This window comes from Bifidobacterium apousia, from assembly GCF_007559275.1.
GTDB lineage: Bacteria > Actinomycetota > Actinomycetes > Actinomycetales > Bifidobacteriaceae > Bombiscardovia > Bombiscardovia apousia.
In genome coordinates this window covers 57672-112674 of the sequence record NZ_VMHK01000007.1, presented here as the reverse complement: position 1 = coordinate 112674, position 55003 = coordinate 57672, and the positions used below count along the sequence as shown (strand labels likewise).

At 61.2% G+C, this 55003-nt stretch carries 49 protein-coding genes and 1 tRNA gene (1 of these 50 running past the window's edge); 10 read left to right on the top strand and 40 right to left on the bottom strand.

From position 1 onward, the window contains the following. Nucleotides 1-497: 497 nt before the first annotated feature. From FPK30_RS08075 to FPK30_RS08065, 3 genes are read right to left on the bottom strand one after another with little or no spacing between them, the layout of a single operon-like run. A complete protein-coding gene (locus FPK30_RS08075; protein ID WP_144086047.1) occupies nt 498-1520 on the bottom strand; it encodes a nucleoside hydrolase in 1023 nt (340 codons plus the stop codon). Continuing rightward, entirely contained in the window at nt 1517-2626 is a 1110-nt protein-coding gene (locus FPK30_RS08070; RefSeq protein WP_144086046.1) for a LacI family DNA-binding transcriptional regulator, read from the bottom strand. The genes FPK30_RS08075 and FPK30_RS08070 overlap by 4 nt, the downstream gene beginning before the upstream one ends. Nucleotides 2627-2678: 52 nt before the next feature. Beyond that, nucleotides 2679-4031 (bottom strand): MFS transporter, encoded by a 1353-nt coding sequence (locus FPK30_RS08065; RefSeq protein WP_222102872.1) that lies wholly within the window; start codon nt 4029-4031, stop codon nt 2679-2681. A gap of 605 nt (nt 4032-4636) precedes the next feature. On the opposite strand from FPK30_RS08065, the gene FPK30_RS08060 reads away from it, so the two are divergent. The 3 genes from FPK30_RS08060 (at nt 4637) to FPK30_RS08050 (ending at nt 8210) form a co-directional block, all read left to right on the top strand. Continuing rightward, nucleotides 4637-5632 (top strand): ADP-ribosylglycohydrolase family protein, encoded by a 996-nt coding sequence (locus FPK30_RS08060; protein WP_144086044.1) that lies wholly within the window; start codon nt 4637-4639, stop codon nt 5630-5632. Between the two features lie 153 nt (nt 5633-5785). Further along, the gene (locus FPK30_RS08055; protein WP_144086043.1) at nt 5786-7252 is read left to right on the top strand and encodes a purine-cytosine permease family protein; all 1467 of its coding nucleotides are present in this window, start codon (nt 5786-5788) and stop codon (nt 7250-7252) included. Next, entirely contained in the window at nt 7245-8210 is a 966-nt protein-coding gene (locus FPK30_RS08050) for a PfkB family carbohydrate kinase (protein ID WP_144086042.1), read from the top strand. The genes FPK30_RS08055 and FPK30_RS08050 overlap by 8 nt, the downstream gene beginning before the upstream one ends. A 92-nt stretch (nt 8211-8302) precedes the next feature. On the opposite strand, the gene FPK30_RS08045 is transcribed toward FPK30_RS08050, so the two are convergent. From FPK30_RS08045 to glyA, 12 genes are all read right to left on the bottom strand, one after another. Further along, nucleotides 8303-9388, bottom strand: coding sequence for a glycerol dehydrogenase (locus FPK30_RS08045; RefSeq protein ID WP_144086041.1), 1086 nt, complete (start codon nt 9386-9388; stop codon nt 8303-8305). Nucleotides 9389-9516: 128 nt separating this feature from the next. Then, complete coding sequence (locus FPK30_RS08040; RefSeq protein WP_144086040.1) at nt 9517-10443, bottom strand: hypothetical protein; 927 nt, start codon at nt 10441-10443, stop codon at nt 9517-9519. Between the two features lie 74 nt (nt 10444-10517). Further along, nucleotides 10518-11258, bottom strand: coding sequence for a histidine phosphatase family protein (locus tag FPK30_RS08035; RefSeq protein ID WP_186279457.1), 741 nt, complete (start codon nt 11256-11258; stop codon nt 10518-10520). Further along, nucleotides 11251-11727, bottom strand: coding sequence for a ribosome silencing factor (gene rsfS, locus FPK30_RS08030; protein WP_144086039.1), 477 nt, complete (start codon nt 11725-11727; stop codon nt 11251-11253). The genes FPK30_RS08035 and rsfS overlap by 8 nt, the downstream gene beginning before the upstream one ends. A 41-nt stretch (nt 11728-11768) precedes the next feature. After that, nucleotides 11769-13145 carry a bifunctional UDP-N-acetylglucosamine diphosphorylase/glucosamine-1-phosphate N-acetyltransferase GlmU gene (gene glmU / locus FPK30_RS08025; protein WP_260804506.1) on the bottom strand — a complete coding sequence of 459 codons (1377 nt, stop codon included), beginning with the start codon at nt 13143-13145 and terminating at the stop codon, nt 11769-11771. A gap of 14 nt (nt 13146-13159) precedes the next feature. Further along, entirely contained in the window at nt 13160-13957 is a 798-nt protein-coding gene (locus tag FPK30_RS08020; protein WP_024627950.1) for an HAD-IIA family hydrolase, read from the bottom strand. A 67-nt stretch (nt 13958-14024) separates the two neighbouring features. Beyond that, nucleotides 14025-14095 (bottom strand) — tRNA-Gln (locus FPK30_RS08015). A gap of 82 nt (nt 14096-14177) precedes the next feature. Further along, on the bottom strand, nt 14178-15194 hold the full coding sequence (locus FPK30_RS08010; protein ID WP_045924211.1) for a ribose-phosphate diphosphokinase: 1017 nt from the start codon (nt 15192-15194) through the stop codon (nt 14178-14180). Nucleotides 15195-15297: 103 nt separating this feature from the next. Beyond that, nucleotides 15298-15978, bottom strand: a complete 681-nt coding sequence (nadD, locus tag FPK30_RS08005) for a nicotinate-nucleotide adenylyltransferase (RefSeq protein ID WP_144086037.1) — start codon at nt 15976-15978, stop codon at nt 15298-15300. A 5-nt stretch (nt 15979-15983) separates the two neighbouring features. Further along, entirely contained in the window at nt 15984-16541 is a 558-nt protein-coding gene (locus tag FPK30_RS08000) for a phosphoribosylglycinamide synthetase (protein WP_144086036.1), read from the bottom strand. Continuing rightward, on the bottom strand, nt 16538-17842 hold the full coding sequence (locus FPK30_RS07995) for a glutamate-5-semialdehyde dehydrogenase (protein WP_144086035.1): 1305 nt from the start codon (nt 17840-17842) through the stop codon (nt 16538-16540). Before FPK30_RS07995 ends, FPK30_RS08000 begins: the two co-directional genes overlap by 4 nt. 128 nt (nt 17843-17970) lie before the next feature. After that, the gene (gene glyA, locus FPK30_RS07990) at nt 17971-19278 is read right to left on the bottom strand and encodes a serine hydroxymethyltransferase (protein ID WP_144086034.1); all 1308 of its coding nucleotides are present in this window, start codon (nt 19276-19278) and stop codon (nt 17971-17973) included. 203 nt (nt 19279-19481) lie between these two features. Here glyA and thrC point away from each other — a divergent pair, with 203 nt between their 5' ends. Further along, nucleotides 19482-20963, top strand: coding sequence for a threonine synthase (gene thrC / locus FPK30_RS07985; protein ID WP_144086055.1), 1482 nt, complete (start codon nt 19482-19484; stop codon nt 20961-20963). A gap of 17 nt (nt 20964-20980) precedes the next feature. Here thrC and FPK30_RS07980 read toward each other — a convergent pair whose 3' ends face one another. The 15 genes from FPK30_RS07980 to FPK30_RS07910 form a co-directional block, all read right to left on the bottom strand. Next, nucleotides 20981-21697, bottom strand: a complete 717-nt coding sequence (locus FPK30_RS07980; RefSeq protein ID WP_144086033.1) for an ABC-2 transporter permease — start codon at nt 21695-21697, stop codon at nt 20981-20983. Next, the gene (locus FPK30_RS07975; protein WP_415873707.1) at nt 21694-22650 is read right to left on the bottom strand and encodes an ABC transporter ATP-binding protein; all 957 of its coding nucleotides are present in this window, start codon (nt 22648-22650) and stop codon (nt 21694-21696) included. The genes FPK30_RS07980 and FPK30_RS07975 overlap by 4 nt, the downstream gene beginning before the upstream one ends. A gap of 22 nt (nt 22651-22672) precedes the next feature. Then, the gene (locus FPK30_RS07970) at nt 22673-23080 is read right to left on the bottom strand and encodes a GntR family transcriptional regulator (protein ID WP_144086031.1); all 408 of its coding nucleotides are present in this window, start codon (nt 23078-23080) and stop codon (nt 22673-22675) included. Between the two features lie 456 nt (nt 23081-23536). Continuing rightward, nucleotides 23537-25309 (bottom strand): DNA repair protein RecN, encoded by a 1773-nt coding sequence (locus FPK30_RS07965; RefSeq protein WP_144086030.1) that lies wholly within the window; start codon nt 25307-25309, stop codon nt 23537-23539. Continuing rightward, nucleotides 25309-26247, bottom strand: a complete 939-nt coding sequence (locus FPK30_RS07960) for an NAD kinase (protein ID WP_144086029.1) — start codon at nt 26245-26247, stop codon at nt 25309-25311. The genes FPK30_RS07965 and FPK30_RS07960 overlap by 1 nt, the downstream gene beginning before the upstream one ends. Before the next feature lie 70 nt (nt 26248-26317). Next, the gene (gene clpX, locus FPK30_RS07955) at nt 26318-27631 is read right to left on the bottom strand and encodes an ATP-dependent Clp protease ATP-binding subunit ClpX (RefSeq protein ID WP_101432235.1); all 1314 of its coding nucleotides are present in this window, start codon (nt 27629-27631) and stop codon (nt 26318-26320) included. Nucleotides 27632-27775: 144 nt separating this feature from the next. After that, complete coding sequence (locus tag FPK30_RS07950) at nt 27776-28444, bottom strand: ATP-dependent Clp protease proteolytic subunit (protein ID WP_144086028.1); 669 nt, start codon at nt 28442-28444, stop codon at nt 27776-27778. A gap of 9 nt (nt 28445-28453) precedes the next feature. Next, a complete protein-coding gene (locus FPK30_RS07945; protein WP_029678947.1) occupies nt 28454-29041 on the bottom strand; it encodes an ATP-dependent Clp protease proteolytic subunit in 588 nt (195 codons plus the stop codon). Nucleotides 29042-29220: 179 nt separating this feature from the next. Then, complete coding sequence (gene tig, locus FPK30_RS07940; RefSeq protein WP_144086027.1) at nt 29221-30597, bottom strand: trigger factor; 1377 nt, start codon at nt 30595-30597, stop codon at nt 29221-29223. A gap of 49 nt (nt 30598-30646) precedes the next feature. Beyond that, nucleotides 30647-31933, bottom strand: coding sequence for an HRDC domain-containing protein (locus tag FPK30_RS07935; protein ID WP_144086026.1), 1287 nt, complete (start codon nt 31931-31933; stop codon nt 30647-30649). A 368-nt stretch (nt 31934-32301) separates the two neighbouring features. Then, nucleotides 32302-33183 (bottom strand): pyruvate formate-lyase-activating protein, encoded by an 882-nt coding sequence (pflA, locus tag FPK30_RS07930; protein WP_015021700.1) that lies wholly within the window; start codon nt 33181-33183, stop codon nt 32302-32304. 98 nt (nt 33184-33281) lie between these two features. After that, nucleotides 33282-35657: a formate C-acetyltransferase gene (pflB, locus tag FPK30_RS07925; protein WP_045924199.1), complete on the bottom strand. Its 2376-nt coding sequence runs from the start codon at nt 35655-35657 to the stop codon at nt 33282-33284. Nucleotides 35658-35899: 242 nt separating this feature from the next. Beyond that, nucleotides 35900-36136, bottom strand: a complete 237-nt coding sequence (locus tag FPK30_RS07920) for a hypothetical protein (RefSeq protein WP_101432280.1) — start codon at nt 36134-36136, stop codon at nt 35900-35902. Nucleotides 36137-36141: 5 nt separating this feature from the next. Then, nucleotides 36142-37821, bottom strand: a complete 1680-nt coding sequence (locus FPK30_RS07915) for an NAD+ synthase (RefSeq protein WP_415873704.1) — start codon at nt 37819-37821, stop codon at nt 36142-36144. Nucleotides 37822-37903: 82 nt separating this feature from the next. Beyond that, nucleotides 37904-39598, bottom strand: coding sequence for an MFS transporter (locus FPK30_RS07910; RefSeq protein ID WP_144086024.1), 1695 nt, complete (start codon nt 39596-39598; stop codon nt 37904-37906). 188 nt (nt 39599-39786) lie between these two features. Between FPK30_RS07910 and FPK30_RS07905 the strand changes: the two genes are divergently transcribed. Genes FPK30_RS07905 through FPK30_RS07885 form a run of 5 tightly spaced genes read left to right on the top strand, consistent with a single transcriptional unit; the run spans nt 39787 to nt 42925 of the window. Next, complete coding sequence (locus FPK30_RS07905; protein ID WP_144086023.1) at nt 39787-40494, top strand: TetR/AcrR family transcriptional regulator; 708 nt, start codon at nt 39787-39789, stop codon at nt 40492-40494. Beyond that, complete coding sequence (locus tag FPK30_RS07900; protein WP_144086022.1) at nt 40485-40841, top strand: YccF domain-containing protein; 357 nt, start codon at nt 40485-40487, stop codon at nt 40839-40841. The genes FPK30_RS07905 and FPK30_RS07900 overlap by 10 nt, the downstream gene beginning before the upstream one ends. A gap of 28 nt (nt 40842-40869) precedes the next feature. Beyond that, entirely contained in the window at nt 40870-41409 is a 540-nt protein-coding gene (locus FPK30_RS07895) for a peptidylprolyl isomerase (RefSeq protein WP_144086021.1), read from the top strand. Nucleotides 41410-41421: 12 nt separating this feature from the next. Next, nucleotides 41422-41886 (top strand): very short patch repair endonuclease, encoded by a 465-nt coding sequence (locus FPK30_RS07890; RefSeq protein ID WP_101432227.1) that lies wholly within the window; start codon nt 41422-41424, stop codon nt 41884-41886. Beyond that, nucleotides 41879-42925, top strand: coding sequence for a Gfo/Idh/MocA family protein (locus FPK30_RS07885; RefSeq protein WP_144086020.1), 1047 nt, complete (start codon nt 41879-41881; stop codon nt 42923-42925). Before FPK30_RS07890 ends, FPK30_RS07885 begins: the two co-directional genes overlap by 8 nt. Nucleotides 42926-43004: 79 nt before the next feature. Here the strand turns inward: FPK30_RS07885 and FPK30_RS07880 are convergent, their stop codons facing one another. From FPK30_RS07880 to FPK30_RS07845, 9 genes are all read right to left on the bottom strand, one after another. Beyond that, the gene (locus FPK30_RS07880; protein ID WP_144086019.1) at nt 43005-44012 is read right to left on the bottom strand and encodes an ABC transporter permease; all 1008 of its coding nucleotides are present in this window, start codon (nt 44010-44012) and stop codon (nt 43005-43007) included. After that, the gene (gene fruF / locus FPK30_RS07875) at nt 44009-45088 is read right to left on the bottom strand and encodes a fructose ABC transporter permease FruF (RefSeq protein WP_045924192.1); all 1080 of its coding nucleotides are present in this window, start codon (nt 45086-45088) and stop codon (nt 44009-44011) included. The genes FPK30_RS07880 and fruF overlap by 4 nt, the downstream gene beginning before the upstream one ends. Continuing rightward, a complete protein-coding gene (gene fruK / locus FPK30_RS07870) occupies nt 45085-46641 on the bottom strand; it encodes a fructose ABC transporter ATP-binding protein FruK (RefSeq protein ID WP_144086018.1) in 1557 nt (518 codons plus the stop codon). The genes fruF and fruK overlap by 4 nt, the downstream gene beginning before the upstream one ends. Nucleotides 46642-46776: 135 nt before the next feature. After that, nucleotides 46777-47751, bottom strand: coding sequence for a fructose ABC transporter ATP-binding protein FruE (gene fruE / locus FPK30_RS07865; RefSeq protein ID WP_045924190.1), 975 nt, complete (start codon nt 47749-47751; stop codon nt 46777-46779). Then, nucleotides 47748-47936: a hypothetical protein gene (locus FPK30_RS08235; protein ID WP_222102871.1), complete on the bottom strand. Its 189-nt coding sequence runs from the start codon at nt 47934-47936 to the stop codon at nt 47748-47750. The genes fruE and FPK30_RS08235 overlap by 4 nt, the downstream gene beginning before the upstream one ends. Beyond that, the gene (locus FPK30_RS07860; RefSeq protein ID WP_144086017.1) at nt 47933-49681 is read right to left on the bottom strand and encodes an LpqB family beta-propeller domain-containing protein; all 1749 of its coding nucleotides are present in this window, start codon (nt 49679-49681) and stop codon (nt 47933-47935) included. Before FPK30_RS07860 ends, FPK30_RS08235 begins: the two co-directional genes overlap by 4 nt. After that, nucleotides 49678-51315 (bottom strand): MtrAB system histidine kinase MtrB, encoded by a 1638-nt coding sequence (gene mtrB / locus FPK30_RS07855; RefSeq protein WP_144086016.1) that lies wholly within the window; start codon nt 51313-51315, stop codon nt 49678-49680. The genes FPK30_RS07860 and mtrB overlap by 4 nt, the downstream gene beginning before the upstream one ends. After that, the gene (mtrA, locus tag FPK30_RS07850; RefSeq protein WP_260804502.1) at nt 51312-52025 is read right to left on the bottom strand and encodes an MtrAB system response regulator MtrA; all 714 of its coding nucleotides are present in this window, start codon (nt 52023-52025) and stop codon (nt 51312-51314) included. Before mtrA ends, mtrB begins: the two co-directional genes overlap by 4 nt. A 120-nt stretch (nt 52026-52145) precedes the next feature. Next, nucleotides 52146-52724 (bottom strand): haloacid dehalogenase-like hydrolase, encoded by a 579-nt coding sequence (locus tag FPK30_RS07845; protein WP_144086015.1) that lies wholly within the window; start codon nt 52722-52724, stop codon nt 52146-52148. 432 nt (nt 52725-53156) lie between these two features. Here FPK30_RS07845 and FPK30_RS07840 point away from each other — a divergent pair, with 432 nt between their 5' ends. Beyond that, complete coding sequence (locus FPK30_RS07840) at nt 53157-53597, top strand: MarR family winged helix-turn-helix transcriptional regulator (protein WP_144086014.1); 441 nt, start codon at nt 53157-53159, stop codon at nt 53595-53597. Nucleotides 53598-53613: 16 nt separating this feature from the next. On the opposite strand, the gene FPK30_RS07835 is transcribed toward FPK30_RS07840, so the two are convergent. Further along, on the bottom strand, nt 53614-55003 hold the 3' portion of the coding sequence (locus FPK30_RS07835; protein WP_144086054.1) for an MFS transporter. Its footprint extends 8 nt past the window's final position; only the last 1390 of its 1398 coding nucleotides appear in the window; its start codon lies off the right edge, out of view; the stop codon is at nt 53614-53616.

Here is a 55003-nt window from a genome sequence, read left to right as displayed (position 1 = left end):
CCCGACCTATTAACAACCACCCAACACGCTTACAGCCACAAGGCCAAACCCCCAACATAAACAACGCGTTTAGTTCCTATAGCCCCCAGATCGCTCTCTTCTTTCCTTATGCTCAGCAACAGCCGATACATGTCTGAATCATTGCCAATGACTGTGTTGGCACAGTCAAACTGCCATCATTGACTGTGGGCGATCTGTGAAAAAGCCATGGTTTTTCGACTCTTGCAATTGTGTTTTGGCAAAGCTACCCCCTAAGCAAGGCAGAGTCGTCACCACGGGCAATCGGGCATCATGACCGGCGATAGTCATGCACACAGCGTTTTGGGTCGTTGCTATATGCAGGTTGACAATATTCCTGGGATTTCGAAGGTCCAGGAGGCTGCCAAACAGCACATGACCGCCACCGCAGAGTCCAACCACTTGCGGAATAACTGGACGCGTACATGTGCTGCAGCCCCCATGACTAACTCATGAGATAGTGAAAAGGGCTCGGCACTTCAGCGAGGCAGAACAGCCTGCTGCCAGACCTGAATCATGCGCGAATTATCCACGCCAGTGCAAAGTTCCACCTCATACGATCTGACACCACTAACAGGCTGGTCACCATTTCTGTCAGCCAATAACAGCTTGCCGCTGTCGGCAAGATTCACCCGTGCAGGACGAAGAGCAACCAGGTCCCTTTCAGCCAGAGCCAAGACGGATACCAGGTCATGAAGCCACATGCCATCGACTGGTCGAGTTCGTCTGCTGTATGTCAGCCACGGTCTCAACCAACGGTTCATCGAGTCCTTCCACGGCGCCTTGCTTGCATCGGCCTCGGCGATCATACGATCCCAGCATCGCTGGCTCAGATGCGTGGTCCTGGTCACATCAAGCGGAACCAAGGTGATGGGAATACCAGATTCCAACACCCGCCGGGCTGCCACCGGATCGACGGCGAAGTTGGTGTCCACCTCATCACCGAATCCAATGGCACCGCCCATGATGCTGATCCTCTCAATATGCCCAACGACCTGCGGCTCATCACTGATCAGCCCGGCTAGGTTGGTGAGAGGTCCTATGGCGGCAATGGACACCGAACCGCTGCAAGCAAGCACATCCTGCGCAAGCTGATCAGGCCCGGAAACCTCTGGTATGGCTGATACCTTATCGGCGCTTGATGCATGGAACCCTGCCTGCGATCCCACGGCATTTCTCCATACTTCTGGCGCCTCGGGGCTGCTGGCCGCATTCAGCCTCTTGGTCAGCCAAGGCTGGCGTGATCCCTGCAGCGGGCCATCCGCCCCTCGACGGACAGGAACATCCATGCGTCCCATGGATCTCAGCAAGGCCTCTGCACTGGAATAACCGAGATCAGAGGTAGTGTTGCCGAACACGGTCCATATTGCTCTGGTCTTGAGCTTTTCGGAACGCAAGGCATAGGCAATGGCCAGGGCATCATCGACGTTGGCTCCGGGTACACCGTTGCCCGGGTCACAGTCGACGATAATGTTGACTGCATCTTTCATTTCTGTTTTCATACCTCATTTTGGCTGCATCCACAGCTACGGCCAATGACCAGCTGTGGAGCTGCCGGAATTGTGCCTAAACCAGTACGGACAGGAGCATCCGAACGATTTGTTGGAGCGACGGAAGTCTCGTAACCCCCTGGTTTGTCGTCTCCATCATCGCCAGTGTCCTGATAGGCGCCGTCCGGTTTCAGCAACACCTTGGCAATCTTGTCCGCTATCTCATCCTCGGACAGCTGGACGGCTGTCAGTGACGGAATCAAATATGCGGATTGGTCAGTCCCATTCATCGCCGCCAAAGCAACATCATCAGGCACTTTTTTGTCGCGCTGGGCCATGCCTGCCAGGAAACCCATGGCCTGAAGTTCATTCGAAGCAAAGACAGCCTCAACCTGATCGTCGACCAGCTCCGCCGCCTCGTATCCCCCCTGGCAGGTGTAGGGAACGAAGATCTCCTGCCCTGGCTCAAGGCCGGATTCACGTATGGCCCTCTTCCACCCACGGATTCTTTCCCGCGAATTGAGACGCTCCCGAGGGCCGGCAATGATGGCCAGCTTTTGATAGCCATGCCCTATCAGATGGGCTGTAGCCATCCTGGCCTCTTCGCTTTCGTCAAGACCCAATCGAACTCGGCGCCCTGCAGAGGGACTCAATTCCTGTCCTTCCGGTTGGTTGAGCATAACCACGGTTCCCGGGTAGGTTTCAAGGGCATCCATGGGAAGAGGCTGGTCCACGCCATACCAAACCAGACCAGAGACTTGCTGACGCTGGAAGGATTCCAACAGCTCCATCTGGCGACTGGGGTCATCGCTGGAATCGCCGACCAGGAGGGTCTTGCCCAAGGAGAAAAGCTTGTGCTCCAAAGCCTTGGTCATCTGTGCCAGGAAGGGATTGGCCAGGTCTGTCACCAGCAAGGCGTAGGTATCGCTGGTCCCGTTGGCCAGCGACTTGGCGATATTGTTAGGCACATAGCCGGTTCGCCTAATGGCATCTAAGACCTTGCGCCTGGTCTGCTCGGAGACTGGACGTGGACCATGATTGATCACATAGCTCACCACGGCAGATGAAGTACCCGCCTCCCTGGCCACGTCATCCCTTGTCGGACGCCTCGTCACCATTCCCCTCCTTGCAACTGGTCTCCTTACAGATTACCGATTCAATGGAGATTCATCAGATCGCATCGTCAACCAGGGTCAGGTCCCGGCCACGGGTCTCAGGGGCGAAGAATGTCGTGACCAGACCGATCGCTGCCATCAAGCAGTAATAGGCAGCCAAAGGCACCCAGGAGCTGAAGGCTGCCAGCAGTGCCGAAGCGACCATCGGAGCCGTGCCGCCGGAGAGGATGGAGCCAAGCTCCTTGGCGACTGCCATCCGGGAATACCTGTGCTGAATGCCGAAGAGCTCAACACCGTAGGCCGCTTGGACTCCGAAGATGCCCAGCGAAGCCACACCCATACCCACGATTATCACCAGGCTGACAACAATGGTGTTCTTCGACTGCAACAGGGCAAAGGCCGGGAAGGCGTACAGGACCAGAAGCAGGCAAAAGACGCGGTAGACAATCCTGCGGCCGAACCGGTCGGAAAGCCATCCGGAGAAGGGGATGATCAGGAAGCCCAACAAAGAGGCAATCAGCACTGCTGTAGTTGGCACAGATTTGCTCACGCCCAGTGTGACCACGTATCCGATAAGGAAGCTCTGCGAAAGATACGAGGGACCATTCTCTCCTATACGCAGACCAAGCATGATGAAGAAGGCCTTCCAGCCACCCTCGGACTTCTTCTCCTGCTTGCCTGCGGCAGCCAGAATAGCCTCTTCCTTCTTCCTATTGGCCTGGTAGGAACGAAATGCGGGCGTCTCCTGCATGGAGCGACGCAGATAGACAGCGAAAAGCGCAATCAGGATTGAGACCAGGAAGGGAATCCTCCATCCCCAGGCAATCAGGCTGTCGTGGGGCAAAAGCAGAACCAGAAGCCAGACAGCAGAAGCCAGCAAAGTGCCCGAATTAGACCCGATGCCAATCAATGAGGAAACCAGGCCACGGTGGTTGACAGGGGAATACTCGGCGAGCATCACTGCTCCCCCCGACAGCTCGGCTCCAGCGCCGAATCCCTGGCATACGCGGCAAAGTATCAAGAGAATGGGAGAAAGAATGCCCACCATTTGGTACGTCGGCAAAAGCCCCAGGGCTGTAGTCGACAGACCCATCAGCATGACCGTGAAGACCATGATGAACTTACGTCCGCGCTTATCACCTATCTTGCCCAGAACAAAGGCTCCGACAGGCCTGGCCAGGAAGCCGACCGCATATGTTGCGAATGAAGAGAGCAGAGCGATTACCGGCGTTTGCCCGGGAAAGAAGATGTCGCCAAAGACAAGCCCTGAAGCCAGACCATACAAGGCAAAGTCCACATATTCCATGGTTGTGCCCAACCATACGGCCACGATATTGGTCCAGAAGCTCTTCCTGCCCTCCTTGGTGCGGAAGTTGACATCAGCTGCCTGTTCCTGTTGATCAGACAATTCGGAATTCGACCTGGATCGCTGATTCACAGTTTCAGGTTTTCCTCTCTTGGCCCGGTTCACTCCCATTTATGCCTCCTTGCAGGGGATCATTGCGATTCGATGCTGAATAGCGTTGTTCTACCCGCGTAGATTGGAAAGCGACTTTTTGCGCGTTTCCATTTGCCAACAATGCAAAATTCTACGCGCGTAGTTTTCCTTGTCAATTTGAGAGTTTACCGTTTTGCTGATTGGCAAGCACACAGGATGGAGTTCATGGTCACATAAGATGGGCTCCCATTCATTGCGAAGCTCAAACCTTGCCTGATTGCAACAAGAAATCAGCAATCAAAGCGATCAATGGATTCCAACGATTGCGACTCATAGTATTCGAGCGCGAAGCATATCCTTGCAACTGTCTTGGTTCGTTCGACCTTTAAAGATGCTTGCTCAACGATTAAGCGATCACTACAACTGTACTACCCTACCAAGGGCTGATATAAGGTTCAATCATCATGACGAATCATGCTTATCGGGCTGATCAGATCAATTGTATTGATATTATTCACTCAGGCTAAGAAGATCCTGGTCCGAAACAACGAATAATTCGGGAGGGGTGCGCGGCAATGAGCACGATTGAGGAAGGCGCACTCGGCGCGCTTACTGGGCTGTCCTTGGGAGATGCACTGGGCATGCCCACGCAGAGCATGAGTCCAGCAGCCATCCATGAGGCCTACGGCAGGGTTGACACCCTTCGTGATGCTATTGCGGATCAGCCGATCGCTCCAGGTATGCCTGCGGGATCTGTGACCGATGACACCGAGCAGGCACTGATTGTCGCAGAGCTGATCATCGAGGGCAGAGGACACATCGATCCCAAAGAGTTCGCTAAGCGCCTTCTGACCTGGGAGGACGGCATGAAGTCACGCGGATCACTCGACCTGCTCGGGCCATCCACCAAGCTGGCTCTGGAACAGGTTCGCCATGGCGCGGACATCATGACCACAGGAAGGACCGGCACCACCAATGGGGCGGCCATGCGAGTCGCCCCGGTAGGGATAGCCAACAGGCCCGAAGACACTAGACGGCTGGCCAATCGCATCTACGAGTCCTGCCAGGTCACCCACGACACGGTCACAGGCTTTCAAAGCGCAGCGCTGATCGCTACGACAGTCAGTCTGGGACTTGAAGGAATGACCGTTCGCCAGGCACTGAATGAGTCCTTGCGCCTGGTACCCGCCATGGAAACCGCCGGAGCCTGGACACCCAAGGCATCGGTTCCCGCTCGGGCCCGCCAGGCAATACAAGTGTCCGAAGAATTCAGCGATGAGGACGACTTCGAACGCCACCTCATCGAAGACTGCGGCACTTCGGTGGAGGCCAATGAGTCTGTGGCAGCCGCTTTTGCCCTGGCCTGGAGATTCGCCGACGATCCCCAATCGGCTCTATTCGTCGCAGTCAACTTGGGCGGCGATACGGACACCATCGCTGCCATGACCGGCGCAATGACCGGCGCATGCACCGGCCCCGAGGTCTTCGACCCTGCACTCTGCTCCCAGGTGGCTTCGGTATCTCACCTTGACCTGCAGAAAACTGCCCGTGGCCTGATTACCCTAAGGTAAAGCGCAAAACGGATACGACAGAATCCTTCAGGAATACAAGAATGTAAAATCCAGTCAACCCCGAGATCATGGGGTCCACCCAGACCACACCACAGGTCTGACCAGACAATCCATCGCTGCATCCAGTACATCGTGAGTCAAAGGAGACAATCCATGTCAACTGCACCAAAAGAGGGCACCATCCTCTCCAGAGTTGAGCAAAGGGGCATCGAACCCGTGCCCGAGGATCAGAGGAACGGGTCGCCCGGCCAGCTCTTCTGGGTCTGGTTCGCCGCCAACATCTCGATCCTGGGAATCCCTCTGGGAGCTACCCTGATTGCCCAGGGCCTCAACCTCTGGCAGGCCGTGCTCGCCACGACCATCGGAGCCTTCGGATCCTTCGCACTGGTCGGCATCATTTCCATAGCCGGCAAAAGAGGCGGCGCCCCCACGCTGACCCTGTCCCGAGCTATTTTCGGCGTCAGAGGCAATGCGGGCCCCACACTGGTGGCTCTGCTATCCAGGCTGGGCTGGGAGACGGTGAACACGATGACTGGCGCTTTTGCCCTGCTCTCCCTGATCGCCATCATCTACGGCACCTCAGCTGATGCCAAGCGCTCCCCCTTCCTGACCTTCGTCTGTATTGCCGTCTTCGTAGCCTTGACCGTGGTGGTCTCGGCCGCAGGCCACGCCTTCATCCTCACTGTGCAGAAGTGGGCCACCTGGATATTCGGAGCCCTTACCCTCTTGGTAGCCATCTATCTGGCCACGACCGTCGACTGGTCCTCCTTCATCGGCAATGCCCCCGGGTCAGCCAGCGCCTTCCTTATCGGAGTCGGCACCATAGCCGCAGGGACGGGCATCGGCTGGGTCAATTCCGGCGCAGACATGGCCCGCTACCAAAAGACCTCGGTAAAATCCGGCTCTCTGATCCTGACTGCAGCAGCCGGCGCCGGCATCCCCCTGGTCGTGGTTATCGGCCTGGGATCGGTCCTGACAGCAGGCAACTCCACCATTGCCTCCGCCGCTGATCCGGTCGCCGCGGTTCGAAGCGCCCTGCCCGCCTGGGTTTCGATCCCCTATCTGATTGCCGCCTTCGCTGGGTTGCTCATGTCAAACAACCTGTCCGTATATTCGGCCGGCCTGACCACCATCACCCTGGGCATCAGAATTCCCCGCGTCTATGCGGTCGTCGTCGATGTGGTGGTGACCACCTGCGGAGCCCTGTACTTCACGCTGGGCTCCGACGGATTCTACGGCCCCTTCGTCACCTTCATCTCCCTCTTGGCAGTGCCGCTGAGCACCTGGGCAGGCATCTTCCTGTCAGATATGATCTTCCGCAAGCGCTACGATTCGGACGGCCTGCTGAATCTTCAAGCCGATTCCCCATACTGGTACTGGCACGGCATCAACCTCCCGGCCATCGTCAGCTGGCTGGTGGGGATAGTCGTCGGCTTCCTGTTCGTGACGGCCCAGGTCTCCAAGAACGAGGTCTGGTTCTCAGGACCGCTGGCCGGCAGCTTCCTGGGCAGGAACGGCCTGGCATGGCTGGTATCCCTCCTGCTGGGAGGAATCCTCTATGCCATTTTGCACCTCCTCTCCAAGGACTCCGTGGCGGTGAGGAGCAGCAGTAATGACTGAACCCAGCATCCTTCATCTCGGTCAGGTGGTGATTGACCTGAGCATGAACATCGACCACCTCCCGGAACGCGGCGGGGACATTTTCGCCAGGCGAACCGCCATAAAGGTCGGCGGCGGATACAACGTGATCCAGGCAGCCAGGCGGATGGGGGCACCCATAGCCTACATGGGGGCGATCGGCACAGGTCCGATGGCGGACATGGCCCGTGGAGCCCTTGCTGCCCTGCAGGTTCCCGCACAAGGGCCTGTGCTGGATAACTGTGACACCGGATACTCGGTAGCCATGATCGAACCCTCGGGTGAACGCACCTTTGTGTCGGCGAGGGGCGCAGAGACCCGGGTACCGGAGGGCACCTACGAAAGCATGAATCTGGTTCCCGGTGATGTCATCTACCTGAGTGGGTATTCCTTCTGCCACAAGGACAATACCCGAAGCCTGCTCGGTTTTGCTGAGAAACACCAGGGCGAAGGATTTCCGGTGCTCTTCGACCTGGGACCCATGGTGGCAGATATTGCACCGGATGTTCTTGATGCGGTCAACGGTCTGCATCCTATCTGGTCCCTCAACGAACGCGAGGGACCAATCCTGGCGAAACGTCTAGGGTGCCAACCCGAAACTGGCGACGTTACTGAGTTGGAATCCCTCTGCCGCTCGCTTTCGTTGAGACTGGACAGTCCGGTGGTTCTCAGAGCCGGCGCCCGCGGTGCCTGGTACTGCCAGCCCAAGGATGCAAAGCAGAGCCAGTACATTCCCACCCCGCAGGTCCATGCCATAGACACCAACGGTGCAGGCGATGCACACTCGGGTGTCCTCTGCGCGGGCATCTTCCAAGGTCTGCCCATTGAGGAGGCCCTGGTGCTGGCCAACTGTGCAGGAGCACTTTCCACTACCCAGCGGGGTCCAGCCACATGCCCAAGTGAAGAAGCCATACGAAAGGCCGCCAGCTCCCTGCAATGATGACCGGAGCAAAACCGGAGGGAACAAAGGCGGCCGCCGACTTCATGCCGACGGCCGCTTGGCCTCTCAACGAGGGACCAGAGAATGACGTATCAGAGCTGCTTGCCCAGCTGATCGGCTGCGCGCAGGGCGTGAGCCACATCGGTAGGGGTCACTTCGAATGGCATGTTGCCCATGGTTTCGTCAGGGCCGCAGGCATGCTCACCGACCTTGAGCAGATCCTCCTCGCTGGCCTGGCCGATGCCGATCTGCTCCAGGGAGGTGGGCAGACCCACGCTGCGGAAGAAGTCATAGACCCCGCGGGTCTCCTCCAGGGGCCGATCCTCAAGGACCAGCTGGGCCAAGGTGCCGAAGGCCACCTTTTCGCCGTGCAGCATGGAGTGGGTGCCCTCCAGGGCGGTCATCCCGTCATGAATGGCGTGGGCTGCAGCCAGGCCGGAGCTCTCGAAGCCCAGACCGCTCAGCAGCGTATTGGCCTCGATGATCTTCTCCAAGGCGGCTGTGCGGACACCGGCCTTGGCAGCGGCCACGGCCTTGACCCCATCCTCAAGCAGGGTGTCGCGGCAGAGACGAGCCAGGGCGAAGGCGGCCATGGTGGCATGTCCCCCGGTCATGGTCACGGCATTCGACTGCACACAGGCGGCTGCCTCGTAATAGGTGGCGAAGGCATCGCCCAGTCCTGATACCAGGAAGCGCACCGGAGCCTTGGCGATCACGTCGGTATCCATCAGGACCACATTGGGGTTGGCAGGCAGGGGCAGGTAACGGTCAAAGACCCCCTCGGGCGTGTAGAGCACGGACAGCCTTGAGCAGGGCGCATCCGAGGAGGCCGCCGTGGGCACAATCATGACCGGCAGATGGGCGAAGTGGGCCACAGCCTTGGCGGTATCCAAGGTCTTGCCGCCGCCGATGCCGATCACCGCGTCGCTGTCGCCCAAATGGGCACGATGACGGTCGATCTCCTCCATGGAGCACTCGCCGCCGAATTTCATCAGTTCGTAGGGGATCCCATCGTGCTCAAAGGAGGCGACAATGTCGTCGTGGTAGAGCCCGTCGATGACCGGATCGACGATCAGATGGGCGCCCTTGGTGCCCAGAGCCGCGTATTCTCCAGCCAGCTTTCCCATGGCGCCCTCCTGCTGAACATAGGAGCCGGGAGAGCACAGAACCTTGCGCATACATACACCTTTCTCATCGCTGATCCCGCCTTCGGGACCAGGTCCTTAGTGACGAGCCTCTTGGCCCGTCTGAAAGTGACCCTAGTCACATTACATGGTGAGATGGGTGTGCCGCGCCGGGCGACCGGTCAGTTATGAGGCAAGGAATTGGTCGTGCTCGTCGGCGACGACTGGGGTGTGGAAGCCGTACTTGAGGGGCTGGGCGTGGAGCCTGTCGCATCCGCAGACGGCGAGGGCGTGCTCGTGGGGTTCCCTCCCTGCTGTTGACCTTGCCCGGATCCCTGTTCGTTGCCTTGGTGCTGATTCGTTCCCGAAGGCTGATTCTGGGGGGCACCCGGGGTCGCCTGGTCTTCAGGCTGCTCAGTACGCTGTGCAGGCTTGGAGGGGGTCTCTTCCTCCTGGCTGGGGGTTACCTGGCTGGTCGAAGGGCTGACCACGTTGCGGACCACCTTGTCGGTGCCTTCGCCTTTGGTCAGGGCATTGATGGCCAGGGCGGACAGCAGCACGGCCACCAGAGCGCTGACCACTGAGACGATGATGACGTTGCGGCGGCGCTGATCCAGTTTCTTTTTGCTGGTTGCCGCAATGGGGGCCGCATGGGCCCGAGGACCATTGTTGGACGAAATGGTTCTGCCGGTCTTGGCTGCCGACTTTTCGCCACCGACAGGAGGCATGACCTGGGTGGATCCATCAACCGGCGCCATGACCTGGGTGGACCCGTCGGCAGCACCGCTGGAATCGTCCGAAGCGCCTTTCCCCTGTGCCGGCAAGACCCTGGTCTGCCTATCAGCGGCTGAATCGCTGTCCGTATCCGTCTTGGAATCGTCATCATCCTGGTCGGCACTGCCGACCACAGACTCCTGCAGCTTCTGACCAGAGGCTTCCAAGACATTCTTGTAGATCTGCGAGGCCACAGCAGAGACGATGGAACCGATGGCTACGCCGATGATGGATCCCGCCACGCCGATCTTGGCGGCCAGCCAGAAGGAGGTCATGGCTGCAAGAGCGCCGGCGACGATCTGCGCCCAGGAAATGTCATGAAAGAACTGCTTCACTACGACCCCTTTTGATCCAACGGCTGGTTGCTGCGCTCTTATGGTAGCTGGTCGTCATGGCGATCCTGTGATGGTCAGTCGGTCTGAACCAGCCCTCGGGGATTGTCCCAGTCCCCCCGCATGGCGATGGCAGGACCGCGATTGTAGTCGATCATGGACCAGCGCAGACCGCCGTCTGGCAGGTCTCGTGGCATCAATCGCGCCCAGTGGGCATTGCGCATGGTGACCAGACCTAGGTATTCGGGATATTCACTGGCCATGCCCAGCAGAGCCTGGAGGGCCTGGGCTATGAAGGACCCATGGGAGAAGACCATGAGATCCGTATCCGGACCAGCCCGATGAATCCAACGATTCAGGGTTTCCAAGCCTCGTTTGCCTACCTGTGCCTTGGTCTCGGCACCGTGAAGCAGCTCTCCCCCGGCGCCTCGGGACCAGGATTCGTAGTCCTCGGGCCAGCGTTGGCGAACCTCTTCGGCGCTGGCCCCCTCCCACTCGCCAAAGCTGCGCTCGCGCAGCCCGGAATCAAGATGGACCGTCTGGCCCAAGGGGTCGGCAAAGGCATGAGCGGTGGCGGCAGCCCGACCCAGGTCAGAGGAGACCACCAGCAGGTGACGGTCTTGAGGAGCGCCATCCACGTACTCTGCCCGGAGCTCCTCGGCAGCCCTCTCCACCTGCCAGCGGCCAACGCTGTTGAGGGGAATGTCGATCTGGCCCTGCATCCGGTGCTTTGCATTATATGAAGTCTGCCCGTGACGAACCACGGTCATGGAGCGCACATGCCGTCCACCCTCGACGGTGGCAACCGAGTCAGTCATGGCTTTCCTGAGGGTCGGCGAAACGGCTGCGCAGATCATCCCCATTCAGATCGTCCGCCTTGGAGGCCAGCTGGCTGTCCTGGTCGTCATCGGCGAGGGTGAAGGGGTGCTCCAGCTGCAGGTCGACCTGGGGGCAGTCCTTCCAAAGCCGTTCCAGATCGTAGTAGGCCCGGGCCTGCTTGTGCATGATGTGGATGACGAAGTCACCGTAGTCCAGCAGAACCCACTGGGCCTCCTGGACGCCCTCCCGCGAGCGGGGATCCAGGTTCTTCTGCAGGTGGAGCTGCTTCTCCACCTCCTCGGCGATGGCCAGGACCTGACGTTCGTTGCTGCCGGTGGCCACCATGAAGATATCGGTGATGGCGATGGGCCGGGAGACGTCGAAGGCCACGATGTCCATGGCCTTGACATCGTTGGCAGCCCGAGCGGCCACCCGGACCGCGTCGATGGATTCCTGCAATGCTGGCACTTGTCACGCCTTTCCTTGTTGTGAAGCCGATGCTCCCATGATTACCGCTCCCAGGCGGGCTTCCAGTCCGGAACCTGATGCTGATCATTGGTGGAGTAGACCATGGCCCCGTCCTCGACCGGATGGCGGATGACCGATCCGGCCCCGGTAGTGACCCCGTCGCCCACCTGGACGGGTGCCACGAAGAGGTTTCCTGCGCCCACGTGCACCTCCGACCCGATCTCGGTGCGGTTCTTATGCACGCCGTCGTAATTGGCCGTGATGGACCCGCCGCCCACGTTGCTGTCGTGGCCTATGTGGGCATCACCCACATAAGAAAGGTGGGGCACCTTGGTCCCGTGGTCGATGGTGGCCTTCTTCATCTCCACGAAGGCCCCGGCCTTGGTGTCCTCGGCAAGGACGTTGCCGGCCCTCAGATAGGTCCATGGGCCGATGTTGGCCCGGGCCCCGATCCGGGTCTCCTGCACGCGGGAACGCTCCACCCTGGCCTGCGGCTCGACGATGGCGTCAATCAGAGTGGTATAGGGGCCGATGACCGTGTCCGAGGCGATCTCGGTATGACCCTGCAGGAAGCATCCGGGCAGGATGACGGCATCCTGCTGGATGACCACGTCGTCCTCGATCCAGGTGGTAGACGGGTCCAGGATGGTCACCCCCTGGCGCATGAACTCCTGGCAGACCCGCAGGTTATGGGCCTTGGCCAGTTCAGCCAACTGGACCCTGTCGTTGACGCCTTCGACCTTGAGCGGATCAGGAGCAGCGAAGGCTCCGACCCGGCCCAAGCGGCGGGCTGTCTCCAGGGCATCGGTCAGATAGAACTCCCCCTGGGCGTTGCTGTCGTCCAGACCGCGGACCGCCTGGCGCAGCAGATCCGCCTCGAAGACGTAAACGGAAGTGTTGACCTCCTTGACGGCCAGTTCGGTGCCGGTGGCGTCCCGCTGTTCGACGATACGCAGGACCCGTCCATCCTGATCACGAATGATGCGGCCGTATCCGCTAGGGTCGTCCAGATTAACCGTCAGCACGGTGGCCCCGTCGCCGGAATTGACATGATAGTCAAGCAGGCTTTGCAGCGTATCCGCGTCCAGCAGGGGCATGTCCGAGGCCACGATCAGCACCTGGCCGTCGTGCTGGAGCTCGCCATCCAGCTGATCCACGGCGCACTGGACCGCACGCCCCGTGCCCGGTCGGCTGTCCTGACGCACGATGCGGACCTGGGGATCGTAAGAGCGTGCAGCCTGCGCCACCAAGTCGGCCTGATGATGAACCACCACGGCCGTCAGCTCGGGATTCAGGGCGATCACCGAAGTCATGACTCTCTGCAGGAAGGTCTTGCCGGCCAAGGTGTGCAGAACCTTGGGATGAGCCGAATGCATGCGAGTGCCCTCGCCTGCGGCCAGGATGATGCCAGCGGTCAGCGTCTGCCCGCCGCTCAAAACTCCACCACCCCGCTCTCGGCGATGTCGATCAGATCCTGAATGGAATCCACCACCTGGTCAGGGCGGTAGGGGAAGGTTTCCACCTCGGAACGTGTGGTGATGCCTGTCAGCACCAGGAAGGTGTTCAGACCGGCCTCGACTCCGGCCACCACGTCGGTGTCCATCCGGTCGCCGATCATGGCCGTGGTCTCGGAGTGGCCGCCCACCCTGTTCAGGGCCGTGCGGAACATGATGGGGTTGGGCTTGCCCACGAAGTAGGGCTCCCGGTTGGTGGCCTTGGTCACCAGGGCCGCCACCGCGCCGGCTGCCGGCAGGACGCCGTTCTCGCTGGGTCCGGTGGCGTCCGGGTTGGTGCAGATGAAGCGGGCGCCTCCCAGGATCAGGCGGATGGCTGTGGTGATGGACTCAAAGGAGTATGTCCGGGTCTCGCCCAGGATCACATAGTCCGGGTTGATGTCGGAAAGAATGAACCCGGCCTCGTGCAGGGCCGTGGTCAGCCCGGCCTCGCCGATCACATAGGCCGATCCCTGCGGCATGGTCCGGGACACGAAGTCGGCGGTGGCCAGGGCTGAGGTCCAGATCCGATCCTCGGGCACGTCGATGCCCGAACGGCCAAGGCGGGCCGAAAGGTCACGTGGGGTGTAGATGGGATTGTTGGTCAGCACCAGATACTGGCGGTTGTTGCGCTTGAGGGTGTCGATGAATTCGGCAGCTCCGGGCAGGGCCGTGTTCTCGTGCACCAGCACGCCGTCCATGTCGGTGAGCCAGGTTTCGATCTTCTTGACTGCCAAGACAGTTCCTTTCGGTTGGTCACCGACCCCAAGGAGGCCGTCTCCGACCGGAATCGGCGAGCGTAAGCTCCCCCACCTGGATTCGAACCAAGACTAAGGGTTCCAAAGACCCGTGTGCTGCCTTTACACCATGGGGGAAAGGCGGAACCCTTGAGGCCCCGCCAGGTTTATTATGCCACAGCCGGACGATTACGCCACGCCATGCCGGGCAGGCAGGGCTTTAGGCAAAGAGGAAGCCCTGGCCGTGATGAGCCGGATACGTGTCGAAGAGCCGGGCCACCGAGCCATCCTCAAAGACCGCCTTGATGGCCGAGGCCAGCAGGGGGGCGATGGACAGCACAGTCAATCCATCCCAACGCTTCTCCTGGGGAATGGGGACCGTGTCGGTGACAATGACCTCCTTGGCCTGGCAGGACTTGAGCCGTTCCACGGCAGGCCCGGACATGACGCCATGAGTGGCCACGATGGTGATGGAGTTGGCGCCGGCCTCCTCCAGGACGTTGCAGGCCTCGGTGATGGTGCCGCCGGTGTCGATCAGGTCGTCCACCAGCACACAGTCCAGGCCACGCACGTCGCCCACCACCCGATGGGCCACAGCCTTGTTGGGCTGGGTGATGTCACGGGTCTTGTGGATGAAGGCCAGGGGCACGCCTCCCAGGCGCTGGGCCCACTGCTCGGCCACCCGGATGCGGCCGGCATCCGGCGAGACCACGGCCACCTTGGACAGATCCATCCGGTCGCGCACATAGTCCACCAGCACAGGCATGGCGATCAGATGGTCCACAGGCCCGTCGAAGAAGCCCTGGGACTGGGCGGCGTGCAGGTCAACCGACATGATCCGGTCCGCGCCAGCCGTCTTGAGCAGGTCGAACATGAGCCGGCAGGAGATGGGCTCGCGGCCCAGATGCTTCTTGTCCTGACGGGAGTAGCCCAGGAGCGGGCAGACCGCGGTGATGGATCGCGCCGAGGCCCTCTTGAGGGCATCGATCATGATCAGCTGTTCCATGATGGACTTGTTGACCGGGTCCGAGTGGGTCTGCAGGACAAAGACATCCGCACCGCGCACCGACTCCGTATAACGCACATACATCTCGCCGTTGGCAAAGTCGTATGCCGTCGTCTCCAGGACGTCGATACCGAGTTGATCGGCCACGTCCGCCGCGAGTCTGGGATGGGCCCGGCCTGTGACAAGTATGAGATTTTTTCCTGGTCTGCCTTTGAGTATCGCGCTCACCATATCTCCAAACGTTGTTTTCGCTGAAGCGGACAGCCTCCATAATAATGGCGCGCGCTGACACGGCCGGGCTGTCCGTGTTGGCGAGTCCGACAGTATGCGAAGCTCAGGAAGCCGAGCGGTAGAGCCCGTGCTTGTTGATGTACTGCACCACCCCGTCCGGAACCAGGTACCAGACCGGCATGCCCCTGGCCGAACGACGGCGCACATCTGTGGACGAGATGGACAGGGCCGGAATCTCCAGGGTATCCACCCGCTGAGCAGGCACCTGAAGGTCGTCCAGGCTGGAGGAGTAGCCGGGCCGGGAAACGGCCACGAACTTGGCCAGATCCCACATCCGGTTGGCATCCTTCCAGCGCATGATCTCGGCCACAGCGTCCGCCCCGGTGATGAAGAAGAGGTCGCTGTCGGGACGCATCCGCTTGATGTCGCGCAGGGTGTCCACTGTGTAGGTGATGCCAGGACGCTCAATGTCCACCCGGGAGACGGTGAACTTGGGGTTGGAGGCCGTGGCGATCACGGTCATCAGATAGCGGTCCTCAGCATTGGTCACCGTCTTGTTCAGCTTGAAGGCCGGACGGCCGGTGGGCACAAAAATGACCTCATCCAGGTCGTAGACCCAGGCCACCTCCGAGGCAGCCACCAAGTGGCCGTTGTGAATGGGGTCGAAGGTGCCGCCCATGATCCCCACCCGGGGTCGGCGGTTATGGTGGGCAGGCCTACATGCCCCGTCAATATCTGGTGGCTCCTGCCCGGATTCCCCCTCCTTGGACAGCTCAGACATCATCCGGTTCACGCCTGCTCGCCCTCCCGTCTGGCTTCCGAGGCGTTCTCCTCGTTCTCAGACTTGGCCTCTTCGCGCATCTGCTCGGCGCTGGGATTGACCCGGTCGGGATCGATCCGCTCCATGTCGGCATTCCACTCCTCCTGGACCACGCGGCGAATCTCGGAGTAGGTGGGCAGTGGGAAGCCCGGCTGGTAGGCCCGACGAACCTGGGCCACGCATCCGGTGATGGCTACCAATGAATCGGACAGGTCGGCAATGCGCCCCTCCTGCTCCTGTTTGCGGAAGACCGGCACCCGCTCCTCCATGACGGTGATGTCATGCCTGACCTCGTTGAGCTGGTCCTTGTCCAGGTCGTACACATCATCGGCATGCTCGTCAGGCCAGCCAATCAGGACAGCGTCGGCGTACTCCAGGCAGGAGCGCTGGTCTGCATCCGGAATGCCGTCCTCGATTTGGACCAGAAAGACGTACCGCAGCAGGCTCAACCGCTCTGAAGCAACCCTGAGCCAGATGCGCGGATTGTCGTGCTCGCGCTGGAAGAGCTCTTCGATCTTCTCGTTCACGGCCGCACCTGCCCCCTGCCGTAACCGATCCACTTGGTGGTGGTCAGCTCCTGCAGACCCATGGGTCCTCGGGCGTGCAGCTTCTGGGTGGAGATGCCCAGCTCGGCGCCCATGCCGAACATGCCGCCATCGGTGAATCTGGTTGAGGCGTTGACCATGATCACTGCCGAATCCACCCGGCGGGAGAACTCCTCCACGGCCTCGTAGTCCCGGGCCAGGATGGCCTCGGTATGACCGGTGGAGTGACGGTTGATGTGCTCGATGGCCTGATCCAGGGAGTCCACCACGCGCACCCCCATCTTCAGATCCAGATACTCGCGGTCCCAGTCGGCTTCCTCTGCGCGAACCAGCAGTTCTTCAGGCAAACCATGCCCGGCGAGAATGTCCATGGAGACCGCGTCCAGGCGCAGCTCGACCTGGGCCTGCGTCAGCGCTTGGGCCACACGGGGCAGGAATTCAGCGGCCACATCCCGGTGGACGATCAGTTTTTCGGCGGCGTTGCAGACGCCCACCCGCTGGGTCTTGGCGTTGATGATGATGGGAATGGCCTGATCCATGTCCACCGAGCGATCCACGTAGATATGGACATTGCCAGCCCCGGTCTCGATGGTGGGCACGGTGGCCTGCTCAATTACGCTGCGGATCAGCCCTCGGCCACCCCTGGGCACCAGCAAATCGATATGACCGCGTGCCTTCATCAGGGCCTGGGCCCCATCGCGACCGTATCGGTCCACGGAAGCCACCAGAGCCGGATCCAACCCCTGCTCACTAAGCACCCCGCCTATCAGTTCCACCAGGGCGCGGTTGGTACGCTGGGCCGCGTGACCCCCTCGCAGGAGGGCCGCATTGCCGGACTTGAGGCAGAGGGCCACCACATCGATGGTGACGTTGGGCCTGGCCTCGTAGATCATGGCCACCACGCCCAGGGGAACTCGCACCTGATTGAGCCGCATGCCGTTGGGCATGTCATGGCCGCGAACCACCTCGCCCAGGGGATCGGTCAGCCCCGCCACCATGCGCACGCCCCGGGCGGCATCCGCGATACGAACCTTGTCCAAGCGCAGACGGTCTATCAGACCGGCGCTCATTCCTTCTTCAAAAGCCTGGGTGCAGTCCTGCTCATTGACTGCGGCAATCTGATCGGCCTGATCGATCAGTGCATCGGCCAGGGCCAGCAAGAGGGCATTCCTGGCCTGGCCGTTCATGCCTGCCAGGCCTGCCTGTGCAGCGGCCGCCGCATCGGCCATGGCACAGACACGATCGAACACATCCTGACGATCGGAGTTCTCGCTTTCACTCATGTTCGTCAGATCCTTTCGCCCTCACGGGTCTGCCAGACCCGTATTCTGTACCGATTGTAACCCTCAGCGAGGGCAATGACGACAGGAGGAGGGAGGGCACTGCCGCGCCTGCCTCCTCCAAGGGCCGATCAGTGGGTCTGGTCCAGCTCAGGATAGAGCGGGAAGGCCTCGACCAGGCGGTCCACCCGGGCCTTGAGGGCATCCAAATCCGCCTGGGGACCCTGGGCCAGCGCTGTGCCGATCACGTCAGCCACCTCCTCGTACTGGGCCGGGCCGAATCCGCGTGTGGCCAGGGCGGAGGTCCCGATGCGCAGTCCGGAGGCCACAGAGGCAGGACGCGGATCGAAGGGGACCGTATTGCGGTTGACGGTGATGCCGATCCTGGCCAGCAGGTCCTCCCCCTGACGGCCGTCCATCTCGCTGTTGCGCAGATCCACCATGACCAGGTGGACATCAGTCCCTCCAGTGAGCACGGTGATGCCGTTGTCGGCCACATCCTTGGCCATCAGGCGCTCAGCCAGAATCTTGGCGCCCTCCAGAGTGCGCTCCATCCGCTCCTTGAATTCAGGCGTGCCGGCCAGCTTGAAGGCCACAGCCTTGGCGGCGATCACATGCATGAGCGGGCCGCCCTGGTTGCCGGGGAAGACCGAGGAGTTGAGCTTCTTGGCATACTCCTGACGAGCCAGGATGAACCCGGACCTGGGTCCGCCCAGGGTCTTGTGGGCCGTGGAGGAGACCACATCGGCATAGGGCACCGGGCTGGGGTGCAGGCCGGCCGCAACCATGCCGGCGAAGTGGGCCATATCCACCCAGAACTTGGCCCCCACCTCGTCGGCGATTTCCTTCATGGCTGCAAAGTCCTCAATGCGCGGATAGGCGCTCCACCCGCCGATGATCAGGGCCGGATGGGTCTCCAGGGCCCGCTGGCGGATGATCTCGGGCTCGATGCGGAAGGTGTCCGGATCGACCCCGTAGGACTCAGCATGGTAAAAGCGTCCGGAGAAGTTGATCTTCATGCCGTGTGTCAGGTGGCCGCCATGGTCCAGGGCCAGGCCCAGCACAGTGTCGCCGGGCTTGATCAGGGCCTGATAGACGGCGGCGTTGGCCTGGGCGCCCGAATGCGGTTGGACGTTGGCATATTCGGCGCCGAACAGGACCTTGGCGCGGTCCCGGGCCAGGTTCTCGACCTGGTCCACCCACTCGCATCCGCCGTAGTAGCGTTTGCCGGGATAGCCCTCGGCGTACTTGTTGGTCAGCACGGATCCCTGGGCCTGCAAGACAGCCTTGGGCACGAAGTTCTCAGAGGCGATCATCTCCAGACCGCCGCGCTGGCGCTCCAACTCTCCATCCAGCAGTGCTGCGATCTCCGGATCCACCTGCGAGATCGAAGAGTTCAGGACATCGTAGGATTGCTGTACCGGGTTCTCTTCGACCATGGGTCGCTCCTTTGTCTGTAACGTACAGCCTCGGATACAGGGGCTGGTGGGCAACACTGTACGCCATGCCGACCCCTGGCAGGCCCTGGCGTCCACAGACAGTTTCCTCCGCGAGCCGAGCAAGGCCATGGTTCAGACCCCTGCACGGGGTAGAATGCCCTGGTAATGATCAGTTCGGCGACATGGCGGAGGGGCAGGCAACCATGAGCACATACCACAGCACCCGAGGCGGCAAGGAGCAGCTGCAGTCCAAGCAGGCCATCAGACGAGGCCTTGCTCCTGACGGCGGACTCTACGTCAGCGATGGACTGGACGCACTGACCATCGACCCTGCCGACGTTGCCGGCCTGGACTACAAGGGCACGGCCAAACTGGTCCTTTCGAGACTGCTGAGCGATTACTCTTCCGCTCAGCTGGACTCCTGCCTGGACGCAGCCTACGGAGAGCAGTGGTCCGATCCGGCAATCACCCCTCTGGTGGACCTGGGCGGCAACGACTTCGTACTGGAGCTCTTCCGCGGGCCCACCTCGGCCTTCAAGGATGTGGCCCTGCAGCTGCTGCCGAGACTGATGGCTCTGGCCGGGGACGATGGCGAACGGATCATGGTGCTCACAGCCACCTCCGGAGACACGGGCAAGGCGGCGCTGGCCGGTTTCGCAGACGCGCCGGGCACGGGCATCACTGTTTTCTATCCTCAGGGCAAGGTCAGTCAGATCCAACGCCTGCAGATGGTCACCCAGGAGGGCGGCAACCTGCAGGTCTGCGCGGTTCGGGGCAATTTCGACGATGCCCAGTCCGCAGTCAAGTCCATCTTCGCCGACACTGATCTGGCTCATGAGCTGGACGAGAAGGCCTCAACCGTTCTCTCGTCGGCCAACTCCATCAATGTGGGCCGCCTGGCCCCGCAGGTCGTTTACTACTTCCGGGCCTACGGGTCCCTGATGGAACGGGGAGTGATCAGACCTGGGGATCCGGTCGAATTCTGCGTGCCCACCGGCAACTTCGGCGATGTGCTGGCTGGATACTACGCCAAGATGATGGGCCTTCCGGTGGCCCGCCTGACCGTGGCCTCGGACCGCAACCGGGTCCTCAACGACTTCCTGACCACTGGCGTCTATGACCGCAACCGCCCCTTCTACGCCACCACCTCCCCCAGCATGGACATCCTGATCTCCTCCAACCTGGAGCGGATGCTCTACTACATGGCCGGCGGCGACACCGAGCTGATTGCCTCGCTTATGGCCGATTTGGAGTCCAAGGGACGCTACCAGGTGCCTGAGGCCCTGATGACCAGAATCCGCGGGCTCTTCTCCTGCGGCTGGGCCGACGAAGACCAGGTGGGATCAGCCATCAGCGACTGCTGGGAGGACCGGGGATACCTGATCGATCCGCACACGGCCTGCGGCTACCAGGTCATGACCGGGCAGACCGACAGGGATCCTGCCGTGCCCCGGGTGCTGCTGTCCACGGCCAGCCCCTATAAGTTCCCCCGGGTGGTCTGCCAATCCCTGGGCCTGGAGACCCCGGACAGCGACTTCGACTGCATGGACATCCTGGCCGAGTCCACCAACACCAGGCCCCCCAAGGCTCTGCGCACCCTGGAAAACGCGCCTGTGCGCTTCCAGGACTGCATCGATCCCGGAGATATGTCCGACTACGTCCGCCACGCGGTCATGCAGTCCTGAAGCCTGAGCGAATCGGCTCAGATTTCCTTCCTGGCATAGACCTTGCGAGATATGGCTATCGAAACCATATCAGCCGCCAGAATCACCGCCAGCCCGAGGAGCACCGGCCGCCACAGGTCGGATGTCAAAAAACGCATGATTGAATTCCAGACGGCCCCCCAGCCAAAGGGCAGCCAACTGCCGACAAGGGCCGTTATTGGTACCAAACCAAGAAGCGCCAGAAAAGCTATCACGGCTTTGGCCATTTCCAGCCAATAAAACAGGGGGGCAGCTACTGCAAAGAGCAAAGACTCCGACATGAACAATCCCAGAGCAAACAGGACGGTAGCACGCCAATGGTCCTGACCCTGCAAAAACGAATCAGCAACGCAGAAATAGAATATTGCATAGCCGCAAGACTGAACCAGGACCAGCAGACTTACAGCAGCATAGCGTCCGAATACCTGGTGATCACGTGTTATGGGCAGCAGACCGTTCAACCGAATCGCCGCATTGCTGAAATCGACAAACAAACCAGATACCAGGCCTACAATCAGTCCGATTCCCATGCCGGCCACCAATCCCGTCAACGCAGTCCGTGCATCATCCCCATCATTGCCTGTCAGAGCCATGACCAGGTTCAGCAGGATTCCGATGACGGGCGCAGACAGGAAAATCAGCACACCAACCCAAGTTCTCCCTGCTCCTGAGAAACGTTGCATGTCCAGCCTGATCTGCTCGGCTATCGCCTTCATGACTCCACCTCCTTGTTCTTGTCGGCCGCAGCAGGTGGGCCTGCGGTCAGTCTGATGATGTTGTCAAAGTCGGCCCGCTCCACCAGGTAGCGGTCCTCTGAAGGCTCCATGGCGGTTGGGGAAGCCGATGCCAGAAAATCCTTCAAGCGTTCAGTGGGCACCAGAGCCTCAAAACCTGTGGCGGAGCGCTGCAAGCCCATCAGATGCGGCATTTGCCCTCCAGCCAGATCGTCCGGCCCCCCTCTCACTATCTGGAAAGCCTCCATCAACTCGTCCTTGGGGCCGGTGTAGAAGACAGACCCCCGATTGATATAGGTGACGAAGTCAGCCACCCGTTCGAGATCCGCGGTGATGTGCGTGGAGAAAAGCACCGAGTGACAACCGTCGCCGATGTAGTCCAGCAAAATATCCATGAGCTCGTCCCTGGCCAGGACATCCAGACCGCTGGTGGGCTCGTCCAGAATCAAGAGCCTTGCATCGTGGCTGAGGGCGACGGCCAGCATCAGCTTCATCTGCATGCCACGGGAAAGCTTGCCGATTTTGCGGTTTTCCAGCAGACCGAACCGACGCAGATAGTCGTGGTAGCGATCACTGTCCCAAGAGGGATACATGGGTGCCATCACTGGCTCGACGGCCTTGACCTTCCATGCCTCCGGGAAATAAATGGAATCGAAGACCACGCCCAGGTCTGCTTTGACCTCCTCCTCCTGGCTCAAGGGATCACGGCCCAAAATGCTGATTGCTCCGCTGTCCCGGCGGGTCATATTCAGCAAGAGCCGGATCAGGGTGGATTTGCCTGCGCCGTTGGGGCCTATCAATCCCATGATGTAGCCCATGGGCAGGTCCATGGTGACCTGGTGCAGGCGGAAACCCGTGCCGTCGGCCTTGGCGTAGCTTTTCCCCAGGTCACTGACGCGCAGGGCATAGTCGACCTCTTCGCCAGAGGTTGTCATCACCGGTGATGCGCACATGCTGCTATTCCTTTCCCTCTTCGGACGCGGGCGCAGAACCCTTGTCGCCAAGCAGGCCGTCGAGCAGGCCGCGAATCCGATCCGGCTCCATGCCGGCCCGACGAGCCGTATCGACTGCCTCGCCTAGCAGGGACTGCACGCGGTCCTCCAGATGCTGCCGCATGACCTGGTCGCCGCTGTCGGCCACGAAGGTCCCCTTGCCTTGGATGTTCTCCACCAAACCCTCTTGAGCGAGTTCGGTATAGGCGCGGGTCACGGTCAGCACGGACACCCTGAGCTCCTGTGAGAGATGTCGCAGGGAGGGCAGTCCCTCCCCCGCTTTCAGGTCTCCGGTCAGGATGGCCGAACGTATCTGGTCCTCGATCTGCCGATAAATCGGCTGCCCGGACAGGGATGAGATGATCAGCTTCATCCAAGCCCCTTTCATTGATGGGCGGCACGACTCTGGCTAAGCTGTGCCGGTGTTCATGTATACACTATAACAGTTTGATCATGAAGACAAACTCCGACCTTGATCTTCCAAGGGGTGGTTCATGGATTGATAGATACGTCTCTAGTGCCGAAATCCCCGGCCGATCACAATTTCAGACAAAATCCATTTGGGCCAGGTCGCCGCCGCATTGTTCATGTCGAGGGCGGATACGGTGTCATCAACGAAAATCCAGCATGTTCGTTGCCGCACGGCCGCCAACAGCCGATTGACTACCGTCAATGCGTCAGAATGAAAAGCAACAGAAGGACAGATGTCGAGCATGCAGCAGCACGGCCGCAAAAAGCGACAAAGTCGTCAGCAACAAAGTCGTCGCAACTGGTCAAAGTCGCTGAATCGAGGGACTTCGGCATGGCAAAGTTGAGCCGACAATCAGATCTATCGGGCCTGGAGCCTGCTGGAGGCCAGAAGCTCTTGGGCGTGCTTCAGGGAGGTAGTGGACTCGCTGCCCGCCAGCATCCGGGCGATCTCCCGCTCCCTGTCCTCGCCCTCCACCTGGCGGACCAGGGTCTCTACGGCATCGCCGCCTTCACGCCCCTTGGCCACGACGAACTGCCGATCGGCCCAGGAAGCCACCTGCGGCAGGTGGGTGACCACGATCACCTGGGCGGTGACGGCCAACCGGGCCAGACGACGACCCAGCTCGACGGCAGCCCGACCGCCGACTCCAGCATCCACCTCGTCGAAGATGAAGGTCATCGTCGGGTCGCCAACCTGGCAATCCAGACCATTATGCCCATCTCCAGCGCCGTCAGATCCCGATGAGGTCCGGCCTTCGGCGGCCACCAGCTCCAGGGCCAGCATGAGCCGGCTGAGTTCGCCGCCCGAGGCGCTCTTGCCCATGGGCAGAAGGTCCGAACCCGGATACGGCCTGAAGAGAAAGTCGATCTGATCCAGACCATGCCCGTCCATGTCCTGGTCCTGGCGTGGCCTGACACGGATCTCCAGCCCGGCACCCGACATGGCCAGGGAGCGCAATTCGCCGTCGACGAGTTCGCTCAGCCTTCGTGCAGCCTTGCCCCGTGACGCAGACAGATTCCGTGCGGCCTTCAGGGCGCTCCCGCGAAGCTGCTCAACCTGGACCTGAAGCTCCTCCAGCTTCTCAGGTGAGGCATCCATGTCCTCAAGTTCAAACGCAGCCTTCTTGCGCCAGGCCAGAACGTCGTCGATGTCTGGTCCCCAGCGCCGGGTCAGCTCATCCAGATCGTGGATGCGGGCGTTGATCTTGTCCAGATCGCCCTCCTGGCCTTCGTCGTCCAGCTGGCTGCTCAGGGTGAAGACCAGGTCGGACAGATCGGCATTCAGCGAGCGCAACCGCTGGGCCGACTCCTGAAAGACCCCCTCTACACCGATGCCCTCCAAGGCGGCGATGGCTCGTTCTACCAGGGCCGTAGCCGATGGTGAGTCTGCATCCGGGTCAATCTGGCCGGCGTCCAAGGCGGATAGTGCGGCCATGACTCCCTGACTGATCTGGGCAGCATGTTCGATCCGGTCTCTTTGGGCCTTGAGTTCACGATCCTCGCCGGGATGGGGGTCGACACGGTCGATCCGGGCGATGGACTCGCGAAGATAATCAGCCTGGGCCATAGCGCCAGACTGCTGGTTGCGCAGCTCCTCCAGATGGTCCTGAGCCTGTCGGTACTGCCTCCAGGCCTTGGAAAAAGCCTCCAGCTGCGGACCGTCACCAGCGTAGGCATCCAGAAATTCACGCTGCCGGGCCGGGCTGGCCATACGCATCTGATCTGCCTGGCCATGGACAGTGACCAGCATCCCAGCCACCTCCTGCAGCAGGCCTCGAGGAGCAGTTCTGCCGTTCAGGGCGGCACGGGAACGCCCCTTGACAGGCATGGTCCTCGCCAGGAAGATCTGCCCCTCATCCTCCAAGGGGAGGCCAGCCCCGGTTATGGATGCGGTCACTGGATTCTCGGCTCCTGCCGTTCCAGCATCGAAAATTCCTTGCACCCAGGACTCCCGAGCTCCAGGCGATACTAGCTGCGGACGGGCGGTGGACCCCGAGATCAGCCGGATGGCGTTGAGCAGCATGGACTTGCCAGCCCCGGTCTCCCCGGTGATGGCCGTCATGCCGGCAGCAGGGCGCAGCAGGGCATGATGGATGGGACCCAGGTCTCGTACTTCCAGCTCTTCCAGCATCAGTGCTCCTTGTTCGACTCCGGCGGCTCCCTCTGGTCCTGCCCGTTCGCAGCCACCGAGGGGCGATGCTGCTCCCTCCAGCCGACCACCGGCAGGTCGAACTTGGAGACCAGCCGTCTGGTGAAGGGCACCCCCGACAGCCTGGCCAGCCGCAGGATGTCATGGGACTGCCGCACCACAATGCGGGACCGCTTGGGCACTGGCCGTTGACGGCGCCCGTCGTTGCAGATCCAGCCGGCCGACTGGGAATCACCCAGAACATCCAGGGTGAACTGCGACTTCGGGCCGATGATCAGGGACCTGGCGAAGAGGGCGTGGGCAGCAATGGGCACCATCTGCAACGACTGTGCATCCGGCCAGACGATGGGCCCGCCCACCGAAAAGGCATAGGCCGTCGATCCGGTCGGGGTGGCCACAATCATGCCGTCGCAGCCGAAGGAGCTCATCTCCACATCGTCCACTCGGACCGATACCTCGATCATCTTGCCCCGATCATATCGTTCCAGGGTCATGTCATTAAGGGCCCAGTCGCTCAGTGGTCGATCGGCTCCGGGTATCCACAGGTCCACGTGGGCCACCATGCGCTCGTCGATGGAGTAGTCATGATCGGCCACCCGGCGAATGGCCTCACCAATCTGGAAGCTCTCGAACTCCGCCAGGAACCCCACGTGGCCAAGATTGACCCCCAGGATGGGCACCTCGGTACCCTTGACCAGCTCTGCAGCCCGCAGGATGGTCCCATCGCCGCCCAGGACGATGACGATCTCGGTGTCGTCGGCCACCTGCTGGCTGGGACTGCCGAATTCCGGGGCGGCAATGTTGTCGACAATCGAGACGCGGAATCCGTCCCGGCGCAACTGCTCCTCGACCTCGTCAACCAGGTGGCCGCTTGCCCGGACCCGGCTGTGCGTGACCACGACAGCGCTACGAGCACCCATGGGGCCTCCCTTCCGGCAACAATGCTCATCCTATCGGGCCCGGCCAACAGCGGCGCCCATCGTGGCGGGGTCAGGCCAAACGACGACCAGCAGCTGTGGCCATGCCCTGCCCGGTCTCATACCGGGGCGATCCGGTCCCATCCACGGCATCGGCATCCACCACGACACGGGAGACATCCGTCCTGTCGGGCAGCTCGAACATGGTCGCCTCCAGGGTGTGCTCGATGATTCCACGCAGCCCACGGGCGCCCACCTTGCGCTCCAGAGCGATGGCTGCAACCCGATCCAGGGCGGCATCCGTGAAGACCAGATCAGCCCCGTCGTCCAGGAACATGCGCCGGTACTGGTCGACCAAGGCATTATCCGGTTCGGTCAGCACCCGCCGCAGCTCATCGGCGCCCAGCGGCTCCAGGGTGGAGATGACCGGCAGCCGCCCCACGAACTCGGGAAGCAGGCCAAACTGTTCCAGGTCCTCGGCCCTGACCTGGCTCATGACCCGGTCGTCGGGCACCCTATCGCTGCCCTGAGTAGCCGAGAATCCGCTCTCCCGCAGGCCCAGCCGCCGACGGACAATCTCCTCAAGACCGACGAAGGCGCCACCGCAGATGAAGAGGATGTTGGCTGTGTCCATGACGACCGTGCGGACATCCCCATGCCGCCGCGAACCCTGGACCGGCACACGGGCCTGGGTACCCTCGATGATCTTGAGCAGAGCCTGCTGGACCCCCTCGCCGGACACGTCCCGGGTAATGGAGGTGTTCTCGCCGGATTTTCTGGCGATCTTGTCGATCTCGTCGATGTAGATGATCCCCCGCTGGGCCAGGTCCATATTGCCGTCGGCGGCTTGCAGCAGCCCCTGCAGGACGGACTCCACATCCTCGCCCACATACCCCGCCTCGGTCAGGCTGGTGGCATCCACAATGACAAAGGGGACGTTCATGATGGTGGCCAGGGTTCGTGCCAGGTAGGTCTTGCCCACGCCGGTGGGACCCATGAGCAGGATGTTGGACTTGTCCACCTGGACGCGTGGGGCTGCGTCCTTTTGTTCAAACGCTGCGTCAGTAACACGGCCACGGTCGCCCAGGTCCATATTGACGCGCTTGTAGTGGTTGTAGACAGCAACAGCCAGGGTGCGCTTGGCGGCCTCCTGGCCGATGACATACCGGTTCAGATAGGCGAATATCTTTGAGGGTGCAGGCAGGGTCACCCGCCGGTCGGCGGCATCCTTGGCCATATCCTCCTGGATGATCTGGGCGCATAGGCGTATGCATTCGTCGCAGATGGCGCAGGAAGGCCCCTTGACCAGGCGACGCACCTGGTGCTCGTCCTTGCCGCAGAACTCGCATCGATTCAGTCCGTCATTGTAGCTGACCACACGGCCCATGGCTCTCCCTTCCTGGAGAATCCGCTAGGATCGCCGAAATCATATATGACCGGCATCGTCCATGATGCCAAAAACGTCCGGAGGCCGTGGGTCCCGAGGACCCGCCGCCATCCGGACGATCAATCATGTACGCAGTCACCGGAGCTAATTGCGGTGCTCCAGGACCTCGTCCACCATTCCGTAATCCTTGGCCTGCTGGGCGGTCAGAATGGTGTCCACTTCGATGTCCTTGCGAATCTTGTCGACATCCTGGCCAGTGTGCTTGGCCAGGGTCTCCTCCAGCCAGGTGCGCATGCGCAGCATTTCCTTGGCCTGGATCTCGATCTCGGTGGCCTTGCCGAAGTCCTGCTCCATGGCCGGCTGGTGAATCAGCACACGGGCGTTTGGCAGGATCAGCCGCTTGCCCTTGGTGCCGGCCGCCAGCAGAACGGCAGCAGCCGAGGCAGCCTGGCCCAGGCAGACAGTCTGCACATCGGGCTTGATGTACTGCATGGTGTCATAGATGGCGGTCATGGCCGTCATGGATCCCCCCGGCGAGTTGATGTAGATAATCACGTCGCGGTTGGGATCCTGGCTCTCCAGAACCAGGAGCTGGGCCATGATGTCGTCCGAGGAGGTGTCATCCACCTGGACGCCCATGAAGATGATTCTGTCGTCGAAGAGCCTGGTGTAAGGGTCCTGGCGCTTGTAGCCGTAGGGGGTGCGCTCCTCGAACTGCGGCAGCACATAGCGGTCGGTGGGCATGGCGCCCAGGCCGCGAGGGCCGGCCAGTCGACGGGCCCGTGCTACGAATTGCGCTTCTTCAGATGCCATGTGGAGTGCTCACTTCCCTTGATCCGCGGTCATAGTGCCGTGGGTGGTCACGATCCGGTCGACGAAGCCGTACTCCAGGGCTTGCTGGGCCGTGAACCAGTGATCGTATTCGTTGTCCCGGTAGATCTCTTCCAGGGTGTGGCCGGTCTGCTCGGCCGTCAGCTGGGAGAGTGTGCGCTTCATGTCCATGATCAGTTCGGCGTTGATCCTGACGTCAGTGGCCGTGCCTCCGACGCCGCCCGAGGGCTGATGCATGAGCACCCGTGCATGGGAGGTGACGAAGCGCTTGCCCTTGGCCCCGCTGGAGAGCAGGAACTGGCCCATGGAGGCCGCCATGCCGACTGCGACGGTGGCCACATCAGGCTCGATCAACTGCATGGTGTCGTAGATGGCCATGCCCGCGGTAATGGAGCCGCCTGGCGAATTGATGTAGAGCCAGATATCCTTCTTGGGATCCTCGGCCGCCAGCATCAGCATCTGTGCGCAGATGACGTTGGCGTTGGCGTCCTTGACCTCGTCCCCCAGCCAGATGATCCTGTCCTTGAGCAGTCGATTGAAGATGGGATCGGTCGGCGTAGGGGCCTCCCCCTCCTCCATCACGGGACTGGTTGCCAATGAGTTGTTCACCCTGTCTCCTTCGATAAACGTATCTGTATTGAGAGTAGCCCCCGCAATCGACGCGGTCTTGGTCTTTCTGCTCTTTGCGCAACCGTTGCGACAGGGCCGCACCCAGGCTGTTTCGCCACTGGGTGCGGCCCTGTTCGCTGCTTTGAAAGCTACTCCTGATCCTGGGAGAGCTGGTCGGCCACTTCAGCCGCGGCGGAGGCAGCCTGGACGCTCTCGTCCTGCTCCTCCTGGGCCTCGGGCTCATCCTCGCCTAGGAAGCGGCTCAGATCCACCTCCTGGCCATCGGGATCCTTGAAGGTGACGGCCCGCATGCCGGCCAGCATGCCCTTGGAGCGGCCGACCTCCTGCACGGCCGAACCTAGCTGGCCGTTGCGGACGATGCCGTTGATGAAGGCGCTGGGATCCATGCCGTACTGCTGAGCGATGGAAGCCAGGAAGTTGGTCACGTCGGCCTGGCTGACCGTGATGCCCAGCTTCTCAGCCAGGGCGTCCAGTGTCATCTGGTCACGCAGCTCCTTCTCGACACTCTTCTCGGCCTCGGACTTCTCATCCTTGCTGGCCTTGTCGGGATCCTTGCCGGTGTTCTTGAGCTGATCGGTCACCATGGACTGCTTGATGCCCTTGGGCACCGGGATGTCCAGGCCGTCCTGGAGCTTGGCGATGAAGGCGTCGCGTGCGTCAGTGGCCTGCCGACCCTCGGCATCCACCTGGCACTGCTTGCGCACGTCCTCGCGCAGCTCTTTCAGGGTCTCGAACTCCGAAGCCTCCTTGGCGAACTCGTCGTCCAGTTCGGGCAGCTCCTCAGCCTTGACCGAGTTGACCTTGACCTTGATCTGGGCCTTCTCGCCCTGGTGCTCGCCGGCCTCCAGGGTGCCCTCGAAGGTGGTCTCCTCCCCGGCGGACAACCCGTCCAGGGCCTCATCCAGGCCGTCCAGCATGGTGTTGGAGCCCAGCTCGTAGCTGACCCCCTGCTGGGAGTCCACGGACTCGCCGTCGATGACGGCATCCAGGTCGATGTTGGCATAGTCGCCCTTGGAGGCGGGACGATCCACGCTGACCAGGGTGCCGAAGCGCTGACGCAGGTTGTCCAGACGCTTGTCCACGTCCTCGTCGGTGACGGCAGGCTTGGGGACCTCAATCTCCATGCCCTCGATGTCGGGCAGCTCGAACTTGGGACGAATCTCCACCTCAGCGGTGAACTTGAGCTTGGTGTCGTCCTTGGCCGAGGAAGGCATGTCCTTGACATCGATCTGCGGCTGGGCCATGGCGTGCAGCTGCTTCTCCTCCAGGGCCTTGGAGTAGAGCTCGGGCACGCCGGCGTTGACGGCCTCGCCCGCCACGCTGGCAAAGCCCACACGCTGATCGATGATGGGTCCGGGCACATGGCCCTTGCGGAAGCCGGGAATGGTTACCTGCTTGCCGATCTCCTTACGGGCCTGATCCAGGTAGGGGTTCAGCTCATCGGGATCGACGGTGATGGTGAGCCTGACCTTGGTGGGCTCGAGGTTTCTGACGCTGATTTTCACGCTGCGCTCCAATTCATCCAAACCGTTTGATCTGCCAGTAAGGCAACCGTTACATAATAGCGCGAGTCAGGGACTCTGACAGGAGCGAAACCTGCCAGGGACGGGCGCCCTCCTGACGCAGGAAGTCAGCCACATCCCGCTTCTCCGGTTGATCGGTCCAACAGAGGTTGCGCAGGTAGCGGGGCTTGATCAGAATCTCGTCGGGGGTGTTGGTCTGGCGTCCCACCTCTGTCACCGCCTTGCGCGCTGCCTCCAGCCTGGCATATCGTTCCGGGTGGCGGTGCCGCCAGACCTGCATGGACTTAGGGGCATTGGTCTCCTCACACCGCGGCTTGGGAGGCACAGGCAGCTCTTCGGTGGGCAGATGCAACGCATCCAAAATGGCCTGTTTCCAGACTGAGGGTCTGACCCGGCGCTGGATGGGAGCATAGCGCTCGAACATGCGGTCCTGCTCACCGCCGGTGTGGATTCTGACCCGTTCATTCAAGGATCGGATGGCTCGGAACTGGGCGTTGTTGCGGGGCTTGAGCCTGCCGGCCTCGATGATGGCCTTGTCGGGCAGGAGCAGCGTCGGAGCGATGTCGTTGCGCCGGGCCAGCTGGTCTCGGGTGGTCCACAGCGAACGGGCCACAGCAAGGCCTCGACGGTCATTGTGCAGGGCATTGATATGCGAAATATGCCGCCAGGGCTGCTCGGGCTCCGGCTTGGGGATTTTGCCCTGCTCCAGCAGCCAGGTGAATTCCTGCCTGGCCCACTCATCCTTGCCGTGACGGCGCAGATCCTCCAGCTCGCACGATCGCACCTGATCCAGCAGCTCCACATCCAAGGCGGCGTAATTGCGCCAATCACGCGGCAGTGGGCGGTAGGACCAGTCTGCGGCGGAGTGCTCCTTAGCCAGAGTCAGCCCCAGATAGTGTGCGGTAACTGCAGACAGGCCGTAATGACCGAGATTAAGCATCCTGGCCGCCAGCTCGGAGTCGAAGAGCGATGAGGGCCTCATGCCCAGTGCGTAGAAGCCTGGCAGATCCTGGGGGGAGTCATGAATGATCCACTGGGCACCATCAACGGCCTTATTGAATTCCGACCAGTCGCAGCCCGCCTGCGTCAGAGCCGGTGGGTCCAGCAGGAATATCCCCGCCCCCTGGCGCTTGAACTGGACCAGGTAGTCGTCGTGGCCATAGCGGAAGCCTGATGCGCGTTCAGCGTCCGCGGCCAGCGCACCGCTCCCCTGGGACAGCAGCCGACATGCCCGGCGATATCCGGCCATATCGTCGATGACCGACGGTACACCCTGGGCGGGCTCTGAAAGCAGCTGCGTCTTAGGATCCGTGGTCACCTGCGCTCAACCTCTTTTTTAGTTTGTCTTCCATAACGCCACCGGGCCGACCAGGCCCGGAAAACACTCGCCTGAAAGCATAGTCCATGGCCTCAACCCGCTGACAATCGTTTACCGAGCATGACTGGTCAGCAATTTATCGATTTACAGTGTCGGTCATCCATTGGATCCGCCACCCATTGGCTCTTCCAACCATTAAGTCGGTCATTCAGCGTGCAAGGCATTCAGTGAGTCGGTCATTCGCTGATTGGCTGGCTGGCCTGCGCCCAAGCAAACAAAACTCCCCACGGCATCTGCCGTGAGGAGTCACAAGTTGATTATTCGGGTTTGTCCTAGGACCGCCCGGGAACCACAGTGGGTTCTGCGGCTCAGTAGACCACGAAGCCGTGGGCCTCAAGCTGCTTCTTGACCCGATCCTTCAGGGCCGCCGAAGGGCCTTTGGCATCCTCCAGCGGGTAGGGGATGCGAAGCTCATGCCACTTGGGCCGTCCAAGCTGATGGAAGGGAAGCACATCAATGTGCTCGATGGCATCCTTGAACTGTTCGCACACCCGCGCGACGTTCTCGACGTTCTCCTCGGAGTCGGTCAGCCCCGGCACCAGCACGAAGCGAACCCAAATCTTGCTGCCACGGGCAGCCAGACGCTTGCCGAATTCGATTGTGGGGGCCAACGTGCCGCCGGTCACCTTCTTGTAGGTGGCCTCGTCGCCGGATTTGACGTCCAGCAGACACAGGTCGATATCGTCAATCATGGCATCGGTGTAGTTGCGATTGAGGAAGCCCGAGGTGTCCAGGCAGGTGTGGACGCCCATCTCCTTGGCAGCGCGAAAGACGCGTGAGACAAAGGCTGCCTGCATCATGGACTCACCGCCGCTGAAGGTGATTCCTCCGCCCGTGCTCTTGAAGAGGTCCTGGTAACGGGCCACCTTATCGATCATGGCCTGTAGGTATACGGGCTGGCCATCGCGCATCTTCCAGGTGTCAGGATTCTGGCAGTACTGGCAGCGCAGGGGGCATCCGCTCATGAAGACGGTCATCCTTGTGCCCGGCCCGTCCACTGAGGTATTGATGTCCCAGGAGTGAACAAATCCGATGTCGCCCGTGCGCAGGGCATTCATACGGTCGTGCCGGTCCAGTCCAATGGGCGATTCGAACCCCGAAAGGCCGCCCATCAGGGTCTGGCTCTGGTAGACCTTGGATTCCTTGAGCATGTGCGGCTGTGTGGTATGGAAGGTGGTGGTCTCCGTCATTGGATCCTCCTGAAAAAGACGAAAAGGGGGCGGGGCCTTGGTGCGCCCCGCCCCATGATTCACCGTCTCATCAACGGTTGACTATCGCACAAGGGCGATCAGTCGGTCACCGCGCCCTGGTGGAAGGTGCGGGAGATCACGTCGAGCTGCTGCTCGCGGGTCAGCTTGACGAAGTTGACGGCGTAGCCCGAGACGCGCACGGTCAGGTGCGGGTACTTCTCGGGGTGCTCGACGGCATCCTCCAGCTGCTCCTTGCGCAGTACGTTGATGTTGGCGTGGTAGAGCCCGTGGCCGTTGCCGGCGTCCAGGATGCCCACCAGGTTGTTGATGCGCTCATCCTCGTCGCGGCCCAGGCCGTCAGGGGTGATCGTGTTGGTCAGCGAGATGCCGTCCAGGGCGTCGTCGTAGTCGATCTTGCCCACGGAGAACATGGAGGGCAGCATGCCGTGCGAATCCATGCCGTTCTCGGGGTTGGCGCCGGGAGCGTACGGAGTGCCCTTCTTGTGGCCGGAGGGGAAGGACCCGGTGTTCTTGCCATACTCCACGTTGGAAGTAATGGTCAGGATGGACTGGGTCGGCACAGCGCCACGGTAGACAGGCAGGCGCTTGATCTGGCCCATAACGGTGGAGACAGTCCACTTGGCCAGGTCGTCGGCGCGATCGTCGTCGTTGCCGTAAACCGGGAACTCGCCGACGGTCTTGTAGTTGACGATCAGGTCGTCGTCAGCGCCCTCGACATACTCAGGGGTGCCCTTGGCATCCTTGTTGTAGATCGGGTAGACCTTGGCGTACTTGATAGCCGACAGGGAGTCAGCGGCGATGGACAGGCCGGACATGCCGCAACCCAGGGTGCGGTAGACCTCCTTGTCGTGCAGGGCCATCTCAATGGACTCGTAGTCGTACTTATCGTGCATGTAGTGGATGATGTTCAGGGCCTCGACATAGGTCTCGCTCAGCCACTCCAGGGCCTTCTCGTAATTGTCCTTGACCTCTTGGAAGTCCAGAGAACCGTCTTCCTTGGGGGTGACAGGCTTGATCACGTCCTTGTCGATGACCTGCATGCCGGTCATCTCGTCACGGCCGCCGTTCATGGCGTAGAGCAGGGCCTTGGCGGAGTTGACGCGAGCGCCGAAGAACTGCATCTGCTTGCCTACCCTCATGGGGGACACGCAGCAGGCGATGGCAGCGTCATCGCCCCAGTGGGCGCGAATGTCCTTGTCGGACTCGTACTGGATGGCGGAGGTGTCGATGGAGATACGGGCGCAGAAGCGCTTGTAGCCCTCAGGCAGCTTCGGATCCCAGAAGATGGTGATGTTGGGCTCGGGGCCGGGTCCAAGATGCTCCAGGGTCAGGGTTGCCAGCAGACGGAAGGAGGTCTTGGTGACCATGGGCCTGCCGTCATCGCCGAAGCCAGCGTCGGACCAGGTGGCCCAGTAGGGGTCGCCCGAGAAGATGTTGTCGTAGTCCTTGGTCCGCAGGAAGCGCACGATGCGCAACTTCATCACGATGTTGTCGATGATCTCCTGGGCATCGGTCTCGTCGATCAGGCCAGCGGCCAGATCACGCTCGAAGTAGACGTCGAAGAATGCGGACAGACGGCCGATGGACATGGCGGCGCCGTCCTGGCTCTTGACCGAGGCCAGGTAGGCCATGTAGGTCCACTGGACAGCTTCCTTGGCGTTCATGGCAGGACGGCTCAGATCCAGGCCGTACTCCTTGCCCAGGTTCAGCAGCTGCTTGAGAGCCTTGATCTGCTCGGCGTGCTCCTCGCGGAAGCGGATCCAGTGCTCGATCTCTTCCTCGGTGAAGTCGTTGCGGTAAGGAATCGAATCCTTGTCGGCCTTCTTGCGGGCAATCAGCTCGTCAATGCCGTAGAGGGCCACACGACGGTAGTCGCCAATGATGCGGCCACGGCCGTAAGCATCGGGCAGACCGGTCAGAATCTTGTTGTGGCGGGCCAGCTTGATCCTCTTGGTGTAAACGTCGAAGACGCCATCGTTGTGGGTCTTGCGATACCGGGTGAAGATCTTCTTGACCTCGGGGTCGGGCTCCTTGCCGGCCTCCTTGAGGGCCTGCTCAACCATGCGCCAGCCGCCGTAGGGCATCATCGCACGCTTGCAGGGTACGTCGGTCTGTATGCCGACAATCACGTCATCCTGAGTCTCGCCGGCAGGCTTGCCGTCGATGTATCCGGCCGGGAAGGCGTCAATGCCCGCCGGAGTGTGGGTGTCCACGTCGTAGACGCGCTGCTTGCGCTCCACGGCGAGGAAATTGTCATCCAGGTAGTTCCACAGGAACTTGGTCTTCTCTGTGGCCGGTGCCAGGAAGGATTCGTCACCGGTGTACGGAGTGTAGTTCTTTTGAATGAAGTCGCGAACGTCGATGTCTTTCTTCCAGTCCTCGCCCTTGAAGCCCTTCCAAGCCTTGGCTTGCAGCTCTGCGGGAGAGACGGTGTTGGTCTCAACTGCTGTCATAGTCAACTCCTTGTTGATATGGTCAATGGCGCTTCCTCACACCACTGTCACTTTCAAGTATAGGGTGCGCACTACCACGGGAAACCGAATCGCGACGTGAGCTATATCACACTAAGGGCGGACTCGCAATGGGCGCCACGCCCATATCTTGCAAACTCGCCCGGCACACCGTCTGAGTCCCGATTCGTTCTGCCTGCATGGCCGACTGGTCGCTAACGCTAGTGAGCGATCCAGCAGGAGCTTCATCTGTCAGCTGATGACTGTCCCTGCCCAGGGTCTCCCTCCCAGGCCTGCCGCCAGCGACGGTCTTCTTCATCCCATTCCTTGTTCCGGCGCTTGGCGATCTTCCAGGCATCGAGGGCCTCCTGCCTGCTGCGGTAGGGGCCCATCCGCCTGTCCTGGGGAGACAGCTTGCCCTGTTCGGGTTCGCCGGTGACGGTGTTGAAGTACCAGGCCGTTTGCTCTTGTTCGGAACCCATGGTGATCATTCCCTGAAGGCGTTGGTGACAGGCAGCCGACGGTCCCGGCCGAAGGCCAGGGAGGTGACCTTGGGCCCCAGCGGGTACTGACGCCGCTTCCACTCGGCTCGATCCACCAGCCGCATGACCGTGTCGACCGTGTCGGGATCGAAGCCATCGGCCAGAAGGTCGGCCCGACCATGCGCACGCTCGATGTATGCCTCGAGGACCTTGTCAAGCAGGCTGTAGTCGGGCAGGGAATCAGAGTCCTTCTGCCCTTGGCGCAGCTCGGCCGAAGGCGGCTTGACGATGGAATTGACGGGGATGGGCTCACGTTCGCCCCGTGCCTGAGCCTGGGCGTTGCGCCAGCGGGCCAGCTGCCAGACCCGGGTCTTGAGCAGATCCTTGATGGGCGCGTAGCCGCCTACTGCATCACCATAGATAGTTGAGTAACCGCAGGCCAGCTCGGACTTGTTGCCTGTGGCTAGGGCCAGAAGCCCCTCGGCATTGGCGTAAGCCATGACGATGACGCCGCGTATCCGGGCCTGCAGGTTCTCTTCAGCCACCCCTTCCAGATGCAGCTGCCCTTGGAAGGCATTGAATTCCGGGCCTATGGCTTGGACCACGTAACGCACGCCCAGACGCTGGGCCAGGTCGGCGGCATCATCCCGGGAGCCTTCCGAGGAATAGCGGCTGGGCATGGAAATGCCGCGCACGTGCTCCCCCCCGCAGGCATCGGCGGCCATGGTGGCCACCAGGGCCGAGTCGATCCCGCCTGAGAGCCCCAGGCAGACGCCAGTGAAGTGATTCTTGGCCATATAGTCTTGTAGCCCCAGCACGCAGGCCCGATAGACCTCCTCGTCTCCAGGCATCTCTTCGGCCATGCATGACTTGCTGGGCATTGGGCGCTCCCCTCGTGCAGGCAAGGTCCACGTGGACAGATCCTGGACGAACCTGGGCGAGCGCTCCAGCAGGGTGCCATCCTGGTCCACCACAAAGCTGCCGCCGTCGAAGACCAGATCATCCTGCCCGCCCACCTGGTTCAGGTAGAGCAGAGGCGCACCGACCTGTTTGGCCCGGCGAGCCGCCAGCTCGTAGCGGACATGCCCCTTGCCCTCCTCGAAGGGGGAGCCATTGATGGTCACCAGGAGGTCGATGTCCCGGCCAGCCAGGTCGCTGATGGGATCGCCCTCCTGCCAGATGTCCTCGCAGATGGCCAGCCCTATCCGGTGCCCCTGCACCTCCAGGACCACGGTTCTGTCCCCCGGAGTAAAAATCCTGTACTCGTCGAAGACTCCGTAGTTGGGCAGGAAGTGCTTGTCATAGCCGGCCTCGACACGCCCCTGGTGCAGCACTACCAGCCGATTGCGGGGCCTGTCCTGATCCGCGTCGGTGCCCACGGTCCCCACGATCACATGCAAATGGCCCAGACCCTGCTCGTCCAGTTCCCTGGCCAGACGGTCGGCCCGGGACCAGGCGGCCCGACGGAAACTGGCGCGAAAGGCCAGGTCCTCGATCGGGTAACCGGTCAGGCTCATCTCAGGAAAGACCACCAGGGCCGCCCCTTGCTTAGCTGCCTTATGGGAGTAATCCATAATAATGTCGGCGTTGCCGTCAAGATCGCCCACACAGGTGTCGATCTGAGCCAGAGCCACCAGCAGATCGCCATCCCGCTGCGGCTGTTCGTCTTGTATGCCCATACCCATGATTCTAAACCGTGCCGGGCCAGCCGGCGGGCAGACAGTTCCGTGCAGGGAGGGACCCGGGAAAAACGGGATCGCGGACGCCTCAGACCTTGTCGGCGCCAGCCTTGCGGGCGGCCCGACGCACCAGCACCGAGGCAGCCAGTCCCACGAGAAGCAGCAGGACTGCAAAGCCCATGGCCCACTGGGCGCCCTGGGTGAATCCCTCGGTCAGGGCATTGGTCACCTGAGGACCCAGGGCTCCCAGCCGACCCCGTGTGCCCTGGGCGCGCAGGCCGACGATGGCATTCCCGGCAGAGGACTGAACGGATCTGACCAGGCCATCGGCCATCTGCGCCGAGATCCCCTTGAGCGCCGTCAGATGCCTTGGCAGCACCAGGCTCAGAGCCAGGGAGAGGGCGGAACCGGAGACTGCAGCACCCAGGGCGGTCCCCCACTGACGAATGGTGGACTGGGTGGCCGAAGCCTGTCCGGACTGGGCCACCGGAACACCGGAGAGCACCAGGCTGGTCAGCTGTGCCGAGGCAAAGCCCAGGCCGGCACCGTAGATGATCAGAGTCAGGGTCATGGGCCAGACCGGCACCGACCCGCGCATGAGCAGAATGGACAGGGCCACGCCGACGATCTCCATCAGCAGGCCCGTCTGCACCGTGCCACCGGCCCCCAGACGGGCTGAGACAACCCGGGCCAGACCGCCCGAAACAACTGACCCCAGAGCCATGACGCCCAGGATGGATCCGGCCCCCAGTGGACTCAGGCCTCTGGCGTTGATCAGGTAGAGGGGCAGGATGAACATGACTGCGAACTGACCAGCGTTGACGATGGCGGCCGTCAGGTTGCCCCAGCCGAAAGTGCCGATGGCGAACATGGAAACGTCCAGGATGACCATCCTGCCCCTGCGCGCCCTGGACAGCTCGGTCATCGCAAAGGCGGCCAGCAGGGCCAACCCCAGGAGCAGACTGACCGGGACCGGCGACAGGGGTGCCGATGCGGACCAGTGCAGAGGGCCCAAATCGAGTGCGGCGCGTGGATGCCACCAGCCGTAGGTCTGCCCCTCGATCAGTGCAAAGACCACCAGGGCCGACCCCAGGGCCGAAAGGAGTATGCCCTTCCAGTCGGCAAGCATTCCCCACCGGTCACCGGTCTGCCCGGGCGCTGACTTGGTCTCGGGCACAAAGACCGCACTGGTCAGGAGGACGATCAGTCCCAGGGGCAGATTGACCAGGAAGATCCACCGCCACCCGATGGTGCTGGTGAAGACCCCGCCCAGGAAGGGGCCGACCGCCGCAGCGGATGACATGACGGCCCCCCAGATGCCGAAAGCGGTGGCCCGGTGCCGACCCCTGAAGGTGGCGGACACGGTAGACAGGGTGGAAGGCATGACCAGGGAGCCGCCGATTCCCTGAACAAGCCGGGCCAGAAGCAGCATTGTGCCGGAGGAAGCCGATGCGGCGAAGACGGAACCCAGCACAAAGATGACCGTGCCCACCTGCAGGATCCGCTTGCGTCCGATCATGTCCCCCAGTCGACCGGAAGGCAGGAGCAGGGCGGCCAGGACGATGCTGTAGAGGGCGGTCACCCACTGGGCCTGAGCCAGATTGATGTGGATGGCGGCGATGATGGAAGGAATGGAGACGTTGACGATGGACGAATCCAGCACGATCATGGCCAGACCCAGGGCCAACACCCAGAGGGCACGCCAGGGCGGCGTTGCCTCCTGAGACTCTTGACGGTTCTTCTGGCTGCCCATCTTCACGTCCGCACTTGCCAATCCGGTCATCTGAACTCCCCTCACCCTGGCCTGCGAATTTTTTGCGACTATACGTCGCGAAAACTCGTCTGGCAAGTTCACTCTGCGCGGACAAGCCGCACGCTGAACCAGTCCTGGCAGCTTGGTTCCGCAGCAAATAGGCCATATCATATGCCCCATGACCGGCCCACTCCCAGGAGGCCGGACCAAGGAGGACCATGCCCAGGATCCGCGAATCCACGCTCCAGGAGCACCGCGCCAAAACCCTGGACCAGATCATCGCCGCCGCCGAGGCCATCCTGCGCACCGGCGGACGAGGCCAGCTGACCATGGCCGAGGTGGCCCGACGCGCCAACCTGGCCCGGAACTCCCTCTACCGCTATGCCCGGGATGCCGATCAGCTCTGCGATATGGTCATGGAACGGCATCTGCCTGACTGGGGCCAAGCCCTGGACCAGGCCCTGGGCAGGACAGACGACCCGCGGCGGACGATTGAGGTCTGGACCCGCACCAATCTGGAGCAGGCCGGACTGCACGGACACGGCTGGCTGATGAACCTCTACGCCGAGCAGCACGACGAGCAGTTACGCCGGGCCCTGATCTACGGCAGTCCCTCGAATCCCCACGAGCCCACCTCAAGGAGCGATCGGTCCACAGACCGGCAGATCCAAGCCCTGCTGAACTTCCACCGGCAGGTCAACCAGCCGCTGATCCAGGCGTGGACAGCCCTGCGCCCAGCGGATCCGGCCATGGGCGTGGAGGTGACGCGGGGCATCGTCCAATCCGGCATGCGACTGATCGACGCCCTGGACTTGGATCTCGCTCCCGAACAACGGCAGGAACGACTGACCATCATCATTGAGAAGGTGACCGCCTGCGCCAAGGCCGTCACCGCCACCCTGACGGAAGGACCCGCATGCGCCTGATCGGCAACATCTGCTGGCTGCTGCTGGGAGGACTGGCCATCGCCCTGGCCTGGACCCTGGTGGGTATCGTGCTCTGCCTGACCGTAGTAGGCATCCCCCTAGGCATCCAGGCCTTCAAGATGGCCAGACTCACCCTGACCCCCTTTGGCCGACAGGTCATCTATGGAGGCGGACTGGGATCCTGGCTGGCCAACCTGCTCTGGATCATCCTGGGCGGGTGGTGGCTGGCCCTGGCCTATCTGGTGGCCGGACTGGTCACCATGTTGACCGTGGTGGGCATCCCCTTCGGTCTGCAGGCCTTCAAGATGGCCCGCCTGGCCCTGATGCCCTTCGGATCCTCAGTGTGAGTCGCCATCTTATGAAAGGATTGGTGACATGAGCACAGTTATCATGCATACCTCGGAGGGCGATATTCGCCTGGACCTCTTTGACGATCAGGCCCCTGAAACCGTAGCCAACTTCCTGGACCTGGCCGCAGGCCGCAAAAACTGGACCGACCCCGAAACGGGCCAGAAGCGTCAGGATCCCTTCTATGACGGGCTGACCTTCCACCGGATCATCAAGGATTTCATGATCCAGGGCGGCTGCCCGCTGGGCACCGGCACAGGCGGCCCCGGCTACGAGTTCGACGATGAGATCGACCCCTCCCTGACCTTTGAGGAACCCTACAAGCTGGCCATGGCCAATGCAGGACTGCGCCGTGACCCCGCCACAGGGAAGACCCATGGCACCAATGGATCACAGTTCTTCATCACCACCGTGCCCACCCCCTGGCTGAACGGGCATCACACCATCTTCGGCCAGGTGGCCGATGAGGATTCCCGGAAGGTGGTCGACAAGCTGGATGCCGTGGCCACTGACCCGGGCGACCGTCCCCTCGAGCCGGTCTTCATCAACAGCGTCGAAGTCCTCTGAGCCGTGCCGGGGATGGTTTCGAAAAAGGCACCCAGCAGATTCCAGCCCGGCACACGCAGCTACACCATGTCCCGCATCAGGGGCACGGAAACATCAATAGAGCGCCAGGTCCGGTCCTACCTCTTCTCGCGCGGTCTGCGGTTTCGCAAAAACGACAAGCGGTATCCGGGCCATCCTGATGTGGTCCTGCCCAAGTGGCGGGCCATGGTATTCGTCAATGGCTGTTTCTGGCACATGCATCAGGGCTGTGCCAAATTCTCCCTTCCCAAATCCAATGTGGAATATTGGACCACCAAGCTGACAAGGAACCGTCTGCGGGATCAGGAGCAGGGCAAAAAACTGAAAGCCATGGGTTGGCGGGTTTTCACCGTTTGGGAGTGCCAGCTGGATGCCCGCCATGCCCAGGAAACCCTGCAAACATTATATGAGGCCATCACGGCTGATGGCCATCCAAACGAAGGAGTCAAGGATGAGTAGATTGAACGGCAAAGGACAAGAGGCTGAGCAGAAGGGCATGCGGGTCAACTTCGCCATTCTCGGCGCCGGACGGATAGCCAATGCGCTGGCCAAGACGGTGGTCATGATGGCCAAAGACCAGCAATACAGCCATCTGGTTGCCCCATACGCCGTGGCCTCGAGGGATGGGGATCGCGCAGCCGCTTTTGCCAAAAAATATGGATTCGAGCACTCTTATGGTTCCTACCAGGAGCTCCTGGACGATCCCCAAGTGGATCTGGTCTACATCGCCACGCCTCACAGCCTCCACGCCGAGCAGGCCATCGCCTGCATGAAGGCGGGAAAGAACGTGCTGGTCGAGAAGTCCTTCACGGCCAACGCCGACCAGGCCAAACAGGTCATCGAAACATCCGAGAGCACCGGCCTGCTCTGCACCGAGGCCATCTGGACCAGGTACATGCCCTCGCGCTCCATCATCGACGACATCGTCTCCTCAGGGGAAATCGGCACCGTCAGAACGGTCACCGCCAACCTGGGATATGTGACCGTGGGCAAGGCCAGAATGACCGACCCGGCCCTGGCCGGCGGCGCCCTGCTCGACGTGGGCGTCTACCCTCTCAACTTCATCGACATGGTCATGGGGCCCAAGCCCATTGAGCGGGTCTGCACGGATTGGGTCCGCAGCCCGGAGGGCGTGGACAGCCAGAACTCCACGACCATTTTCTACCAGGATGGATCCATGGGGGCAGCGACCAGCTCCATGGTCTCGGCCAGCGACCGGACCGGCGGCATCTGGGGAGACCAGGGTTACCTGCAGTGCGCCAACATCAACAACGTCGAGTCCATCGACCTGTACGACGCGGATCACCAATTGAAGAAGCGCTACCCCGTCCCCGACCAGCTGACCGGTTATGAGTATGAGGTGTCCAGCGCAGCACAGGCCATCCTGGACGGCAAGACCGAGTGCGCCCAGATGCCCCACAAGGACACCCTGCGCATCATGGAGCTCATGGACTCTCTGCGCCGCCAGTGGGGATTGGTCTTCCCCTTCGAATCATGAACTAGCAGCGCGAATGGGGGCTGATGCCGCAATCGCCACGGCATCAGCCCCCATTCGGATCATCCAGGAAAACCCTGCTTCATTCCTTTCTCACGAAGGTCACCAGACGCTGGAGGATGACGAAGACCAGAATCATCAGACCAACCACGATGGTGACGGCCTCGGCAGGAACGCCGAAGTCCGAGGTCAGAGGATCGATGATCGAACGGACTAAGGCTCCTATGACAGAACCCAGCACGTAGCCGTAACCGCCAGTGATCAAGGTGCCGCCGATGACGACTGCAGCCACAGCGTCCAGCTCCCAGCCGACGCCCATGGTGTTCTTGGCCGAACCGATGCCAGCCACATAGACGATGGAGGCGATGGAGGCCAGGACAGCCGAAGTCAGGTAGATGACATACTGCGTCCGCTTGACCGGAAGGCCCATCAGCTCGGCCGAGGACCGGGAACCGCCGATGGCGTAGATGGTACGGCCCGTCCTGGTCTTGTGGAGGATGACATAGCTGACTGCCACAACAACCAGCGCGACGATCACGCCGAAATTCAGCGAAAGGTCATTGGAAATCTTCGGGTTGTCAATGATCTTCAGGCCCTCGCCGCCGATCCAGCTGAAGTTGTTGTTCTGCGGCATATTGAGCGAATCAGTTGAGATGATGGAGGCTATGCCCCTGGCCAGGAACATAGTGGACAGCGTGGCGATGAAGGGCTGCATGTTGAACTCTTCGATGAGCACGCCGGCCAGCAGTCCAAAGACTGCGCCAATGGCGATCATGATGACGATGACCAACCCCGCCGGCACGCCGGCGATCATGAGCTTGACACCGACGACGCCAGTGATGGCGACTATGGCCCCCACGCTCAGATCGATGCCACCGGTGAGAATGGGGAAGGTCATGGCTACTGCCAGAATCACCAGGTAGGCATGGTCCATGAACAGCGAGGACATGAATCCCAGCCGGATATAAGTGCCGAAGAGCACCTGGCCCATGATCAGCATGAGCAGGAAGATGACCACGGCAGCAACTGTCGGAATGGCCCTGGGGCTCAGCCGGAAACCTGCTTGTCTGCTTGCACTCTTCTTCATCATGCCACCACCTCTGCAGACTGCCTCATGGCACGCCTGCGTTTGAACTCAGCGACCGCGTTGTGCACCTTGGGCGCCTGCATGACGCAGATGATGATGACCACCACGGCGAAGAAGGCTGGCGTGGCGGCTGAATCAATGCCCAGGGTGATGATGGTCTTGCGGATCATCGCAATGATCACGGCGCCGAAAGCGCTTCCCAGCAGCGAGAACTTGCCGCCCAGCAGGGAGGTGCCTCCAATGACCACAGCCAGAATGGCGTACATCTCCAGGTCCTGACCGGTCTTGACCACGTCGACCCTCATCACTGAAGCAGTCGCGAACAGCCCTGCCACAGCGGCCAGCAGACCGGAGATGGCGTAGACCAGGAAGAGGATCCGACGGGGCTTGATGCCGGTCATTCGGCTGGCTTCCTGGTTGATGCCCACCGACTCGATCATCATGCCGGCTGCCGTCTTCCTCATCAGAAGACCGACAAGGCAGACGATGATCACGGCTATGACGAAATTGGCCGGGATTCCCAGAATGAAGCCATTGGCCATCCAGCGCAACGGTCCGCTGCCGGCCACGCCTGAAGCATCGGCATTCTGCCCATTGGTGATGACCTTGGCCAGTCCCCTGCCTGCCAGCATCATGATCAGCGTGGTGATGAAGGGCTGGAGTCCCAGAATGGAGACCAAGGCACCGTTGATGCAACCCAGAACCAGACCTACGGCCAGGGAGATCAGAATAGCCATCCAGACGTTCACCCCGTTGATCAGCATCTGCATGGCTGCAGCTCCGGCCACGGCCATGAGCGAGCCGACCGAAAGGTCGATGCCCGAGGTCGAGATGACCAGGGTCATGCCGGTGGCGATCATCAGGTATCGCGCAGACTCCTGGATCATGGTGATCAGGGGTCCTGCCAGGCCGCCTGTGCGCGGATTGTATGACAGGCTGAGGAAGGAATGATCCACTAGGGTGCAGACCACAATCAGCGCGAGGAAGGCGACCACGCTCCAAATCAGCTGATTGCCGAATATGCGGCGCAGGAAGGATGGACCTTCATCCTCCGATTGCTGCTTGGCGGGCTTGCTCATCTTTCCTCCTTTCCTTGAGATTGTCCGGATACTGAGGTGTTGGCTATGTCTTCCACGATGGTCTGCTGGGAAACCGTGTCATCGTTGTCCATCAGGTCGATCTTGTGACGGTCCTTGAGGACGGTTATCTGATCGGAGAGGCGGACGACCTCATCAAGCTCAGAGGAGATGAAGACCACGCTCATGCCCTGAGCGGCCAGATCCAGCACCGTCTGCTGGATCTCCGCCTTGGCGCCGATGTCGATTCCCCTGGTCGGTTCGTCCAGGATCAGCAGCTCAGGATCCGTGGCCAGCCACCTGGCCAGCAGGACCTTCTGCTGGTTTCCTCCTGAAAGGTTCTTGATCAGCCTGTCGGGATCGGCCGGGCGAACATTGAGCTCCTTGATGTACTTGTCGACTATACGGTCAGCCTCCTTCCTGGGGATTGGCCTGAACATGCCCCGGGTGGCCTGGAGGGCCAGGATGATGTTCTCCCTGACCGTCAGGTCGCCGATGATGCCCTCATCCCTTCTGTTCTCCGTAGAGTAGGCAATCTTGTTCTTCAGGGCGTTGGCCGGGCTGTCGATGGAGATCTTCTTCCCATCAAAGGTGTAGGTGCCCTTGTCGGGCTTGTCTGCGCCGAAGAGCAGGCGGCCGATTTCGGTTCTGCCGGAACCCAGCAGGCCGGCCAGTCCCATGATCTTGCCCTTGAAAAGATCCATGTCGAAGGGGTAGATGCTGCCCTTTCTGCCGAAGCCGCGGACGCTGGCCAGAGGCCGGTCTGTTGCGGCTTGGGGTGTCTCTTTCCTCGACTTGGTGCCGATCAGCGAGAGCTCATCGGCGTTCTTGCCGATCATCTTGGTAATAAGGACATCGCGCGGCATGTCCTTGACCATGGTCTCCTCGACGAATTTGCCATTGCGCAGAATGGTCATCCTGTCGGCGATCTCGTAGACCTGGTCCAGGAAGTGGGAAACGAACAGTATGGCGATGCCCCGGTCCCTGACCTTGCGCATGATCCGGAAAAGATCCTGAACCTCATTGGCATCCAGCGAAGATGTCGGCTCATCCAGGATCAGGACCTTGGCATCGATGACCATTGCCCTGGCGATGGCCACCAGTTGCTGCATGGCTATGGATATCTCATTGAGCGGTGTGTGAGGATCCAGATCCGTCAGGCCCATCTGGGCCAGAAAGCCTTTGGCCGCCTCATGGGTCTTGCGCCAGTTGATGCCCAGGTGCCCCCTCACCTCGTGCCCGAGCATGACGTTTTCGCCCACGCTCAGATTGGTGCACAGGTTGACTTCCTGGTAGACCGTGGCGATGCCGGCGTTCTGCGCATCGGCTGTGCCGTTGAAAATCCTGTTTTGGCCGTTGACGGTGATGGTTCCCGCGTTGATTTTGTATACCCCGGTGAGCGCCTTGATCATGGTCGATTTGCCTGCGCCGTTCTCCCCCATGAGGGCATGGACCTCACCGGGGAACAGACGCAGATCGACATTGTCGAGCGCCTTGACACCTGGGAATTCAATGCTGATTCCCTTCATGGAGACCAAGGGTGCTTCTTTTGTCATTGTCTTGCCTCATCAAACTGAATGCTGATCGGGGGCGGTACCGCGGCCCAAAGACCCTTTCCCGCCCATGAAAAACGGCGTACCGCAACCTTCCCGGGTGCGCCGTCCTGTGCGTCCTATGCGATCAGCGATAGATCAGTACGCTCTGGAATCGATGACCTTCTTGGCCTCGTCGGCGGTGAAGACCTTCGAATCAATGACGATGTTCTTCTTGACCTTCTTGCCGTCCAGGTAATCCTTGACGGTCTTGGCGGTCGTTTCGCCGAAGAGCGGGTTGTACTCGATCACCAGCGACAGATCGCCGTCGATCAGGGCCTTCAGAGCAGGCTTGGTGCCATCGATGGTGATGATCTTGACCTTGCCCTTAAGACCTGCGGCATCGACAGCCTGTGCAGCGCCCAGGCCCATCTCGTCGTTCTGCGAGAAGATGAACTGGACATTCTGGCTCTTGTACTTGTCCAGCAGTCCGGCGGTGACGGTCTTGGCCTCGTCAGTGGACCAGTTGGCCGACTGGCTCTCCAGAACCTTGATGTTGCCGCCGATCTTGGAATCCCAGCCCTTCTGGCGATCCTTGACCACCGACAGGCCGGCAGGGCCCTCCAGAATCAGGCCATTGGCTCCATCGGGGAAGTTCTTGTTGACGAACTCTGCCGCCTGCTGCCCTGCCCACTCGTTGGAAGGTCCGATGTGGGAGGCGACCAGGCTTTCGTCCTTGGTCTGCACGTTGCGGTCGACCAGGAAGACCGGGATCTCGGCCTCCTTGGCCTTCTTCAGCGACTCATCCCATCCGCTGTCCTCGGTGGAGGACAGGACGATGGCATCAACCTCGTCGTTGACGAACTTGTTGAAGGCCTGGATCTGCTTCTGCTGATCGTTGTTCTGGGTCGGCGAATAGATCATGTTGAATCCGGCGTTCTTGAAGGCCTTCTTCAGATCGTTCTCGTTGGCCGTGCGGAAGCCGCCCTCAGGACCCACAGCAACGAATCCGATGGTCTTCTGCTTGTCGCCGCCCTTGCTGGAGCTGGATCCGGAAGAGCCGCAAGCTCCCATGGCCAAGACCGCAGCCGAGGCCGTGGCGATGGTCAGCGCCTTCTTCAGTACTGTATTCATTGTTCTCCTCCTTGAGTAGTCAGCATCGAAGCCACAGCATTATGATCATCGATGATGACATCCACGATTTTCAGTATCGTTTTTCCTCTTGCCGAGCTCAAGGCGCAGTGATAACAAATCGATAACAGTTCAACCACACCGACAGCCAAGCCGCAGCCGGTCCCACCCATCCCGGTGATTGTCACCTGCCGCTGGTAACCGTATCCACCTGGGAATCAATGATGTACCACATGCCCTCCAGGGCTCCGGAAAGGCAGTGAACGATGCCCGAACGGTCCAGGGCGATCAGGCTCTGCATCTGATTGACCTGCCCTGCAGCCAAGCCTGTGGTTCCGGCCGGCAAATGCTGGATCGTCTCCGGACCAGGGGCGATCTGGGAATGGCCGCCCGCATCCATGTCGCCATCCTTGTAGACCAGGGTGTCGTCGTTGTAGAAGGTCAAGGCCCTGATATCCCGATGTCGGGCGATGACCTGGATCTGGTCGCTCAAGCCCTTCGGCCGCTGATTCTCGCCTCGGACGATACCCAGCATGACCAGGGTGTTCATACCCTGCGAACCGTCATCGAGCACCAGGCATAGACGCTGCCCCTCAGGTGCCACAGTCAGGGCGACCACACGCCGCCCATGCAGCCAGGGCAGGGCGAATTCCAAGGCACCCGGCTTGCCTGCGTCGACCAGGATGGCGGAATCACTCTGCCTGACAGCCCAAACCTCATCGGTGAAACTGCCGGCTATGGCGGTAATGGGTGTGCCGGCAAACAGTTTTCCGCAGGATGAAGCATCGGGTTTCAGACAGGTCACCTGGCCCTGATCAGACAGCAGCGCACCGCCATTGGAGGAAAAGACCAGCCCCCTGGGCTCATGAAAGACGGGAGGCTGACCGACCCTGATCAGGTTCGAGGAGTTGAAACCTACCACCCCGCTGCTGCCCAGACTGTAGATGCGGTTGGAAGTCTGCCCTGAAGCTATGGTCAGGTCGTCATCCGCGTGGGAGTAGTCAATCCCTGACGCATCGACCACCCGCAGATCAAACTCGCCATTGCCGTCGCCCAAGAGCATCCGCATTTGATGGACCAGCATGGCCCTGTTTTCGCTGCTCAGGGAGGCGAAGGAGCTGCTGACCCTGATTTCCATGCGTCCCTTGACCTGCTGCACCGCATCGACTGCCAGGGAGACCTTGGCGGTGTTGAAGTTCGTCACGGAATCCCGCAGCCAGGCCGGAGGGCCCTTCAGCAGTTCCTTCAGGGCCAGGGTCCTCCAGTTTCGCCAGCCGAACCAGCGGTTGTCGGGAACAGGCACACCCTTGGCCAAGGGGAACTGATAGATGACGACCTGACGGTAGACCTGCATGAAATCATCCGAAGAGATCACTATCCCCGCCGGGGCCTTGCTGATTCGCCATTGGCCGCGCACTTGAGCGAGCTCAAACCGTTCGGTCCTGTACCCTGAGCCGCAGTCCTGCTCGGTGACGGAGAATATTCCATGGGCGTCCAAGGAGCCAATGCACTCGGTGGTCAGGTCAAGGGCAGTCCTCTTCCCGCTGCCCTCGTCATCCACTCGGTCATAGACAGGGGAACCCTTATAGATCGAGACGGATGCATTGAAATCCCATCCCGCAAAGGCCCGCTTGGTCATGTAGGACTTGGCGACAGCAAAGCCATCGCTTTGAATGCCGGTAGGCAGAGCCGCCAGGAAGCCCTTGACAATGCTCTCTGGCACGGCTCCGTCCACAGGACCTTCCGGGGAGGAGAAGACGCGATGGGGCTGATTCTCGATGGGACTGAGCTGACGGACCGACCCTGAGGTCGGCAGCCCGAATGGATTGGCGCAGCCTCCTGCGACCAGAGCAGCCACCATGGCCACACACATCCCCAGCATCCGCACAGGGCGAAAGGCTCTTGGCCAGCGTGACGGTCTGAAAATGCTCATGATGCAGCCTCTTCGAAGAAGCCTTCCACGTCCAGACCATGGCCAGGCTGGAATCGGACCGGCGCACTCCCCTGATCCAGTTGCTCGGAGACATCCCTGGGCAGGGTCAGCAGGAACCAGGTCCCCTGCCCAACCTGCGAGCGCACCTGGAGCAGGCCATGCATGAGGTCGGTATTGTCCAAGGCGATCGACAGCCCCAGACCTGTACCGCCCGTCAACCGAGACCGCGAAGGATCGGCCCGCCAGAACCGTTCGAATATATGAGTCAGGTCTTCGGGCGCAATGCCGGTTCCCCAGTCGCGCACACTGAATACCACGGCGTGCTCCGAGACGGCCAGCCGCAGCTGCACCGGCCCGTCCTCGGCGAAATCGATGGCATTGTTGACCAGGTTGCGCAGAATCGAAGTGCAACGGCTGGCATCGACGGTGATCATCACCTTGTGGTCGGGAAGGAGCGCCTTCACGGGAACCCCCTTCGTCCTGGCTATCTGGGCGACCTGCTGGACCACGTTGCGGACCAGATCGCAGGCATCGCACAGGTCTGGATTCAGCGATGTCTGGCCAGCCTCGTACCTGGATATTTCGAGAAGATCCTCAAGCATGCTGGCGAAGCGCGACACCTGCTTGTCCAGCAATTCCACGGTCCTGCGCTTGCTGGGATCCAGGTCGTCCCGAGTCTTGAAGAGCAGGTCCGTAGCCATGCGGATGGTGGTGACCGGGGTCCGCAGCTCATGGCTGACGTCTGATACAAACCTGCGCTGGTAGGCTTCGGCCTCCTCCAGCTGACCGATCTTCTCATTGATGGAATCAGCCATCACGTTGAAGGAACGCTGCAGGGTGCCCAGCTCATCGGTCCGGTCCTCGGTGACCCGGACGTCCGACTCCCCTTGGGCCAATCCCTTGGCGGCACCTGCCACCTTGGTCACCGGACGGATGACTGAGTGAAGGGCCAGGAACACGATGATCCCCATCACAACGCTGGTCACCACGCTGACCGCAAGAAGGGCCATCTGCACGGAGAGCACGGAGCGCTGCTGGTCTGCGAAGGAGTAGATGGCATAGAACTCGATCCCTCCGGTGGTGGCCGGCCTCAGCATTGACCCCATGACGATGCCCGGGACCGGGTACTGACCCTTGTCGGCCGTGTTGATCATCTGCGAGTATGAGTGGCTGCCATTTGAGACGACGGCATTCCTGATTTCCGGGGTGATCAGGTCGCTGTCTCCCGGGGCAGTGGATACAGGGACGAACCTGCGGGCTGTGGAGTCATCTGGCCAGATGAAGACCCCAACCATGTTGGGCGCCCCCTCATTCTGAACGTTGGCTGCCATATTGACCACCAGTTTCTGATAGCTGCCCTCATCACCGGTGATGTCTGCGGAGTCAAGTCCTCCCTGAGCCCTGGTCAGCTCAGCGGCAAAGTCGGCCTGCGCCTGTCGCAGAACCTGGTTCAAGAGGGAGGTCCTGACCGAATACAGGGAGGCTGTCATGAAGACGACGCCGATCAGGAGTGCCGAAACCGTTGCCAGAAGGACCATCCGTATCTGCAGGGAGCTCCTGACTGCTCTGTAGAGCCTGCGCAGGAACATCCCGACTGCGGAAGACACCACCCTGTGCCTCGTGCGACTGCTCATGATCCTGGCTGCTCAGCCGCATACTTGTAACCGATGCCCCGAACCGTCTCGATGATTCTGGGATTTTCAGGATCGTCTTCGATCTTCTGCCTGAGACGCTGCACGTGGACGTTGACCAGACGGGTATCGCCCATATCCTGGTAATCCCAGACCTTCCGCAACAGCTCTCCCCGGCTGAGCACCTCCCCGGGATGCGAGGCCAGCACGTAGAGCAGCTCGAACTCCGTGGGTGTCAGGGAAAGCTGCCTGCCCCGCTTGACCGCAGTGTGCTCCTGGCGGTTGATCTCTATCAGGCCATGGATGGCGGCCGGTGACTCCTGCCCCTCCTGATCAGCCCGGACCGAGACCGGACGCAGACGTGCATGAATCCTGGCCAGGAGTTCATCGGTGCTGAAGGGCTTGACCACATAGTCATCGGCTCCAGCCTCCAGACCCTCGACGATGTTCTTGGTATCGGATTTGGCCGTCAGCATGATGATGGGGACATTGGATCTGGACCTGATCCAGCGGGCGATGCCGATCCCATCCATGCCGGGCAGCATGATGTCCAGCAGCACCAGATCAGGTTCCACCGTAGGGAATATCTCCACTGCCCTGGATCCATCCGTACAGGTCACCGGCCTGTAGGACTTCGTCTGCAGCACTATTGACAACATCTCGCCCAGATCCCTGTCATCGTCGACAATCAGTATCGTGGCCGGCTCTTTCACAAGAAGCCCTCCCTCGTTCTCAGCATGCCATTATGCTCACTTGCTTCTAAGCAGAACGATAGCAGGGTTGGTCGGGGCTGCACCCGCCGACGGATCTTGGCGGGAATTGGCAGAGCTGACCTATTTGATGCGACGGACCCGGCCATGCTCCACCATATAGGCTCGCCGCGCCAGATCGATCATGGGCAGATCGAAGGCCGAATCGGTGTAAAAGGCGTCAATGGCCGTCTTCCGGCCCAGGGTCTGCTGAAAGTGCAGGGGCTTGTCAGGCCCGAAGTTGAGGTAGCCCACGGTCAGGGATTCCAAATCCAGGGTGGAGCCGATGCAGCGGGTGATGCCCAGTCGGCGGCAGGCCTCCCCCGCCACCAGATCAAAGGAGGCGGTCACCACCACGTCATCAGCCTGGGGGGTGTACCAATCCATGATCTTGTGCATGTTGGCATCCCAGAATTGGTTGACCAACCGGTCCATGTCAAAGCCGGGACGCGAGGTCAGGCGACGCAGGTAGCGCGAGCCCACCCGGCGCATGGCCGAGTCCAGTTGCTCGAGTGTGACCCGGCCCAGACGATAGCGGACGGCATAGAAGAGGGCAATCGGCAGGTAGCCAAGCACCCGCGGATCCTTGCGGGCAGTGAACAGGTAGAAGTCAAGCAGGCTCTCGCCATCGTAGATGGTGCCGTCGAAGTCCAGTACCCGCATGCCAGTCCTTTCCAGATCTCAGCGCTAAAAAGCGAACATCTTAGCATACCGTGGAGCAATGACGGTGATAGTCCCCGACTTCCATGGGTCATACTCCCCCAAATGCTGACCTGTACAGCCTCACGAATAGGCAGTCCTTTTTCAGCCGACAAGCACGAAGGAGACCGACAATCCCTAGACGATCGACCGTGACAGGCCTCGATCGGAATCGTCGTCTGGGCAATCGTGGCCTGCCTGATCCATGTCCTGATCGTGGATCATCCCCATGGTGTCGACGGTATTGATATGATGAAAATGCGTTGTTCACATAAGGCCGAGGTTTGGGACTTGTCGAAAATAGGCCTGGAAGGGGAACGGCGCCGAAGGGGTCCATGCGGTCAATCATGTCCGCCGAGCTCTTTGATTTTCCTTACCAGCTAGGGGGCAGCAGCGATGTTGAAGAAGAGCCACTACCACAACCTGAGCAGCTGCATAGCCGGAATCTACCGGCATGCACGCAATGACACCAGCCGGTACATGGGCGACTCCACCTTACGGGGCACTCAAGGTGATCTGATCGTATATCTCTATGATCATCCAGGCCTCAGCCAGCGGCAGATCGCCCGGGATCTGTGCGTAGACCCCAGTTTGCTGGCCAGGGATCTCAAGGCTCTGAAGGCCCAGGGCCTGGTCAGCCGTGAACAGAACCCCGCCGATCACCGCGTCAATATCATCGCCCTGACCAGGTCGGGCGCAGACATCGCGCGCAAACGGATCAGGTCGGTCAACAACTGGTGGACGGACCTGTTCAAGCAGAATCCCGATATCGACCCCGAGACCTTCCAGTCCGAGCTTCGCTGCGTCTACAACCGTCTGCTGGCCAATCAGCTCTGACCCGCTTACCGCAGAATCAGCCCACTGAACGACCCGAGGTCTCCCAACCCATGAGGCCCACGACCAGCATGGAGACCAAGGCCACCAGGCTGATGGTGACGAAGATTGAGGTGCTCCCCCATACGCTGAGCATGGCACCGATCAGCACAGGCATGAGCACATTGCAGAGCTTGGCAACGGCATTGGCGATGCCCACGCAGCGGAAGCGGACCGTGGTCGGGAAGAGCTCGGGCGCATAGACGGCCACCACAGAAGACATGAGCACGTAGAGGCTGGCCATGAGCAGGATGCCCACCAGGATGGCCGTTACCTGGCTGGTCTGTGCAGCGTAGAGCAGCCCAAAGACCGCCGTCAGCAGGAAGGCCGTGACGATGATCCGCTTGCGGCCGATGCGATCCAGCAGCAGGGATCCGATCAGGCAGCCCAGCGGAGCGCCCAGCATCATCAGGGTGCTGATCCACAGGGATCCGCTCAGATTGATGCCCCGCTTGAGCAGGATGGTGGGCACCCAGGAGGTGAAGGCGTAGGAGCAGACATTGGTGGCCGAAACCGCCACAGTGGCCACAATCAGGCCGCGGACAATGCTGCCCGAAGCCTTGGCGGATGCCTCAACGCCCTCATCCTTGCCAGCAAGTGCTGAGCCGCTGGCAGAATCGGAGCTTGCCCCTCCCCGGCCATTGTCGGCCTCCAGAAGCTCGACCACCTGGGTGGCCTCGTCCATTCGCCCGTGCAGGGCCAGCCAGCGAGGGGACTCAGGGATGTCACGCCGCAGATACCAGATCAACGCCGCTGCCAGACCAATGCCCACAAAGAGCGGTCGCCAGGACCAGCGCGGAATGATCCAGGCGCACAGGAGCATGGCCAGGGGCACTCCGGTGTTGGCCACCAGGGAGACGATGGCACTCCAGCGACCGCGATGCCGGATGGGAGCGAATTCGTTGACCATGGAGAAGCCGGTGACGATTTCGGCGCCCAGCCCCAGCCCCGCCCCCAGACGGCAGACCGAGAGGACGGCCATGTTCGGAGCCAGAGCACCCAGCAGGGTAAAGCCGCCGAAGAGCAGCAGATTGATCTGATAGGCGGTCTTGCGCCCCCGCAGGTCTCCGATGAACCCGGCCAGGAGCGAACCCACCAGGAGCCCCAGGAAGCCGGCCGACAGGAAGAGGGAGTTCTGGGCGACCGTGGACCACCCGGTGCTCAAGGCTGAACTGGCTACAGCGCTGCCCACATAGACATCGATGCTGTCCATGAGCATTCCCGCGGCCACCAGGGCCACGATCTTGTAAAAAGTAGCCGATTCACGAGCATTGTCTACTCGCCGGGTAATCTCGCGGACCGCCAAGTCGTGCTCGGCCACGCCGAGACCTTTGGATTGTTCGGATATGTCTGCATTGTCAATGACCGCT

Coding starts and splice junctions, on each gene's coding strand:
- FPK30_RS08075 (WP_144086047.1), bottom strand. CDS start 1,520: ATGAAAACAGAAATGAAAGATGCAGTCAACATTATCGTCGACTGTGAC.
- fruF (WP_045924192.1), bottom strand. CDS start 45,088: ATGAGCAAGCCCGCCAAGCAGCAATCGGAGGATGAAGGTCCATCCTTC.
- glyA (WP_144086034.1), bottom strand. CDS start 19,278: ATGGTCGAAGAGAACCCGGTACAGCAATCCTACGATGTCCTGAACTCT.
- FPK30_RS07965 (WP_144086030.1), bottom strand. CDS start 25,309: ATGCTGGAAGAGCTGGAAGTACGAGACCTGGGTCCCATCCATCATGCC.
- FPK30_RS07900 (WP_144086022.1), top strand. CDS start 40,485: ATGCGCCTGATCGGCAACATCTGCTGGCTGCTGCTGGGAGGACTGGCC.
- FPK30_RS07885 (WP_144086020.1), top strand. CDS start 41,879: ATGAGTAGATTGAACGGCAAAGGACAAGAGGCTGAGCAGAAGGGCATG.
- FPK30_RS07970 (WP_144086031.1), bottom strand. CDS start 23,080: ATGAAGCTGATCATCTCATCCCTGTCCGGGCAGCCGATTTATCGGCAG.
- FPK30_RS08060 (WP_144086044.1), top strand. CDS start 4,637: ATGAGCACGATTGAGGAAGGCGCACTCGGCGCGCTTACTGGGCTGTCC.
- mtrB (WP_144086016.1), bottom strand. CDS start 51,315: ATGAGCAGTCGCACGAGGCACAGGGTGGTGTCTTCCGCAGTCGGGATG.
- FPK30_RS07915 (WP_415873704.1), bottom strand. CDS start 37,821: ATGGGTATGGGCATACAAGACGAACAGCCGCAGCGGGATGGCGATCTG.
- FPK30_RS07920 (WP_101432280.1), bottom strand. CDS start 36,136: ATGGGTTCCGAACAAGAGCAAACGGCCTGGTACTTCAACACCGTCACC.
- FPK30_RS08045 (WP_144086041.1), bottom strand. CDS start 9,388: ATGCGCAAGGTTCTGTGCTCTCCCGGCTCCTATGTTCAGCAGGAGGGC.
- nadD (WP_144086037.1), bottom strand. CDS start 15,978: ATGATGTCTGAGCTGTCCAAGGAGGGGGAATCCGGGCAGGAGCCACCA.
- FPK30_RS08010 (WP_045924211.1), bottom strand. CDS start 15,194: ATGGTGAGCGCGATACTCAAAGGCAGACCAGGAAAAAATCTCATACTT.
- FPK30_RS07905 (WP_144086023.1), top strand. CDS start 39,787: ATGCCCAGGATCCGCGAATCCACGCTCCAGGAGCACCGCGCCAAAACC.
- FPK30_RS07980 (WP_144086033.1), bottom strand. CDS start 21,697: ATGAAGGCGATAGCCGAGCAGATCAGGCTGGACATGCAACGTTTCTCA.
- pflB (WP_045924199.1), bottom strand. CDS start 35,657: ATGACAGCAGTTGAGACCAACACCGTCTCTCCCGCAGAGCTGCAAGCC.
- FPK30_RS08050 (WP_144086042.1), top strand. CDS start 7,245: ATGACTGAACCCAGCATCCTTCATCTCGGTCAGGTGGTGATTGACCTG.
- FPK30_RS07960 (WP_144086029.1), bottom strand. CDS start 26,247: ATGGGTGCTCGTAGCGCTGTCGTGGTCACGCACAGCCGGGTCCGGGCA.
- fruK (WP_144086018.1), bottom strand. CDS start 46,641: ATGACAAAAGAAGCACCCTTGGTCTCCATGAAGGGAATCAGCATTGAA.
- FPK30_RS08035 (WP_186279457.1), bottom strand. CDS start 11,258: ATGACTGACTCGGTTGCCACCGTCGAGGGTGGACGGCATGTGCGCTCC.
- clpX (WP_101432235.1), bottom strand. CDS start 27,631: ATGGGCCGTGTGGTCAGCTACAATGACGGACTGAATCGATGCGAGTTC.
- FPK30_RS07840 (WP_144086014.1), top strand. CDS start 53,157: ATGTTGAAGAAGAGCCACTACCACAACCTGAGCAGCTGCATAGCCGGA.
- FPK30_RS07895 (WP_144086021.1), top strand. CDS start 40,870: ATGAGCACAGTTATCATGCATACCTCGGAGGGCGATATTCGCCTGGAC.
- thrC (WP_144086055.1), top strand. CDS start 19,482: ATGAGCACATACCACAGCACCCGAGGCGGCAAGGAGCAGCTGCAGTCC.
- FPK30_RS07995 (WP_144086035.1), bottom strand. CDS start 17,842: ATGAGTGAAAGCGAGAACTCCGATCGTCAGGATGTGTTCGATCGTGTC.
- fruE (WP_045924190.1), bottom strand. CDS start 47,751: ATGAATACAGTACTGAAGAAGGCGCTGACCATCGCCACGGCCTCGGCT.
- FPK30_RS08055 (WP_144086043.1), top strand. CDS start 5,786: ATGTCAACTGCACCAAAAGAGGGCACCATCCTCTCCAGAGTTGAGCAA.
- FPK30_RS07975 (WP_415873707.1), bottom strand. CDS start 22,650: ATGACAACCTCTGGCGAAGAGGTCGACTATGCCCTGCGCGTCAGTGAC.
- pflA (WP_015021700.1), bottom strand. CDS start 33,183: ATGACGGAGACCACCACCTTCCATACCACACAGCCGCACATGCTCAAG.
- FPK30_RS07890 (WP_101432227.1), top strand. CDS start 41,422: ATGGTTTCGAAAAAGGCACCCAGCAGATTCCAGCCCGGCACACGCAGC.
- FPK30_RS07910 (WP_144086024.1), bottom strand. CDS start 39,598: ATGACCGGATTGGCAAGTGCGGACGTGAAGATGGGCAGCCAGAAGAAC.
- FPK30_RS07845 (WP_144086015.1), bottom strand. CDS start 52,724: ATGCGGGTACTGGACTTCGACGGCACCATCTACGATGGCGAGAGCCTG.
- FPK30_RS08070 (WP_144086046.1), bottom strand. CDS start 2,626: ATGGTGACGAGGCGTCCGACAAGGGATGACGTGGCCAGGGAGGCGGGT.
- FPK30_RS07945 (WP_029678947.1), bottom strand. CDS start 29,041: ATGGAGGAGGGGGAGGCCCCTACGCCGACCGATCCCATCTTCAATCGA.
- FPK30_RS07860 (WP_144086017.1), bottom strand. CDS start 49,681: ATGAGCATTTTCAGACCGTCACGCTGGCCAAGAGCCTTTCGCCCTGTG.
- FPK30_RS07880 (WP_144086019.1), bottom strand. CDS start 44,012: ATGATGAAGAAGAGTGCAAGCAGACAAGCAGGTTTCCGGCTGAGCCCC.
- FPK30_RS07950 (WP_144086028.1), bottom strand. CDS start 28,444: ATGGCATCTGAAGAAGCGCAATTCGTAGCACGGGCCCGTCGACTGGCC.